This window comes from [Anoxybacillus] calidus (assembly GCF_013760845.1).
Lineage (GTDB): Bacteria > Bacillota > Bacilli > Bacillales > Anoxybacillaceae > Paranoxybacillus > Paranoxybacillus calidus.
This window is the reverse complement of sequence record NZ_JACDUU010000005.1, coordinates 173,014-230,684: the sequence shown is the minus strand read 5'-3', so window position 1 is coordinate 230,684 and position 57,671 is coordinate 173,014. Positions and strand designations below refer to the sequence as shown.

The 57,671-nt window shown below is 39.5% G+C and carries 55 protein-coding genes, 1 pseudogene and 2 riboswitches (2 of these 58 only partly in view); of the genes and pseudogenes, 22 read left to right on the top strand and 34 right to left on the bottom strand.

The features are described from left to right. From HNQ85_RS11670 to HNQ85_RS11620, 11 genes are all read right to left on the bottom strand, one after another. Positions 1 to 690: the 5' portion of an acetylornithine transaminase gene (locus HNQ85_RS11670; protein WP_181537895.1), read on the bottom strand. It extends 471 nt beyond the left edge of the window; the window shows 690 of its 1,161 coding nt (coding positions 1-690); its start codon is at positions 688 to 690; its stop codon lies off the left edge, out of view. Further along, positions 690 to 1,466, bottom strand: coding sequence for an acetylglutamate kinase (gene argB, locus HNQ85_RS11665; RefSeq protein ID WP_181537894.1), 777 nt, complete (start codon positions 1,464 to 1,466; stop codon positions 690 to 692). The genes HNQ85_RS11670 and argB overlap by 1 nt, the downstream gene beginning before the upstream one ends. Positions 1,467 to 1,488: 22 nt before the next feature. Continuing rightward, complete coding sequence (gene argJ / locus HNQ85_RS11660; RefSeq protein WP_181537893.1) at positions 1,489 to 2,721, bottom strand: bifunctional ornithine acetyltransferase/N-acetylglutamate synthase; 1,233 nt, start codon at positions 2,719 to 2,721, stop codon at positions 1,489 to 1,491. 15 nt (positions 2,722 to 2,736) lie between these two features. Then, entirely contained in the window at positions 2,737 to 3,774 is a 1,038-nt protein-coding gene (gene argC, locus HNQ85_RS11655) for an N-acetyl-gamma-glutamyl-phosphate reductase (protein ID WP_181537892.1), read from the bottom strand. Positions 3,775 to 4,341: 567 nt separating this feature from the next. Continuing rightward, the gene (gene moaD / locus HNQ85_RS11650; protein WP_181537891.1) at positions 4,342 to 4,572 is read right to left on the bottom strand and encodes a molybdopterin converting factor subunit 1; all 231 of its coding nucleotides are present in this window, start codon (positions 4,570 to 4,572) and stop codon (positions 4,342 to 4,344) included. Next, on the bottom strand, positions 4,569 to 5,039 hold the full coding sequence (locus HNQ85_RS11645) for a molybdenum cofactor biosynthesis protein MoaE (protein WP_343046508.1): 471 nt from the start codon (positions 5,037 to 5,039) through the stop codon (positions 4,569 to 4,571). The genes moaD and HNQ85_RS11645 overlap by 4 nt, the downstream gene beginning before the upstream one ends. Beyond that, positions 5,036 to 5,545: a molybdopterin-guanine dinucleotide biosynthesis protein B gene (gene mobB, locus HNQ85_RS11640; RefSeq protein WP_181537889.1), complete on the bottom strand. Its 510-nt coding sequence runs from the start codon at positions 5,543 to 5,545 to the stop codon at positions 5,036 to 5,038. The genes HNQ85_RS11645 and mobB overlap by 4 nt, the downstream gene beginning before the upstream one ends. Continuing rightward, complete coding sequence (locus HNQ85_RS11635) at positions 5,542 to 6,816, bottom strand: molybdopterin molybdotransferase MoeA (protein ID WP_181537888.1); 1,275 nt, start codon at positions 6,814 to 6,816, stop codon at positions 5,542 to 5,544. Before HNQ85_RS11635 ends, mobB begins: the two co-directional genes overlap by 4 nt. A 618-nt stretch (positions 6,817 to 7,434) precedes the next feature. Continuing rightward, positions 7,435 to 8,457 carry a GTP 3',8-cyclase MoaA gene (moaA, locus tag HNQ85_RS11630; protein WP_181537887.1) on the bottom strand — a complete coding sequence of 341 codons (1,023 nt, stop codon included), beginning with the start codon at positions 8,455 to 8,457 and terminating at the stop codon, positions 7,435 to 7,437. 42 nt (positions 8,458 to 8,499) lie between these two features. After that, the gene (gene modB / locus HNQ85_RS11625) at positions 8,500 to 9,153 is read right to left on the bottom strand and encodes a molybdate ABC transporter permease subunit (protein ID WP_181537886.1); all 654 of its coding nucleotides are present in this window, start codon (positions 9,151 to 9,153) and stop codon (positions 8,500 to 8,502) included. A gap of 248 nt (positions 9,154 to 9,401) precedes the next feature. Beyond that, positions 9,402 to 9,989: an NTP transferase domain-containing protein gene (locus tag HNQ85_RS11620; protein ID WP_181537885.1), complete on the bottom strand. Its 588-nt coding sequence runs from the start codon at positions 9,987 to 9,989 to the stop codon at positions 9,402 to 9,404. Positions 9,990 to 10,258: 269 nt separating this feature from the next. Here HNQ85_RS11620 and HNQ85_RS11615 point away from each other — a divergent pair, with 269 nt between their 5' ends. After that, positions 10,259 to 11,104 (top strand): DUF2935 domain-containing protein, encoded by an 846-nt coding sequence (locus HNQ85_RS11615; protein ID WP_181537974.1) that lies wholly within the window; start codon positions 10,259 to 10,261, stop codon positions 11,102 to 11,104. Between the two features lie 492 nt (positions 11,105 to 11,596). Continuing rightward, the gene (locus HNQ85_RS11610; RefSeq protein ID WP_181537884.1) at positions 11,597 to 11,767 is read left to right on the top strand and encodes a hypothetical protein; all 171 of its coding nucleotides are present in this window, start codon (positions 11,597 to 11,599) and stop codon (positions 11,765 to 11,767) included. A 90-nt stretch (positions 11,768 to 11,857) separates the two neighbouring features. Here HNQ85_RS11610 and yjfP read toward each other — a convergent pair whose 3' ends face one another. Continuing rightward, on the bottom strand, positions 11,858 to 12,625 hold the full coding sequence (yjfP, locus tag HNQ85_RS11605) for an esterase (RefSeq protein ID WP_181537883.1): 768 nt from the start codon (positions 12,623 to 12,625) through the stop codon (positions 11,858 to 11,860). Positions 12,626 to 12,736: 111 nt separating this feature from the next. Between yjfP and HNQ85_RS11600 the strand changes: the two genes are divergently transcribed. The 3 genes from HNQ85_RS11600 (at position 12,737) to HNQ85_RS11590 (ending at position 14,065) form a co-directional block, all read left to right on the top strand. Further along, the gene (locus HNQ85_RS11600) at positions 12,737 to 13,543 is read left to right on the top strand and encodes a Cof-type HAD-IIB family hydrolase (protein WP_181537882.1); all 807 of its coding nucleotides are present in this window, start codon (positions 12,737 to 12,739) and stop codon (positions 13,541 to 13,543) included. 166 nt (positions 13,544 to 13,709) lie between these two features. Next, the gene (locus HNQ85_RS11595) at positions 13,710 to 13,862 is read left to right on the top strand and encodes a hypothetical protein (RefSeq protein WP_181537881.1); all 153 of its coding nucleotides are present in this window, start codon (positions 13,710 to 13,712) and stop codon (positions 13,860 to 13,862) included. Positions 13,863 to 13,864: 2 nt separating this feature from the next. Beyond that, positions 13,865 to 14,065, top strand: a complete 201-nt coding sequence (locus tag HNQ85_RS11590) for a DUF3813 domain-containing protein (RefSeq protein WP_181537880.1) — start codon at positions 13,865 to 13,867, stop codon at positions 14,063 to 14,065. A 74-nt stretch (positions 14,066 to 14,139) separates the two neighbouring features. Here HNQ85_RS11590 and HNQ85_RS11585 read toward each other — a convergent pair whose 3' ends face one another. Further along, positions 14,140 to 14,988 carry a YitT family protein gene (locus HNQ85_RS11585; RefSeq protein ID WP_181537879.1) on the bottom strand — a complete coding sequence of 283 codons (849 nt, stop codon included), beginning with the start codon at positions 14,986 to 14,988 and terminating at the stop codon, positions 14,140 to 14,142. 131 nt (positions 14,989 to 15,119) lie between these two features. Here HNQ85_RS11585 and HNQ85_RS11580 point away from each other — a divergent pair, with 131 nt between their 5' ends. Both HNQ85_RS11580 and HNQ85_RS11575 read left to right on the top strand, forming a co-directional pair. Next, on the top strand, positions 15,120 to 15,983 hold the full coding sequence (locus tag HNQ85_RS11580; protein WP_181537878.1) for a DegV family protein: 864 nt from the start codon (positions 15,120 to 15,122) through the stop codon (positions 15,981 to 15,983). Between the two features lie 59 nt (positions 15,984 to 16,042). Beyond that, positions 16,043 to 16,174, top strand: coding sequence for a DUF3941 domain-containing protein (locus HNQ85_RS11575; protein WP_181537877.1), 132 nt, complete (start codon positions 16,043 to 16,045; stop codon positions 16,172 to 16,174). Positions 16,175 to 16,267: 93 nt separating this feature from the next. Here HNQ85_RS11575 and HNQ85_RS11570 read toward each other — a convergent pair whose 3' ends face one another. From HNQ85_RS11570 to HNQ85_RS11560, 3 genes are all read right to left on the bottom strand, one after another. After that, on the bottom strand, positions 16,268 to 17,920 hold the full coding sequence (locus tag HNQ85_RS11570) for a methyl-accepting chemotaxis protein (protein ID WP_181537876.1): 1,653 nt from the start codon (positions 17,918 to 17,920) through the stop codon (positions 16,268 to 16,270). 18 nt (positions 17,921 to 17,938) lie between these two features. After that, positions 17,939 to 18,889 carry a BMP family lipoprotein gene (locus tag HNQ85_RS11565; RefSeq protein WP_181537973.1) on the bottom strand — a complete coding sequence of 317 codons (951 nt, stop codon included), beginning with the start codon at positions 18,887 to 18,889 and terminating at the stop codon, positions 17,939 to 17,941. Positions 18,890 to 19,138: 249 nt separating this feature from the next. Next, positions 19,139 to 20,002 (bottom strand): CvfB family protein, encoded by an 864-nt coding sequence (locus tag HNQ85_RS11560; protein ID WP_181537875.1) that lies wholly within the window; start codon positions 20,000 to 20,002, stop codon positions 19,139 to 19,141. Positions 20,003 to 20,099: 97 nt separating this feature from the next. Here HNQ85_RS11560 and HNQ85_RS11555 point away from each other — a divergent pair, with 97 nt between their 5' ends. The 4 genes from HNQ85_RS11555 (at position 20,100) to HNQ85_RS11540 (ending at position 27,323) form a co-directional block, all read left to right on the top strand. After that, complete coding sequence (locus HNQ85_RS11555; protein ID WP_181537874.1) at positions 20,100 to 20,591, top strand: YajQ family cyclic di-GMP-binding protein; 492 nt, start codon at positions 20,100 to 20,102, stop codon at positions 20,589 to 20,591. Positions 20,592 to 20,817: 226 nt separating this feature from the next. Beyond that, positions 20,818 to 21,032: riboswitch (SAM riboswitch) on the top strand. A gap of 73 nt (positions 21,033 to 21,105) precedes the next feature. Further along, positions 21,106 to 22,956, top strand: coding sequence for a bifunctional homocysteine S-methyltransferase/methylenetetrahydrofolate reductase (locus HNQ85_RS11550; RefSeq protein WP_181537873.1), 1,851 nt, complete (start codon positions 21,106 to 21,108; stop codon positions 22,954 to 22,956). Continuing rightward, positions 22,949 to 26,359: a methionine synthase gene (metH, locus tag HNQ85_RS11545; protein WP_181537872.1), complete on the top strand. Its 3,411-nt coding sequence runs from the start codon at positions 22,949 to 22,951 to the stop codon at positions 26,357 to 26,359. The genes HNQ85_RS11550 and metH overlap by 8 nt, the downstream gene beginning before the upstream one ends. A gap of 100 nt (positions 26,360 to 26,459) precedes the next feature. Continuing rightward, positions 26,460 to 27,323 carry an SDR family oxidoreductase gene (locus tag HNQ85_RS11540; protein ID WP_181537871.1) on the top strand — a complete coding sequence of 288 codons (864 nt, stop codon included), beginning with the start codon at positions 26,460 to 26,462 and terminating at the stop codon, positions 27,321 to 27,323. Positions 27,324 to 27,433: 110 nt separating this feature from the next. Here the strand turns inward: HNQ85_RS11540 and cobO are convergent, their stop codons facing one another. From cobO to HNQ85_RS11495, 9 genes and pseudogenes are all read right to left on the bottom strand, one after another. Further along, entirely contained in the window at positions 27,434 to 27,961 is a 528-nt protein-coding gene (gene cobO, locus HNQ85_RS11535; protein WP_181537870.1) for a cob(I)yrinic acid a,c-diamide adenosyltransferase, read from the bottom strand. 178 nt (positions 27,962 to 28,139) lie between these two features. Further along, positions 28,140 to 29,660 carry a cobyric acid synthase gene (locus HNQ85_RS11530; RefSeq protein ID WP_181537869.1) on the bottom strand — a complete coding sequence of 507 codons (1,521 nt, stop codon included), beginning with the start codon at positions 29,658 to 29,660 and terminating at the stop codon, positions 28,140 to 28,142. Continuing rightward, the gene (locus HNQ85_RS11525) at positions 29,653 to 31,023 is read right to left on the bottom strand and encodes a cobyrinate a,c-diamide synthase (protein ID WP_181537868.1); all 1,371 of its coding nucleotides are present in this window, start codon (positions 31,021 to 31,023) and stop codon (positions 29,653 to 29,655) included. Before HNQ85_RS11525 ends, HNQ85_RS11530 begins: the two co-directional genes overlap by 8 nt. Positions 31,024 to 31,038: 15 nt before the next feature. Further along, positions 31,039 to 31,230, bottom strand: a pseudogene (locus HNQ85_RS17625) (cobalamin biosynthesis protein); the annotation flags it as partial. Between the two features lie 193 nt (positions 31,231 to 31,423). Then, a riboswitch (cobalamin riboswitch) is annotated at positions 31,424 to 31,612 on the bottom strand. Between the two features lie 333 nt (positions 31,613 to 31,945). Beyond that, positions 31,946 to 32,971, bottom strand: a complete 1,026-nt coding sequence (locus tag HNQ85_RS11515) for a LacI family DNA-binding transcriptional regulator (protein ID WP_181537866.1) — start codon at positions 32,969 to 32,971, stop codon at positions 31,946 to 31,948. Between the two features lie 135 nt (positions 32,972 to 33,106). Continuing rightward, on the bottom strand, positions 33,107 to 34,636 hold the full coding sequence (locus tag HNQ85_RS11510; protein ID WP_181537865.1) for an alpha-amylase family glycosyl hydrolase: 1,530 nt from the start codon (positions 34,634 to 34,636) through the stop codon (positions 33,107 to 33,109). 169 nt (positions 34,637 to 34,805) lie between these two features. Beyond that, the gene (locus tag HNQ85_RS11505) at positions 34,806 to 35,648 is read right to left on the bottom strand and encodes a sugar ABC transporter permease (protein WP_181537864.1); all 843 of its coding nucleotides are present in this window, start codon (positions 35,646 to 35,648) and stop codon (positions 34,806 to 34,808) included. 1 nt (position 35,649) lies between these two features. Continuing rightward, positions 35,650 to 36,930, bottom strand: coding sequence for a carbohydrate ABC transporter permease (locus tag HNQ85_RS11500; RefSeq protein ID WP_181537863.1), 1,281 nt, complete (start codon positions 36,928 to 36,930; stop codon positions 35,650 to 35,652). Positions 36,931 to 37,065: 135 nt separating this feature from the next. After that, positions 37,066 to 38,364, bottom strand: coding sequence for an extracellular solute-binding protein (locus HNQ85_RS11495; protein WP_181537862.1), 1,299 nt, complete (start codon positions 38,362 to 38,364; stop codon positions 37,066 to 37,068). A 299-nt stretch (positions 38,365 to 38,663) separates the two neighbouring features. Between HNQ85_RS11495 and HNQ85_RS11490 the strand changes: the two genes are divergently transcribed. Continuing rightward, a complete protein-coding gene (locus HNQ85_RS11490) occupies positions 38,664 to 40,436 on the top strand; it encodes a glycoside hydrolase family 13 protein (protein ID WP_181537861.1) in 1,773 nt (590 codons plus the stop codon). A 135-nt stretch (positions 40,437 to 40,571) separates the two neighbouring features. On the opposite strand, the gene asnB is transcribed toward HNQ85_RS11490, so the two are convergent. After that, the gene (gene asnB / locus HNQ85_RS11485) at positions 40,572 to 42,419 is read right to left on the bottom strand and encodes an asparagine synthase (glutamine-hydrolyzing) (protein WP_181537860.1); all 1,848 of its coding nucleotides are present in this window, start codon (positions 42,417 to 42,419) and stop codon (positions 40,572 to 40,574) included. 259 nt (positions 42,420 to 42,678) lie between these two features. On the opposite strand from asnB, the gene HNQ85_RS11480 reads away from it, so the two are divergent. Continuing rightward, on the top strand, positions 42,679 to 43,227 hold the full coding sequence (locus HNQ85_RS11480; RefSeq protein WP_181537859.1) for a DUF2777 family protein: 549 nt from the start codon (positions 42,679 to 42,681) through the stop codon (positions 43,225 to 43,227). Between the two features lie 230 nt (positions 43,228 to 43,457). Here HNQ85_RS11480 and HNQ85_RS11475 read toward each other — a convergent pair whose 3' ends face one another. Then, positions 43,458 to 43,796 carry a YisL family protein gene (locus tag HNQ85_RS11475; RefSeq protein WP_181537858.1) on the bottom strand — a complete coding sequence of 113 codons (339 nt, stop codon included), beginning with the start codon at positions 43,794 to 43,796 and terminating at the stop codon, positions 43,458 to 43,460. Between the two features lie 146 nt (positions 43,797 to 43,942). Here HNQ85_RS11475 and HNQ85_RS11470 point away from each other — a divergent pair, with 146 nt between their 5' ends. Further along, complete coding sequence (locus HNQ85_RS11470; protein ID WP_181537857.1) at positions 43,943 to 45,136, top strand: ornithine--oxo-acid transaminase; 1,194 nt, start codon at positions 43,943 to 43,945, stop codon at positions 45,134 to 45,136. 171 nt (positions 45,137 to 45,307) lie between these two features. On the opposite strand, the gene HNQ85_RS11465 is transcribed toward HNQ85_RS11470, so the two are convergent. Beyond that, positions 45,308 to 46,213: a fumarylacetoacetate hydrolase family protein gene (locus HNQ85_RS11465; RefSeq protein WP_181537856.1), complete on the bottom strand. Its 906-nt coding sequence runs from the start codon at positions 46,211 to 46,213 to the stop codon at positions 45,308 to 45,310. Between the two features lie 199 nt (positions 46,214 to 46,412). Here HNQ85_RS11465 and HNQ85_RS11460 point away from each other — a divergent pair, with 199 nt between their 5' ends. Continuing rightward, positions 46,413 to 46,595: an aspartyl-phosphate phosphatase Spo0E family protein gene (locus HNQ85_RS11460; RefSeq protein WP_181537855.1), complete on the top strand. Its 183-nt coding sequence runs from the start codon at positions 46,413 to 46,415 to the stop codon at positions 46,593 to 46,595. A 108-nt stretch (positions 46,596 to 46,703) separates the two neighbouring features. Here the strand turns inward: HNQ85_RS11460 and HNQ85_RS11455 are convergent, their stop codons facing one another. The 3 genes from HNQ85_RS11455 to HNQ85_RS11445 all read right to left on the bottom strand — a co-directional run bounded on the left by HNQ85_RS11455 (position 46,704) and on the right by HNQ85_RS11445 (position 49,931). Continuing rightward, positions 46,704 to 47,900, bottom strand: coding sequence for a DUF418 domain-containing protein (locus HNQ85_RS11455; RefSeq protein ID WP_181537854.1), 1,197 nt, complete (start codon positions 47,898 to 47,900; stop codon positions 46,704 to 46,706). A gap of 94 nt (positions 47,901 to 47,994) precedes the next feature. Then, positions 47,995 to 49,587, bottom strand: a complete 1,593-nt coding sequence (locus tag HNQ85_RS11450; protein WP_181537853.1) for a long-chain-fatty-acid--CoA ligase — start codon at positions 49,585 to 49,587, stop codon at positions 47,995 to 47,997. A 119-nt stretch (positions 49,588 to 49,706) separates the two neighbouring features. Continuing rightward, positions 49,707 to 49,931: a spore germination protein gene (locus tag HNQ85_RS11445; RefSeq protein WP_181537852.1), complete on the bottom strand. Its 225-nt coding sequence runs from the start codon at positions 49,929 to 49,931 to the stop codon at positions 49,707 to 49,709. Between the two features lie 126 nt (positions 49,932 to 50,057). On the opposite strand from HNQ85_RS11445, the gene HNQ85_RS11440 reads away from it, so the two are divergent. From HNQ85_RS11440 to HNQ85_RS11410, 7 genes are all read left to right on the top strand, one after another. Continuing rightward, positions 50,058 to 50,282 (top strand): spore germination protein, encoded by a 225-nt coding sequence (locus tag HNQ85_RS11440; protein WP_181537972.1) that lies wholly within the window; start codon positions 50,058 to 50,060, stop codon positions 50,280 to 50,282. Between the two features lie 65 nt (positions 50,283 to 50,347). Beyond that, positions 50,348 to 50,569, top strand: a complete 222-nt coding sequence (locus tag HNQ85_RS11435) for a spore germination protein (protein WP_181537851.1) — start codon at positions 50,348 to 50,350, stop codon at positions 50,567 to 50,569. Between the two features lie 12 nt (positions 50,570 to 50,581). Beyond that, positions 50,582 to 50,803, top strand: a complete 222-nt coding sequence (locus HNQ85_RS11430; RefSeq protein ID WP_181537850.1) for a spore germination protein GerPB — start codon at positions 50,582 to 50,584, stop codon at positions 50,801 to 50,803. Between the two features lie 96 nt (positions 50,804 to 50,899). Further along, a complete protein-coding gene (gene gerPC, locus HNQ85_RS11425) occupies positions 50,900 to 51,499 on the top strand; it encodes a spore germination protein GerPC (protein WP_181537849.1) in 600 nt (199 codons plus the stop codon). Positions 51,500 to 51,505: 6 nt separating this feature from the next. Continuing rightward, positions 51,506 to 51,685: a spore gernimation protein GerPD gene (locus tag HNQ85_RS11420; RefSeq protein WP_181537848.1), complete on the top strand. Its 180-nt coding sequence runs from the start codon at positions 51,506 to 51,508 to the stop codon at positions 51,683 to 51,685. Positions 51,686 to 51,705: 20 nt separating this feature from the next. Continuing rightward, positions 51,706 to 52,146, top strand: coding sequence for a spore germination protein GerPE (locus tag HNQ85_RS11415; RefSeq protein WP_181537847.1), 441 nt, complete (start codon positions 51,706 to 51,708; stop codon positions 52,144 to 52,146). Beyond that, on the top strand, positions 52,134 to 52,355 hold the full coding sequence (locus HNQ85_RS11410; protein ID WP_181537846.1) for a spore germination protein: 222 nt from the start codon (positions 52,134 to 52,136) through the stop codon (positions 52,353 to 52,355). Before HNQ85_RS11415 ends, HNQ85_RS11410 begins: the two co-directional genes overlap by 13 nt. A 147-nt stretch (positions 52,356 to 52,502) precedes the next feature. Here the strand turns inward: HNQ85_RS11410 and HNQ85_RS11405 are convergent, their stop codons facing one another. The 3 genes from HNQ85_RS11405 to addA all read right to left on the bottom strand — a co-directional run. Beyond that, on the bottom strand, positions 52,503 to 55,877 hold the full coding sequence (locus HNQ85_RS11405; protein WP_181537845.1) for an SbcC/MukB-like Walker B domain-containing protein: 3,375 nt from the start codon (positions 55,875 to 55,877) through the stop codon (positions 52,503 to 52,505). Then, entirely contained in the window at positions 55,874 to 57,055 is a 1,182-nt protein-coding gene (locus HNQ85_RS11400; RefSeq protein WP_181537844.1) for an exonuclease SbcCD subunit D, read from the bottom strand. Before HNQ85_RS11400 ends, HNQ85_RS11405 begins: the two co-directional genes overlap by 4 nt. A gap of 80 nt (positions 57,056 to 57,135) precedes the next feature. Next, positions 57,136 to 57,671: the 3' portion of a helicase-exonuclease AddAB subunit AddA gene (addA, locus tag HNQ85_RS11395; RefSeq protein WP_181537843.1), read on the bottom strand. 3,223 nt of this gene lie beyond the right edge of the window; only the last 536 of its 3,759 coding nucleotides appear in the window; its start codon lies beyond the right edge, outside the window; it ends in the stop codon at positions 57,136 to 57,138.

The window sequence follows — 57,671 nt, the reverse complement described above, 5'->3', positions numbered from 1 at the left end:
ATCCGGAGAAATGTCGTAATGTTGATAGGCAAATGCTTTTCCCGTTCTTCCAATTCCTGTTTGCACTTCATCGACAATAAACAAGGAACCATAACGGGAACAAAGTTCAGCAATCTTCTTTAAAAAAGATTCATTTGCCGGTATGACTCCACCTTCGCCTTGGACGATTTCAACCATCACAGCGGCAACTTGCTCGTTCATTTTCTGTTCTAGCATAGCGATATCATTAAAAGGAAGATGAATGAATTCCGGCAAAAGCGGTCCGAATCCTTTATAGATTTTTTCCTGTCCAGTTGCTGACATCGTTGCAAATGTCCGACCATGGAATGACTGCTTAAACGTAATTACTTTCGAGCGTCCTGTATATTTGCGCGCCAGTTTTAATGCCGCCTCGTTCGCCTCCGCACCACTATTGCAAAAGAACACCGCATCACCGTCGCAATGTTGAACGAGAAGCTGTGCTGTCTCTTCCTGTAATTCATTTTGAAATAAATTCGAAACATGCCACACTTTTTTTAGTTGATTTTCGATCGCTTCTTGAATAACAGGATGACGATGACCTAGGTTGCAAACGGCTATCCCTGCCACAAAATCTAAATATTCCTTGCCATCTTTAGCGATTACTTTTGTTCCTTTTGCCGATTCTATTGCAATATCCCAACGATTATACGTAGGAAATAAGGCTCCCATTAATAAACCCCCGCTTCTTTCATGATTTTTGTGCCGCATATTTCACCATTAGCTGAGAAAAACGGCAGCTTGCCGCTTACAATAATGACTTCACGCAGTGAACCAGCAATGGATTCCATCGCTGCTTTTACTTTCGGAATCATGCCTCCGTAAATCGTTCCTTCATCAATCATTTCTAAAATCATCTCAACTGTTGCATGCTCCACCAGTGTTCCATTTCGTAAAATTCCGGGAACATCGGTGACAAACAACAAATGTTTTGCCTCAAGAGCCATGGCCACTGCTCCAGCCGCCGTATCAGCATTAATGTTATATTTCTGTCCCGTTTGGTCAAAGCCGATTGGGGCAATCACTGGGATATATTCGGAAGCAGCTAATTGTTGAAGAAACGAATGATTCACATGCGTTACTTCCCCAACATACCCTAAGTGCTCTACATCCATCGGTTTCACTTCGATTAAATTCGCATCAATCCCTGAAAGCCCAATCGCCTTCAATCCTTTTTTCTGCAATAGTGAAACAAGCTGCTTATTCACTTTTCCCGCTAAAATCATCTCGACAACTTCCAGTACTTCATTCGTTGTTTTCCGCAAACCATTGACAAACTCACTTTTAATGTTTAATTGTTTTAACATTTGCCCGATTTCCGGACCGCCACCATGGACGATTACAATGTTCATTCCTCTGCTTTTCATTTCTTTCAAACTATGAAAAAATGCTTCCGATAATTCACTTAATACGCTTCCCCCACATTTAATGACTACTGTATCCGCCATTTTTTTCTCCCCTCTAGCAAAATTACGTGCGGTAGCTTGCATTAATTTTTACATAATCGTAAGTTAAATCGCATCCCCAGGCGGTTCCTCTTCCCTCTCCAATATGAAGATTCACTTCAATAACAATCTCTTCATTTTGTAAATAAGCAGTCGCTGCTTCTTCGGAAAAGGCTTGCGGCTGACTAGCTTTTAACATGACAATCTCCCCGATCGAAACATCGACATTATTGGGGTCAACTGCCGCGTCGCTATGCCCAATCGCTCCGATAATTCTTCCCCAGTTAGCGTCAGCTCCGTAGACGGCTGTTTTTACTAAATTAGAACCGACAATTTTCTTAGCAACTTCCTTCGCTTCCTCATCGTTTGCCGCTCCTGTAACACGCACTTCGATTAGTTTCGTCGCTCCTTCTCCGTCTTTCGCTATTTGCTTGGCTAAATCCTCACACGTCTTTTTTAACGCCTCGTAAAATTTAGGCCATTCTGGATGATTTGGCGTAAGTTCCTTGTTTTCCGCCAAACCGCTTGCCAGGACAATAACCATATCATTCGTTGATGTTTCCCCATCTACTGTAATTTGGTTAAAAGAAACATCTGTTATAGAGCGAAGAGCCGCTTGCAGCGAATCTGATGAAATGTTGGCATCCGTTGTTATAAATGCAAGCATCGTTGCCATATTCGGGTGAATCATGCCAGAACCTTTCGCTGCTCCGCCAATTGTAACCTCTTTTCCGTCAATAACCGTTTGATAACAAGTCTTCTTCATGACGGTATCGGTCGTTAAAATCGCTGTTTGAAAAGCAATGGCATCTTCCGTTAAATTACTTGGCCGTAATTGTTTGATTCCCGTGCGGATTTTATCCATTGGAAGAAATTCACCGATGACACCAGTGGAGGCGACCGCGACTAAATGTGGAGCAATGCCAAACTGTTCGGCACACAACTTTCTCATTTCGTAAGCATCTTTTAATCCTTGTTCTCCTGTACAGGCATTCGCACATGCGCTATTTACGATAACAGCTTGAAGTTTTTGTTCGACTGCGATGCTTTGCTGCGTTACTTTTAACGGTGCTGCTTGGAAATGACTTTGTGTATAAACAGCGGCGCATGAAGCAGGTACATCGCACACAACTACACCTAAATCTTTTTTTGTATAGCGAAGCCCGGCATGTACTCCTGCAGTCTTAAATCCTTTTGGTGTTACGATCGTTCCTTCTGCTATATGTTGAATATCATCTTCCTGTTTTGTAACAATCATTGTTCCTCCCCCTTATCATGGATAAATCGGCATGAACTGTAACCCTGTATCCTCTTCTATTCCCATCATAATGTTCAAGTTTTGAATCGCCTGCCCCGCGGCTCCTTTCACTAAGTTGTCAATCACTGACACAACCGTAATTCTTCCTGTCCGTTCGTCGTAAGCAACTCCAATGTCACAATAGTTGGAGCCGTAAACTTCTTTTGTTGACGGGTAATTTCCAGGCTCGCAAATGCGCACAAACTTTGAATCTTCATAACTTGTTTTATATAAATCTACCAACATTTCAGTAGACAACTCTTTTTTTGCTTGAGAATAAATCGTTGCCATGATTCCGCGTGTCATTGGAATTAAATGTGTGCTAAACGTAATTGGTTTTATCTGTTCATTCCAATTCCACAGCATCTGCTCAATTTCTGGAATATGTTGATGCTCGTTTACTTTGTATATTTTTACATTCTCATTTGTTTCAGAAAAATGCGTGCTAAGAGAAACGTGGCGTCCGGCTCCTGACACTCCAGATTTTGCATCAATAATAATCGAATCTTCTTTAATAAGATCATTTTGTACGAGCGGGGCTAAACCAAGTAATGTTGCTGTCGGATAGCAGCCTGGATTGGCGATCATTACTGCATCTTCAATCTCTTTTTTATTCCATTCCGCCAAACCATATACTGCTTTTTGCAAATACCTATTTGGCGCTGCTGTTTTTTTATACCAGGCTTCATAAATGCGTCCGTCCTTTATGCGAAAATCCCCGGATAAATCGATTACTTTTACGCCTCCATCCATGAGAAGCGGCGTCAGTTGACTTGATACTCCTGGCGGGGTAGCCAAAAAGACAACATCGGCTGTTGCTGTAATTTGCTCAACATCGATACTTTCAAGGATCATTGCTTCATTCTGACCGATATGAGGATAAATTTCGGATAAAGATATTCCATCTTGTGACGACGAATGGATAGAATGAACTTCGGCATATGGATGGTGTTGTAAAAAGCGTAGTAACTCTACCCCTCCATATCCTGTTGCTCCAATGACCGCTATTTTCATGATGAGCCCCCTTAATCAAAATCTGTTAAATTAGTTATCATTATAATACTGCATAAAAATAAAATCAAATGTATATTTAATTATTTTTCATAATTATTCACCTAATTTTATTTTTCGAACTATTTTCGGTGAAAATATAGTAAAAACGGATTGATAAATATTGCCCTTGACCTCATTCATTTTTAAATTGAGTCATATAGTAATAGACGGCACAAAGTTGATAATGAGAGTAGATTAAATAATGACAACGATTTCGAATTGTTACATATGATACATCAATAAAGAAAGGAACATATTTATTTCGTGAAGGTTCAATAGCGGATGAAATTTACAATATTCAATCAGGAAAAGGGCAATAGGGAAAATCACAGCTGGTAAGCAGGAGCTCATATTAAGTATGTAGTAATTGGGGAACTTACACTTTTTCGTCAGCAGCTGACTATTTGATTTGAGAAAGGAATTTGACTGTGAAGACTACTTCACGGGAAATATGCAGGATTGATTCATATTTTCAAACATGAAAGAGGCTGACCTCGAAACAACGTGTCAGCCCCCTCATCCACAAAATCAACCTCCGCTTACTGGTGGAATGAGAGCGACTGTATCTCCTGCATGAATAAATTCATTTTCAGATACATACTCTTCATTCACAGCCACCATCACATGACGTAAATCAATGTTATATTCTTTTTCCAAAACTTTCTTTAACTCTTTGGCAGTAATCGACTCAACGCTAAATTCAATCCGTTCTTTCCCAACCGCCTCTTGCAAATAAGCAAATAGAAGTACTGTAATCAATCTAAATCCCTCTCTTCCGGTTTTCCAGTCGGGTACGCCTTTGTTTCCAATTGATTTCCAATCCATTTCTCTCCATTTTCCCAATGTTCCTTTTTCCAAATCGGAACAATTTGTTTAATTCGTTCAATGGCATATTGGTTCGCCTCATACGCATCTTTTCTATGAGGAGTAGAAACAGCAATCACAACCGCAATGTCGGAAATGTCCAGTTTTCCAATTCTATGAGTAATCGCGACGTGTGCCTCTGGCCATTTTTCCTTTATTTCTTCACCTATTTGTGCCAGCTTTTTTTCCGCCATCGAAACATAAGCTTCATATTGTAAAAATAACGTTCTTTTCCCGTTTGTAAACTCCCGCACTGTTCCAATAAACGTAGTAACTGCTCCTGCTTCAGGGCGAATCACTTTTTTTACAACTTCCTCAATCGAAATCGGCTCTTTTGTAATGACAAATAGCTGATTGTTCACAAAGCATCCCTCACATAATTCATTATCCATTGTAAATATTGCTCCTCATTTTTTATCGAAAAAATTGGACAATCTATTCGAAGTGATTCTGGTAACGTTGTCCGTGTAATTACCGCAATAATATTTTCTAATGTAGTCAAAAGCGTTAGGTCGTCGACTGTTCGTAACATGACTACTTTTGGATATTTCTCTTTTTTAAATCCTTCCACTAGGACAACATCGATTGGAAAGAGCGAATAAATTTGTAAGATTTGTTGTAACGGCCATTCGTCTTGCATTACCTGCAGCTGTAACAAACCGTTCCCCTCTACCGAAGAAACGATGGCCCCCGCTTGACGATGCCGATTAGAATCGTTGGATAAATCAGATGAGTCTGGATAACCACCATGCCCATGGTGTTTCACAGCACCTACTCTGTAGCCTTGATGAACGGCTTCTTTAATTAGTTTTTCAATAAGCGTCGTTTTGCCGCTATTTTTGTAGCCAACAACTTGTAAAATTTTCATGATTCTTCTCCAAACTGCGAACTTCCCTCTTCATCTTCTAACAACAACACCTCCACAACTGCTCCCTTTTCGAATCCTCTCGTTCCGCCTGGAAGCACCATGAGAGCATTTGCCCTTGCAAGAGATGTCACGATATTTGACTTATCCATTCCTGATGGCGAAACGCAAAGCTGTCCGTTGGCATATGTGACATAACTTCTAACAAACCTTGTAAACGGATTTGGTTTAGGAAAATCAGCCTGTAAAATCGCTTCTGTTTTTCGCAAATATGGATTTGGCGAAAACATCATTGTTCTAATCACCGGCCGGACAAACAACTCATAGCCGACATAGCATGCTGATGGATTACCAGATAGTCCAAACAACAATTTGCCATTTAATTGAGCTACCGTTGTTACACTTCCCGGGCGCATCGCAATTTTGTTAAAAAGAACTTCTGCTCCTAATTTTTCATAAATCACCGGTAAATAATCGTAATCACCGACGGAAACTCCTCCTGTTGTAATAAGAATATCTACTTGATCCAATGCATGTTGAATCGCCGTAAAACATTCATCCACATCGTCAGCAAGTTTACCAAAATAAATCGGTGTCGCTCCATTTCGGGTAATTTGTGCACTAATCATATAAGCATTGCTGTTACGGATTTTTCCTGGAACAAGCGGCTCGGATATATCTAACAACTCACTTCCAGTTGCAAAAATGCCGATTCTCGGCCTCTTAGCGACCTTCACTTGTGAATAACCGAATGTTGCCAATAACGCTTGTATGCCCGGATTAATGAACACTCCTCTTTGAACTAATGTAGTTCCTTTTTTTGTATCCTCTCCCTGAAAAGAAATATTGTCTCCCGGCTTAAACGAACGTTTAATAGACATATATTTTTTCCCATCACGTTCATATTGCTTCGTTAGTTCGAGCATGACAACAGCATCGCATTCAGGCGGCATTTGCGCTCCTGTCATAATGCGAATGGCCTGAAATGGTTGGACTACTTTTTCCGCAACCTTGCCGGCACCAATTTCTTCAATCACTTCAAACTCGACTGGATGCGTGGAACTTGCAGCCGCAGAGTCGATTGCACGAATGGCAAATCCGTCATAAGGTGAACGATCAAACGGAGGTACATCATGATCGGCAACTAACGGCTCTGCTAAATATCGTCCATACGCATGTTCTAATGGAACAATTTCAGCCTCTCCTGTTTTTGCATAAGCCATCACTCTTTTAACCGCTTCAGAAACGGGAATCGGTGTTCTTCTTTCAACCATTATTCATCCCTCACTACCTTTTTATATCACTAGTAACCCTCTTTTTAACAACGAAACTACACTTTCCATGTTCTGTAACATTCCCATCATTTATCCATTTCTACTATGAACATTGTATCTAAAATGACAACCGGTTTGTTATGATTTTTGTCACACTTTTGTTATACGAATCTAGACCAAATTTCTCAAAAGTTATAAGTTCATATATGATGAACAGAACTAGAACAGCACACCACTAAGGAAGAACAGAAGCATTCCCACTTATTTCACAATTTGAAAAAACTCTACGATGAAAAGAATGAAAAGATGAAACAAATTGTTGAAGAGCTTGTACAGGAACAGGTGCAACAGGGGATATCATCAAGGAGATTTAACAAATTACGTCCGACTTCGTCCCTCCACAAAAGATGTGCAAAACATACCAACTTGTTTATATTAAAGATGAGAAATATAGGAATCCGACCATTTTGAACATATCCATTTACAAAACATTTTATTTCCATGCTTTCTTAACTGAATGCAATATAAATAATAAAAACGGAATGGCCCATTCATTTTGAGTCAGTCCGCTTTTTTATCGTATTTAAGTTAACGTAAGAACTTACGCAGTAAGGCTCTTTATCCCCCAATATAAGACATTTCAATCTTTTTCCGCTCTTTTGCGCTTTGTTCTGTCCGTTCATCAGAATATCGATCATTCCGTTTATTCCATGTCGAGATAATCAATTCCTCAATAAGCACTTTTTCAGCTCCCTGTCTTAAAAGCTCCTTTAGCGATACTCCTTCTGAGGCAAATAAGCATGTGTATAATATTCCATCAGCAGAAACTCTTGCTCTTGTACAGCTTTTGCAAAACGATTCCGTAACTGAAGAAATAAACCCAACTTCTGTATCCGTACCTACGTAGCGATATCTACTAGCCACCTCGCCAAAATAAGCGGACTCTATCGGTTCAAGCAAATGGAATTGACAAATTTGTTCGTATATCTCTTTTTTCGTGACAACTTGAGAAAAATCCCATCCGTTTGACGTCCCTACATCCATAAACTCAATAAATCTAAGTGTAATACCCGCCTGTTTAAAATAGCGAGCCATCGGTACAATTTGTGAATCGTTCAAACCTTTTTTTACGACCATGTTTACTTTTACTTTCAATCCCGCTTTTTTTGCTGCCTCAATCCCTTTTAAAATCAGGGCAACCCCTACTCCAACACCGTTCATTTTCTTAAAAACTTCATCGTCAAGGGCATCAAGACTTACATTTACACGCTGTAATCCAGCTTGCTTTAAAATTTCCGCCCACTTTACTAAATGTACTCCGTTTGTTGTCAAAGCAATGTCTTTAATCCCTTCTATTTTTGTCAATCTTTCAATAAAAACAGACAAATCCTTTCGTAGTAACGGCTCTCCTCCTGTGATACGAATTTTTTCAACTCCCAAATTGGCGAAGCACTCCGCAATAATCGTCATTTCATCAACGGTTAACAATTCATTTTGATGTAAAAAGCGAAAATCAGGACCAAAAATCTCCGCTGGCATACAATAAACGCAGCGAAAATTACATTGATCCGTAACAGAGATGCGCAAATCTCTTAACGGACGACCTAATCGATCGATCATTTGGTTGTCTTCCCGTTTCATAAAGTGCCACTCCTATTAACCGGTATTAACACATTTATATGATCATTTAAAAATAGTTGAACATAATAACAATAAAAAAGAAAGAACCATTGTTACTAATACCCACATCCAAGCCATCATCATATTTCCAGATTCGATGGCAACAAAAATGGCTGTCGGGATCGTTTGCGTCTTTCCAGGGATATTTCCTGCAAACATGAGAGTAGCGCCAAACTCCCCTAATCCTCTAGCAAACGATAAAATCGCCCCAGAAACAATCGTCTTAATCGATAAAGGGATCGATATATAGAAAAATACTTGATATTCGTTTGCACCATCTATCCGTGCCGCTCCCTCCACCATTTCATCGACCGATTCAAATCCTGATTTTGCTGATTGGTACATTAAAGGAAAAGAGACAACGACAGAAGCAATGACAGCTGCCCACCATGTAAACATGACCGGATGGTGAAAAATCGCCTCGATTGCTTTTCCAATCGGACTTTTTTTTCCAAAAAAGATGATTAACAAAAACCCAACAACTGACGGTGGAAGAACAAGCGGAAGCATAAAAAAAGTTTCTACGATGATTTTCCCTTTGAAACGGTGGCGAGACATGAATTTTCCTGCGAAAATCCCTGCCAACAATACGATTATTCCAGCTGTGAGCGAGACCTTTATGGACAGCCCAATCGGCGTCCAAAATTCCGGCGTCATGTTTGCCAACCTCTTTCTATAATATAAAATCATTCAACATTAGCTTGTGATATGTTTCACTATAATGATGACAAACGTCTTTTTCATAAGGGAACAACATGTATGTTAACTGCTAGTATAGCATATAAATTGGTAAACTAGGAAATGATCTGTATGAATTTTTCAATCTTTCAAGGCTCACGGTATACTATCACAAAATAAGCTTCTACCGTCCATTGCAGCATAGTGACATTCCATCACAATATTTATCATGTCATAGAATTGTCATATTCCTCTCGATTGTTAATATTACGAAAAACGATTTTATCTTCTAAAAAATCTTGTTCATTCACATAGCGAACACGACAACATTCCAATAGAGACATCATTCGATTGTTCTTCGTCTCGAGCAATTGCTCAATATGCTCAACGGTGCGTCGATGGTATATACCTACTAACGGCTGAATGTCGCCGAAATGAGCAGACACGATAATATCAAACTGTTCATCGATATATTCCATCATCTTTGCAACTGTGCTTGCGCGTATATACGGCATATCACAAGGAAGAACAAACACCCATTCCGCATCAGTTCGCTGCATTACCGTATAAATTCCAGCGAGCGGACCTTGGCCGCGATACATTTCCTCATCAATCACTACCTTGTCGATCGTCATTTGTTGAAAACGCGACACAAGAGATGGGTGACTAACAATATATATATCTTGAACAAATGGGCGCAACGCATTTACCGCAAACTGAAAAAAATAGTTTTCCTCCCGTTTCGCAAACGCTTTTGGACTGCCAAAGCGCCGCGACTCACCGCCAGCAAGAACCGCTCCTGCAATCTGTTTCACCTTCGTTCACTCCTCCATTCAGGAATTTTTGTATTACTGTAACATGAAAAAACAAAAAGAAAAGCTTTCCTTATCTAAAAGGAATATTATTTTTTCCTGTAATTGTGAGACGGTTCACCTTAGTTTAACAATCTTTTTCTTTCAAAACACATAAAAGAATGGCTGTATAAATATAATTTTAGATAACTTGAATTATCTAAAAAGGAGTGGGAAATTTGCAGAATCCTCCACGGATACCTGGTCACTTTGCAACTGGTTCCCAAAATCAAATGTTAATTCCTCCAGAAACAAAAGCAACTCCACCTGAATCTTTAACAGAAAAGGAGTTTATTGACCGTTCGCTAACTGAAAATAAGTTTTGGCTTAGAATTATGAAAGAACATGCTTTATTTCTTGGAGAAGGATTTAATCGGAAAGACAAACATTTAATACAGCAAACAGACAATTTTTACAACTACTTTGAACAACTTGAAAAAAGAGCATATCAAACTCCCGAAACCGTTCAAGCTGTACGAAAATTAAATGAGGATAGTATTCAGCTAGTTTACGGTTTTAGAAATTTCAAGAGAAATCTTCTAATCCTGATCATTAATTGTAAAGTTAGTGGTTTTAATTTCCCCCTTCTTGTAGACCATATAGCTCGTGAAGCCGAATATTTTATAAGAACTTTACAAAAATTTAATCAAGGTATTTTAGAACCTATTCAAGATGCCATTATCAGTGAAAATGTATTCTGGCTTCGAATTATGATGGAACATTCTCGCTTTATCTCTTCTTTGTTAGATCAATCTGAACGAAAGTTAGTTACAACCGCTAGAGGGTTTGCTGATGATTTTGAAACACTTTTGAATCAAGCCAGAGATGTCGAATCTATGTTATATAACAAACAACCGACCTATCCGATTATAGGAAAAATGAATAAGGATAGTGAAAGTGCTGCAACAGAGTTACTTAACTTTAAGAAAGCAGGACTTGAATTGATTAAGACATGCCAAATTAAAAATGTTATTAATCCGCTACTAGCCGACCACGTTGTACGGGAAGCAGAACATTTCCTTTATATGATCCACGTTTTAGAGAATCGTTTAAAGAAAAATCAAATGCAAAATCCATAATCCTCAAATTGAGAGTTTCAGGGGCTGCCCCATAAGTGTCTGACCTCACGCGAAATCCACAATATATCGCGTTTTTATTCCTTGTTATATCCTATATATTATGGTTGTGGGGTCTGACACGTTGCTTTTGGGTCAGCCCCTGCCAAGTTTATCCCTTATTCCTAATCACCGCCCACCAAATTTCCAGACCTTCTTCTACATGCTCCCATGTCAATTGATTTTCCCGTTCCATCATAAATAAAGAGGACACGGGGCATGGTCATTCATCCATTCCAGTACTTTTCCTGTCTTTATAGCGGAAAATCATTGGGTGTCGTAAGCACAGGTCATAAGCAGAAACATGAATTTTGCCGTAAATAAACTCATAAAATAAGCTCCCCTTATATTATAATGGTTTATATACACATCATAATCGCTACGCTTGTTTACCGAAGTAATGGACATCACCATTCGTTGTGTAGATTCTCAACGCTCATGAAAGGGGAGTGGCGGTTGGAGGAGTTCATCGGTTTTTGTTCGAGATGCGGCAAACCAATTCATTGTTTGCATGGTTTTTTAAACGGTGTCATAAGCGAAGAAAAAGAAATGTTATATTGCTTTCAGTGCTATAAGAAAAAAAAAGCAGAGCAAACCTCTAAGCATGTAAAAAAAGCTGACCCATAAGCGTCTGACCTCACACACAATATAGCATGCACTTACCAAACAGGTATGTGGGATCTGATACTTCGCTTTAGGTCAGCCTTTTTTGATCGGTTAGACGTGTTGTATAAACCACTTCACCGTTTCTAAAAATGCTTCTCTTGTTACTTTATGTCCTGCTTTGTCATCAGAAATAAATTTTAAATTCGCTTCGTTTTGGGCATAAAGAGGTTTTATCTTTTCATAAAACTCATATGTATAATGATAAGGCACCACTTGATCAAGCCGTCCATGCCAAATAAGCAATGGGCGCCCTTTTAGCTTTTCTGGCTGCAATGAAAGGTCATAAGCAGCGAGACGCTCCCTTTCTTTCTTCAATTCCTCTTCTGATAAAGGAAGCTTAAGTTTTCTTTTTCTTACTTCATCAATTTGTAATTGGAAAAACAATTCATAGCAAGGAGTTCCCATGAGTGAGACAGCTGCCTTAATCCACGGATATTTTGTCAAAGCACCAAATGTTGTGATCCCTCCCATGGACGTGCCTGCTAAGCCAATACGCTGCTCATTAATTAAATTTTTCGCAGCAAGCTCTTCTTTGAGCTGCTCTATTTCTGCGATTTCGTTAATGACAATATTCCAAAACGAAAACTGCAACTGTTTCTCTGTTAAATTTTCTTCGCGTTCCCCATGATAAAGTGCATCCGGCAAAATCACGCGATATCCCGCTTCAGCAAGCAAGTAGCCAAAATGCAAATTATGTTCTTTCGCACTTGTAAAACCGTGAATAAAGATGATAAGCGGCAATTTTTCATGTTTCTTCTCTTCCTTGACCACATGCAAAACTGGAATATGAGCTATTTTCTCATTTTGAACGACAACCATATTCTCTAACTCCTTTTTCCCTTTCTAACGTTAGTTTAACATGTGGACAAAAATTTTGGAAAAGAGTTACACTCAAATTAGAAAAAATTATGATGATATAAAGGAGTCGTTATGGAAAAATATTTAATTGCTTTAGATTTGGATGGAACATTATTAAAAGACAATAAAACGATTTCTCTTTACACAAAAGAAATACTTTTTAAAGCAAAAGAAGCTGGGCACATGATTGTCATCGCAACGGGTCGTCCGTACCGCGCCAGCAAAATGTATTATGAAGAGCTGGAACTAACAACTCCAATTGTCAATTTTAACGGTGCATTTGTTCATCACCCAAAAGATGACAGCTGGGGAGTGTACCATACTCCTCTTCATTTAGAAACAGTGAAAGAAATTATTGAAGTGAGCGAAAAATATAATGTCAAAAATATTTTGGCAGAAATTATGGATGATGTATACCTTCACGAGCATGATGAACAATTGCTTGATATCTTTAATTTAGGCAATCCACATGTCCAAATCGGTGATTTGCGGCAAATTTTACGAAAAGACCCTACTTGTATTTTGATTCATGCTGATGAAGAACATGTAGAGGAAATTCGTACCTATTTATCCGAGGTGCATGCCCACCTCATCGACCATCGCCGTTGGGCCGCGCCATGGCATATCATTGAAATCGTCCGTACAGGGATTCATAAAGCGGTAGGACTGCAACGTATTGCGGAATATTATCAAATTCCGAGAGAGCGGGTCATTGCCTTCGGTGATGAGGACAACGATTTAGAAATGATTGAATGGGCAGGTTATGGCGTTGCTATGGGTAATGCGATTGAACCTCTAAAAGCCATCGCCCGCGATGTAACAAAAACAAATGAGGAAGATGGGATCGGTATTTACTTAAAATCGCTGCTAAAGTTGTAAGCAGCCTCCAAGTTAAACATTCCCTTATTAAAATTGGATTGCACGGTTACACTATCAATGGAAGCTGATCAAAAGCTTAGAGACAAATCTCTCCAACTACTTCTATTGGAAAGAATGTCTCCTTGTCATGAATCAGCTTTTCCATTTCTTTAAGGGGGAATGCGCCTTGGGTAAAAGCAGTAAATCCAAACGTTTTATTCAACAAAGCGTAGACGCTGTTGAAAAACATGATGAACGAATCCCTTACCATATGACATATGCGGAAGCGGAAGAGCGAAAAGCAAAACAAGCGGTTGAATCTTCGCTTGGGGGCGCATAGCAATGGGAAATCCATTATTCCAAAAAGCGCGTGAAGCGGTCATGATTGCCAAACAAGCGGCCAATGGACAGTCTTCTGTTGATTTGCAGCATGCCGTTGAGATGGCAAAAAATGCTCTTTCCTCTGCCTATGCAAACTCAACAACAGCAGAGCAAGCACAATTGCGTCAATTTCAGGAAGATCTTGATAAGATTACACAATAGTGCTATAACTTGACTTCAAACAAAGGAAACTGCCGCCCATACGTCATTTTTAGTTGCGGCAGTTTCTGATGATGTCACCCAATATCTTTTCTAAACAATCCCAGTACTTCTGTTGTCTGTACAATATTCGTGAATGCTTTTGGATCTACTTTCTTAATAATCCGCGATAAATCAAACAATTCATATCGTGTAATAACAATTATTAACATATCTTTATCCTCTTTAGAGAATGCTCCCTTGGCCGGAACAGTCGTTATCCCTCGCACAAGCTTGGCATGAATCGCTTTTTTCATTTCTTCGCCTTTACTTGTAATAATCATTGCTGTCAGTTTTTGGTGGCGTGTATGAATGGAGTCGATCACGCGGGTTGTCGCATAAAGAGTGACGAGCGTATATAATGCTTGTTCCCATCCGTACACATATCCCGCTGTTAAAATAATGACGGCATTCAACGTAAAAATGTATATACCGATCGGACGATCTTTTAGATGCGATAATACTAAAGCAATGATATCCAATCCCCCTGTCGAAGCTCCCCATTTTAACGTTAAACCAATGCCGACTGCTGCGATAACACCACCGAACACCGCATTTAACAAAATATCGGATGATAACGCTTGAATGGGAATGATTTCAAGGAAGAATGACATTAGAACTACACTTAGAAAACTGTAAAATGTAAATGACTTTCCGACTCGTTTCCATCCTAAAATCGCCACCGGAATATTTAAAATAAACAACAATATCCCTGTTGAAATTTCATAAGGCGTATAATCCCCAACAAGTTTAGATGTCAGCTGGGCAAGCCCAGCAAATCCGCTTGTATACACGTTTGCAGGGATAAGAAACAAATTCATACCAATCGCATTTAGAAGTGCTCCAATTAATACAACCGCAAATTTTTTCACATGCAGCCAAATCATATCATTTACCTCCTGTTGCTCTACCATAGCTGCTTTATTACTTTAAAATTAAAAATTGTATTTTTCCTAAATAATCGTTACACTAACTAAAGCAGAAGAAATTTTATCATATTTGAGAGAAGGTGAACATCATGTCGATTCAAATTTTAGCGGACAGCGGCTGCGATTTGCCATACTCTTTTCTGCAAGAACATGACATTACTTTAATACCACTTATTGTGCGTTTGAATGACCAAGATTATGAAGACCTTATTACAATTCAGCCAAAGCAAGTATACGATGCCATGAGAAGTGGTCAAATTGTCAAAACATCGCAGGTAAGTCCATTAAAACTGAAAGAAGTGTTTACACATTACGCAAAAGAAAAGCGCCCTTGTATTTATATTGCGTTTTCTTCCCAATTATCAGGTACATATCAAACGGCAATGATGATTCGCGCTGAAGTGCTTGAAGAATACCCAGATTTTCAACTAACGATTATTGATTCAAAATGCGCCTCTCTCGGCTTAGGATTAGTTGTCGCTAAAGCGGCCCAACTCGCGCAAAAAGGAATGCCGTATGAACAACTATGTGAAACGGTTTCCGAATATTGCCGCCATATGGAACATATTTTTACCGTTGACGATTTAGAATTTTTGGCACGCGGTGGACGAATCAGCAAAACTTCTGCATTTGTCGGCGGACTGTTGAACATAAAACCTCTTCTTCATGTCGAAGACGGAAAATTAATCCCGCTTGAAAAAATTCGCGGCCGCAAAAAAGTATTTAAACGCATGCTTGAGTTAATGGAAGAGCGCGGAGTCGATTTACAAAAGCAAACGATTGGCATCAGTCACGGAGATGATGAGGAAGCTGCTTTAGAATTAAAGAAACAAATAGAAGAAAAATTTGGCTGTACTGACTTTCTCGTTTATCCGATTGGCGGTGCAATTGGTGCTCACGCTGGCCCAGGAACAGTCGCTCTCTTTTTCTTAAATAAACAAATGGAAGCATAGAAATGCATACGGCGGAAAAACTACTCCTATACAACAACGCATAAAGGAGTGGCAAATCGATGTCTCATACGAGCGATAATGATAAAAAGGCCCTTGACAATAACGCAAAACACCATGAAAAAAATATGCTTCGTGAAAAAAATCGCCAGGCAGGCAAACACGAATACTCCAAAAAAACGAACCATTTATAAAAGCAAGGCTGTCTCAAAAACAAAGAGTCAGACCCCACAAACCACAATATGTAATGATTTGTGTGTGAGGTCAGACTCTTATGAGACAGCTTCTTATTTTGTTTTAAACTTTGCCATTGCACTGTTTAAATCGTCCGTTAACTGTCTTAATGTTATTACTTTATCTGCCATTTTTTCAAAAGCGTTTAATTGTTCTGACGCAGAAGCAGAAATTTCTTCACTGCCAGCTGCTGATTGTTCGACAACAGCACTTATGCTTTCTACGTTTTGCAATACTTGACCGCCAAGTTGTTTGGATTCGATCATTCCGGAGACAAGTGCTTGGATATCGCTTGAAATCCCTTGAACTTTTTGTTCGATTTCTGTAAATGCTGCCGTTGTTGTTTCAATAGATTTGGACTGTTCTTCAGCGATTTGTACCCCTTGTTCAACAGCCGCGGAAACATCTGCTAAGCCGCTTTTAATATGAGAAACCATTTCAAAAATTTGTTTCGTCGCCTTTTCTGATTCCTCAGCCAATTTACGCACTTCTTCAGCAACAACGGCAAATCCCTTGCCGGCCTCTCCGGCACGCGCTGCTTCAATTGCCGCATTTAAAGCGAGTAAATTTGTTTGTCCGGCAATGTCTGAGACGGCTTTTGCCATGTTTTCAATTTTAGCCGTATAGCTTGTAAATTTTTTCACTGCTGTTTCAATCGATTGTGTTGCTTCCGAACTTTCACGAACAAAACGAAGCTGGTGTTCCATCGCTTTCTGCCCGTTATAAACGGCTTCGACTGCTGCTTCACTGTATAAAGCTGTCTGCTCTGTCCGCTCAACATTCTCCGTAAATGTTTCATCCATTTTTTCAATTAACTCGACTGCTTGCTGCAACTCTTCAGAAATGCTTTGTGCCCCTGCCGACAGTTCGTTTGTCGATAAAGCAACTTGATGATTGATTTCCATAAGCACTTTATTTTCCTGTTCGATTTCCTTTGCAAAAGTTTCCACTTGTTTACTTGCTATATCGACAGAATGTAGCAATGTATTTAATTGCTCAACCATCGTTGAGAAGGCCTCATTCAACGCTCCTAATTCATCGCTATGTTTATAAGCAATAGGCTCAATTACGAGATTGCCCCTAGCAATTTGTTTGGCATTTTCCGCTAAATTTCGCAATGACTTCGTAATTGAATAAGTAAGTCTTAAACTGATGGCACCTGATATGACAATAAGAGTAATCATTCCGATTAACGATGTCCAAATAACAAATCGAATTTGTGATTGCAGTTCGTTTTGCAAGCTTTTATAGTAATAATCCGCGTTTAAATGGAGCAAGTAAATATCATTTAACGCTCCTTCGATCCGCATGGATTGGCGCCTTATCTCAGCGGCATCACGCTTTTCTAAGGCATCGCTTGTGGAATCGTATACCTCTGTATATTTTTTGTCTGCTTTTTTCAGCAAAGCGGTAAACTCTTTTTGCTTAAGCATACTTTCTAATTTCTTCATTAATTTTTTCGTTTCTTCCATTTGTGTCATGACTTCTTGCTTGTTTCCTTCCGTCATACTGTAAGAAAAGTTATTTAAACTTTGCTTTGCTGCACTCATTTTTGCTTTCAATTCTTGAACCGTTAGCAAAATCGGAACGACATCTTTATTGGTCGACTGAATCGATAGCATGTGAAAGATAATAAAGCCGATGATCGCAACCGCTGCGAGTAACGCAATCATCGAATTAAGCAACAATTTGATTCGAATAGTCATAAAAAAGCCTCCGTTCTTTTACTTTGTTGCCACTTCTCCGTTAACAATTTTTTCTTTCCAAGTCTCGACTGTTTTTTCTTGTTCCGGGGTAAACGTTATCACTCGAATAGGTGCTAAACCAACTCCATCTTCTGATAAACCTAGTTCAACATTCCCCTCTGGCAGCGAACCTTTTTCCACATATTCTTTAATCACTTTAAAAAGAGCGACATCGATATTTTTCATCATCGAAGTAACAACTGCCTTTTCCGCGTAAAAATATTGATCGCTGTCAACGCCAATGGCATACACTCCGTTCACTTCCGCTTCACGAAGGACACCGACCCCGGTTAATCCAGCGGCAGCATATAGCACATCGGAACCTTCCGCAATCATTTTTTTCGCGATCTCTTCTCCAAGTTTGGCATTTCCAAAATCACCGGCATACGTGATATGAACATGAATGTTCGGATTGACCGCCTTTACCCCTCTTTCAAAACCAGCCGCAAACTTGCGAATAAGTGGAACATCGTCCCCCCCGATAAACCCTACTTTATTTGATTTCGTCGCTAATGCTGCTACAACTCCCGCTAAAAAGCTTCCCTCATCTTCTTTAAAAGTGATCGATGTTACATTTTTTAAATGAGAAATGGAATCTACTAAAACAAATTTTTGCTCCGGGTATTCTTTAGCGACTTTCTCTAAGTCTTCCTGAACCATGAAGCCAAGGCCGATGACAATATCATTTCCGTCCTTGACAAGTTCTCTTAATCCTTGCTCGTACGTTTTCGTATCCTTGAGTTCGCGGTAGTCAAAAATAATTCCTAATTCATCCCGTGCTTTCATTAAACCTTTAAAAGCAAAATCGCTGAAAGATTGGTCTCCTAAACCAACCTCAGAAAGCATAATCCCAATTTTAATTTTCTCTTTTTCTTCCATACTATTATTTCGAGAACAGCCAACTATAAAAGTAAGTGTTATCAATAGCATAAGTAATAAATAGATTGTCGATTTTAGATGTTTTCTCACTTGCAAGTACTCCTTCCCAAAATATTCAACCATACTATTTTATCGACAATGATCTACATTTTTTTACTCTTTTTATAAAAAAAAGAGGCTGACCCATAAGCAAAGTATCAGACCCCACAACCACAATATATAGGACATAGCGTTAGATAAGAACACTATATATTATGGATTTTGAGTGAGGTCAGACACTTATGAGTCAGCTCCTTCGGCTTATTGATTCTTCGTAAAATATGTCCATCCAGCTTCTTGATATACTTTATTTTCTTTCATCAATCTTCCTAAAGCCCGTTTGAAGGCAGCCTTGCTCATGTTAAAACGTGCTTTAATATCATCTGGGTCGCTTTTATCACTGTATGGCATTGCTCCACCGCGACTTTCCATATATTGATAAATTTTCTCTGCATCTTCATCAATGCTTTCATGTTTGCGCGGCAATAACGAAACATTGACTGTGCCATCTTCTTTGACCCCGATAATCCGGCCTTCGACTAATTCACCGAGGCGTGGCTCTTTTCGTCGTTGAGAGTGGTGAATAAATCCAAGATATCCGACATCAGATATCATGAATGAGCCATCCTTGATTAAGCGGTAAATACGCCCACGAATATTTTTGTTAAATTCCGCTTCCGTTGCTTTAACAGCGATTTCCTGCATCACTTCTTCCTCAGCTAAATTCGCAAGTAAACGACCACGCTTGTCCGTTTTTAATGAGCAGTATAATTGATCACCGCGCATCGGCCAAAGTTCTTCAAAAGGCGGCAAATCATCAAGAGAAACAAGAACGTCTTTAGAAATGCCGATATTAACAAAGACACCAAGCTTTGGGACAACTTCAACCACTTCCACCCAGTCATAGCGTTCATTCGTAATCATTGGAATCGTTGCTGTTGCCACTAATAGTCCGCGATTGTCGCGATACAAAAATACAGTTACTTCATCATTTACGTGAAGCTCTTCTTCTGTTTCCCTTTTATGAAGAAATGCATCTTCTTTTCCATTTGTTAACCAATACCCAAATGAGGTTATTTTCTTTACAGTTAACGTAACTACACTTCCAGGCAATAATAAATTCATAATCTTCCTTCTTTCTTTTCATACTCGGTAAAAGTTGTTTCGCATGCTATATTTTACTATAATGTAGGCAAACGACCAAACTTTTCGGAGGTAGCATATGTCAAAAGAAAGCTCATTTGATATTGTATCCAAAGTTGATTTATCTGAAGTAACAAATGCTATTCATATCGCGATGAAAGAAATTCAAAACCGTTATGATTTTAAAGGAAGCAAAAGCGATATTTCTTTAGAAAAAGACGAACTCGTCCTGATTTCTGATGATGAATTTAAGTTAGAGCAGTTGAAAGACGTGCTCATCGGCAAACTCATTAAGCGCGGCGTTCCAACCAAAAATATTCAATATGGAAAAATAGAGCCCGCTTCTGGCGGTACAGTCCGCCAGCGCGCCAAACTTGTCCAAGGCATTGACAAAGACAATGCGAAAAAAATTAACACGATTATTAAAAATACTGGCTTAAAAGTAAAGAGCCAAATTCAAGATGATCAAATTCGCGTCAGCGGCAAAAGCAAAGATGATTTGCAAAAAGTCATTGCGGCGATTCGTGAAGCTGACTTGCCGATTGATGTTCAATTTGTCAACTATCGCTAAAACAAAAAAGGGGCTGACTCATAAGTGTCTGACCTCACATGCCATTCATGATAGATCGTTTATGGATTCAATGTGATATCCTAGCTATCGTGTTCTGGGGTCTGACACTTCGCTTTGAGTCAGCCTCTTTTTCTTTTGAATGGCAGAATCGTAAATTAATAGTTGATTATTTTCCGAAAATTATTTAAATTATATATAAATCGTTTCGTAACAACTAAATAGCAGTTTCTTATCAAGAGAGGGGGAGGGACTGGCCCAATGAACCCTCAGCAACCGACTTCAGCGAAAAAATCTCTTAAGGGAAAACCGAAGCAATGAAATTTGCTCGTTATGCCCCAATACATACGTTTTTCCTTAAGAGCAACATCCGGCCACAATCTTTTCGCTTTTTCGAAGTCAAGGTGCTAAATCCAGACAGGCGTTTCGCTTGGAAGATAAGAAGAGGAATGAGCAATAAAAAAGTCTTCTTCTTAGAAGGCTTTTTTATTTTTACAATGAAGTGGAGGGAAGAGACTTGGGATTTCTTGACGATTTAGCACAGCAAATTTTAATTGCCGACGGTGCCATGGGAACGCTTCTTTATTCCCATGGCGTAGATAGTTGTTTTGAAGAATTAAATCTATCGCGGCAAGAAGAAATTTTGTATATACACAAAGCTTATATTGAAGCGGGAGCAACCGTTGTTCAAACAAATACATATGGAGCCAACTATGTGAAGCTTTCCCGCTATGGCTTGGAAGACCAAGTAAAAGAAATAAACCAAGCTGCTGTCCGTATCGCGAAGCAAGCAGCAAAAGGACGCGCCTACGTACTTGGGACAATCGGTGGTTTAAGAAGCATTAAAAAGACAGCCATTACGCTTGAAGAAGTGAAACGCACATTCCGCGAACAATTATATGCCCTATTGTCTGAAGATGTTGACGGACTTTTACTAGAAACATATTACGATTTAGAGGAATTGTTAACCGTTTTGTCTATTGCCCGAAAAGAAACAGATAAACCAATCGTTGCCCATGTGACTCTCCATGAAGTGGGCGTGTTGCAAGATGGCATACACCTTGCTGATGCATTTGACCAGCTTGAAACATTTGGTGCTGATGTTATTGGGCTGAACTGTCACTTAGGGCCGTATCATATGATTCGCTCGCTTGAAGAAGTGCCGCTTCCGAAAAAAGCGTTTCTATCCGTCTATCCGAATGCAAGCTTGCCGGATTATCGCGACGGCCGCCTTGTCTATGAAACAAACCCAAGTTATTTTGAAGAAACAGCCTTAGCTTTTCGCGAACAAGGCGCCCGCTTAATCGGAGGATGCTGCGGAACAACACCTAAACATATTGCAGCGATTGCGAAAGCGTTAAAAGGATTAAAACCAGTCATCGAAAAAAAAGTAAAAGAGCGAAATATCGTTGTTTCTGTTCAAGCTTCCTCTCCTAATAAAAAACCGTCTTTACATGAAATCGTCAAACAAAGACGGTCTGTGATTGTTGAACTTGATCCGCCGAAAAAGCTCGGCATTACAAAGTTTTTAGAAGGAGCAACTGCGCTCAAAGAATCAAATATTGATGCACTCACATTAGCCGATAACTCACTGGCAACACCGCGCATCAGCAATGTATCTCTAGGCATGATCGTAAAAGAACAGCTTGGTCTCCGTCCTTTGATTCACATTACGTGTCGAGACCGCAATTTAATTGGCCTGCAGTCGCATTTAATGGGCTTGCATACGCTCGGCATTACCGATGTACTTGCTATTACAGGAGACCCGTCAAAAATTGGCGATTTTCCTGGAGCTACGTCTGTTTACGATTTATCATCATTCGATTTAATCCAATTAATCAGTCAATTTAACGAAGGGTTATCTTATTCCGGCAAACCACTCGGTGAAAAAACAAACTTTTCGATTGCAGCAGCATTTAATCCAAATGTTCGCTACCTCGATAAAGCGGTTGAGCGGCTTGAAAAGAAAATTCGCTGCGGTGCACATTATTTCATCTCACAGCCGCTTTACTCGGAAAAGCAAATCGAAGAAGTATACGAAGCAACGAAACATTTGTCCGTCCCGATTTATATCGGAATTATGCCATTAACAAGCGCACGTAATGCGGACTTTCTCCACCATGAAGTACCGGGCATTATCCTTTCTAACGAGATACGGGCGCGCATGGCCGCCTGCGCAAACGACCCCATTCAATCGACACGCGAAGGAATCGCCATTGCTAAGTCATTAATTGATGCAGCGTTTGAATTGTTTAATGGTATCTACTTGATTACGCCATTTTTGCGCTATGAGATGACAGTAGAACTTGCGAATTACATTCATGAAAAAGAAAAAGCAGGACAAGAAAGGAAGATTTTCAATGTCTAGTACTCTATTGGAACAACAATTGCAAAAGAAAATTCTTGTCATCGACGGCGCGATGGGAACAATGATTCAAAGTTTCCAATTAACCGCTGATGATTTCGGCGGAGAACAATATGAAGGCTGCAATGAATATTTATCGCTCACCGCTCCTCATGTTATTGAACGCATTCACGATGCATACTTAGAAGCTGGGGCCGACATTATTGAAACAAATACATTCGGGGCGACAAGCATTGTGTTAGATGAATATGAACTTGGTCATCTCGCCTTTGAACTGAACATACAATCAGCAAAACTGGCAAGAAAAGCAGCCGACCGCTACTCCACCCCTGAGTGGCCGCGTTTCGTTGCTGGCTCAATGGGACCAACGACAAAAACACTTTCCGTCACTGGTGGAATTACCTTCGAGCAGCTCATTGAAGCATATGAAGAACAAGCACACGGACTGCTTATTGGCGGCGTTGATGCTCTCCTTCTTGAAACGTGTCAAGATATGCTGAACGTTAAAGCCGGATTTCTCGGAATTTCCCGCGCCTTTGAGAAATTCGGAAGAAAAGTACCACTTATTGTGTCTGGCACGATTGAACCAATGGGAACGACGCTTGCCGGACAAAATATTGAAGCATTCTTTATTTCACTGCAACATATGAATCCGATTGCAGTCGGATTGAACTGTGCAACAGGACCAGAGTTTATGACCGACCATCTTCGCACTCTCTCCTCACTTGCAAATACAGCGGTGAGTTGCTATCCAAATGCTGGACTGCCCGATGAAGAAGGGCATTATCATGAAGCGCCAGACATTTTAGCAAAAAAAGTGAGACATTTTGCCGAAAAAGGTTGGCTTAATATTGTTGGCGGCTGTTGCGGTACCACACCGAAGCATATTCGCGCAATTGCCGAAGCGGTAAAAGAGATCCCGCCGCGTCCGATTCCATCGTCTTTTGGCACACACGCTGTATCTGGCATCGACCCGCTCATTTATGATGAAACGATGCGTCCGCTTTTCGTTGGTGAACGGACAAACGTCATCGGCTCGCGAAGATTTAAACGATTAATTGCCGAAGGAAAGTATGAAGAAGCAGCGGAAATTGCCCGTGCCCAAGTGAAAAACGGCGCTCATGTCATCGATATTTGCTTGGCTGATCCGGACCGTAACGAAAAAGAAGATATGGAAAAATTCATTCAGCAAGTAGTGAAAAAAGTAAAAGTTCCACTTGTCATTGATTCAACCGACGAACAAGTGATTGAATGCGCCCTGTCTTATTCACAAGGGAAAGCCATTATTAACTCTATTAATCTAGAAGATGGCGAAGAACGGTTCGAAAAAGTGGTTCCTCTCATAAAAAAATACGGTGCGGCTGTTGTTGTCGGAACAATTGATGAACAAGGAATGGCCATTACAGCAGAGAGAAAGCTTGAAATCGCCCTTCGTTCCTATAATTTACTTGTCAACAAATATGGAATTGCTCCGCACGACATTATTTTTGACCCGCTTGTATTTCCGGTCGGCACGGGGGATGAGCAATATATTGGTTCAGCAAAGGAAACAATCGAAGGAATTCGTCTGATTAAAGAAAGACTGCCACAATGTTTAACGATTCTCGGTATTAGCAATGTTTCCTTTGGCTTGCCTCCAGCTGGCCGCGAAGTGTTGAACTCTGTTTTTCTATACCATTGCACACAGGCCGGGTTGGATTATGCGATTGTGAATACGGAAAAACTAGAACGATTCGCTTCGATTCCCGCTGAAGAAGTAAAACTTGCTGAAGCGTTATTATTTAACACCACTGATGAAACATTGGCAAAGTTTACTGACTTTTACCGCGATAAAACAAAGGAAGCGAAAAAGCCAAAAATTACGTTAACATTAGAAGAAAGGCTCGCCAACTATGTTGTGGAAGGAACAAAAGAAGGGTTATTTGAAGATTTAGAACAAGCATTACAAAAATATGCTGATCCTCTAAAAATCATCAATGGTCCGTTAATGGATGGGATGAATGAAGTCGGAAGATTGTTTAATGATAATCAATTAATTGTTGCCGAAGTGTTGCAAAGCGCTGAAGTCATGAAAGCTGCTGTCGCCTTTTTAGAACCATATATGGAAAAAACGGAAGACAGTTCTAAAGGCAAAGTGTTGCTTGCAACCGTAAAAGGAGATGTTCACGATATCGGCAAAAACTTAGTGGATATTATTTTAAGCAACAACGGATTTAAAGTCATTGATTTAGGGATTAAAGTAACTCCACAGCAACTGATTGAAGCAGTTAAATCCGAACAGCCCGACATTATCGGTCTTTCTGGATTGCTTGTCAAATCGGCACAGCAAATGGTTGTTACGGCCCAAGACCTTAAGCAGGCAGGAATATCTACACCTATTCTAGTCGGCGGTGCAGCGTTATCGCGAAAATTTACAGAAAACAAAATTGCTCCTGAATACGAAGGGATTGTTCTATACGCCAAAGATGCTATGGACGGCTTAGCTTTGGCAAATCGCATCCAGCAAGGTGAAATCGATTATTCAAAGCAGAAACAACAGACAATGAGCCAAAATATTGCAACAAAAGCAACTGTTATTCTAAAATCGAATGTTTCAACAACCGTACCTGTTTTTAAACCATACGACTTAGAACGCCATGTGATCAAAGACTTTTCTCTATCTCACATCGAGCCATATATTAATTGGCAAATGCTTTTAGGTCACCATCTCGGCTTAAAAGGAAAAGTAAATTCTTTGCTTGAAGAGAAAGACGAAAAAGCGATGATGCTAAAGGAATTAATTGATGATTTGCTTATTCAAGCAAAAAAAAAACAATGGATTGTTCCATCAGCTGTCTATCAGTTCTTTCCTGCGCAAAGCGATGGCAATAAACTTTATATTTACTCCCCTGCTGATGAAAAAACAGTGATTGAGATATTTGAGTTTCCACGGCAACAAAAATCGCCTTATCTTTGTTTAGCCGATTATGTGAAATCAGTGAATAGCGGAGAAATCGATTATGTCGGCTTTTTCGCAGTAACCGCAGGGAAAGGTATTCGCGAACTTGCCCAGCGCTGGAAAGAAGAAGGAAACTTCCTGCGCAGCCACGCCGTTCAAGCATTGGCGTTAGAAGTGGCTGAAGGATTGGCAGAACGCATTCATCAAATTATGCGCGACCGCTGGGGCTTCCCAGACAGCCCAGATATGACAATGCAGGAACGATTTGCCGCGAAATATCAAGGCCAGCGTTTTTCATTCGGCTATCCGGCATGTCCAAACTTGGAAGACCAAGAAAAACTGTTCCGTCTATTGCATCCAGAAGAAATCGGAATTGAATTAACAGAAGGATTCATGATGGAACCGGAAGCCTCTGTATCAGCGATTGTTTTCGCTCATCCAGAAGCAAGATATTTTAACGTTCTATAAAAAGTCGAGGCGAAATGCTTCGGCTTTTTTATTAAAATATTTTTTCATAAATTCCCCATACTAAAACTAATGATGAACACTTTACAGGAGGGAAAGAAAAGTGGCAAATAAACTTACGACAACATTACCACCGCAGCATCAACTTCAACAACCTGGATTACAAACGGAAATGAATCCACAGCCGGTTTCCGAGGATCCGAACTATCAGGGAAGCGGGAAATTAAAAAATAAAGTAGCTTTAATCAGCGGTGGGGACAGCGGAATCGGCAGAGCAGTGGCGATTTATTTTGCGAAAGAAGGCGCCGATGTAGCGATTATCTACCTTAATGAACATGAAGATGCCGAAGAAACAAAAAGACAAGTCGAGCAAGAAGGACGACAATGTCTACTTATCGCTGGGGATATCGGTGACGAGCATTTTTGTAAACAAGCGGTAAAACAAGTCGTTGATGCTTTCGGTCAACTTGATATTCTTGTCAATAATGCCGCTGAGCAACATCCTCAAAACAGCTTGTTAAATATTACGTCACAACAGCTTGAAAAAACATTTCGCACGAACGTTTTCGGTTATTTCTATTTAACAAAAGCGGCACTTCCTTATTTAAAAGAAGGAAGCTCGATTATTAATACATCCTCCATTACTGCTTATGAGGGTCATGAGCAACTTCTTGATTATTCGGCAACGAAAGGAGCGGTTGTTACTTTCACACGCTCATTAGCAAAGTCTCTTGTTCAAAAAGGAATTCGTGTCAATGGTGTTGCTCCTGGTCCGATTTGGACACCGTTAATCCCATCTACATTTTCAAGCGATCAAGTTGCAACATTCGGTTCTAATACGCCAATGAAGCGGCCAGGTCAGCCTGAAGAAGTCGCACCAAGCTATGTGTTTTTAGCCAGCGATGATTCTTCATACATTACTGGGCAAATGATTCATGTCAATGGTGGGAAGATTGTGAATGGATAAGAATTGCCTGGCCACGACAACCGCTGGAATCTTCAAACGATGAATCTAACAAAATGTATCTCTCCCACCTGCACTTGTTTAAGAGGTGGGAGACTTCTCAATTAAGAACGTTAAAATTCAAGCCCTTTTACTGCATCTATCCCTTGTTCATAATAATGTTTGATAGGCTTCATTTCTGTCACCAAATCGGCACAATCAATGATTTCTTGTTTCGCCGCTCTTCCTGTAATCACTAGATGTGCCCTTTTTGGTCGCTTTTGAATCAACTCAAGCACTTCATTAAACGGTAAAACATCATCAGTTGGAAACCTTTGAATCGAAAGTGCATTATTTAACTCATCTAAAATCACGACATCATACTCACCTGCCATTACTTTCTCTTTCGTAAACGCCCACGCTTCACGATGCCTTTCCGGCGTCCCCGTCCATGTAAAGCCTACTCCTGTTTGGTACATTTCAATCCCTAGTTGTTGAAACATCACTTTTTCACCGTAGATGCGATTTGGCGATTTAATAAATTGAATAATCAATACCTTCTTTTTATGACCTGCCGCACGCAACGCTAAGCCTAGCGCAGCCGTTGTCTTTCCTTTCCCATCACCTGTATAGACGATTACCAATCCTTGAACATTGCTCATTTTCATCGCGCCTTTACGTATAAGCTAGTTCAAATTGTTCGACAAACCATTTTATTTTTTCCCTTAACTGTACAACTTGTCCGACAATAATTACCTCAGGCAGGAAATATTTGATTAATATGAGAACGTACTTGGGCACCTTTCTCTTTATTTAAAGCCAGGATTTCTTTTAATAAATTCATCTTTGTTTTGTCTCCCTTTGTTGAAATTCAACCATTTTCTTTTCAATCACATCGATTTTTACATATTGCTTCACATGATTAGCTAAACGATTAAATGCTTCTTCGCGGAATGTTTGAAAAGAAATGCGATTATTGATAGGTACCAGCCCTTTTTGATGACGAAGATGATTTAACAATGTTTCCCGGAATTCATCGTTATGGAAAATATCATGAAAATACGTACCAATCACCCGCTCATCGTGAGTTTTACAACCCTCCCTGCGGTGTTGCATTTCAATTAAGGATTCACATTTGTTGCTTAATTCAGATTGTCCCATATGAATCTCATAACCTTTCACTTTCATTGTTTTTCCAGCAAAGTGTAACGTTCCTTCTGAAATCACAGTCGTCTTTTCCTTCGTAATTGTTGTCCAAATCGGCAATAATCCAAGAGTTTTCACTTGCTTAATTGTCGTTTCCATATGGAAAGGGTCGGAAACTTTATAGCCAAGCATTTGATATCCACCGCAAATGCCAATAATAAAAGATTGACGCTTTTCATACAGCTCTTTCAGTTTCTGGGCAAGTCCGCTTTCTTTTAAGTAAAGAAAATCCTCAATCGTATTTTTGCTTCCCGGCAGAATCACTAAATCCGGCTGTTGTAATTGTTCTGCCTTTGTCACGAAACGAACATGGCAATCCGGTTCAATCGTCAAAGGATCTATATCTGTAAAATTTGAAATCTTTGGGTATTGAATGACGGCAATATCGATGTCTTTTTCTTTATTAGGACTTGTTGTATATCGACTTAACCCTACAGAATCTTCCATATCTATATTTAAATTTTGTAAGTAAGGAACAACACCAAGAACAGGGACACCCGTATATTGTTCAAACCATTGTAAACCTGGTTCTAAAAGCTGAATATCACCACGAAATTTATTAATAATGACACCGATTATTCTTTTTCGGTCCTCTTCCTCTAGCAGCTGCAACGTCCCTACTAAACTAGCAAACACTCCGCCTTTTTCAATATCGCCGATTAAAATAACAGGGGCGTTTGCCATGCGTGCAACACGCATATTTACTAATTCGCGATCATTCAAGTTGACTTCTGCAGGACTTCCTGCTCCTTCAATAACAATTCTGTCATATGTACACATTAACGTATTTAGCGACTGCTCAATCAGCTGTAATCCGGTATAGAAAAATTCTCCACGATAGTCTAAAGCCTTCATATTTTTATAGGGTTTTCCATGAACCACAATTTGTGCTTCATTATCGCGACTTGGCTTGATTAATATCGGGTTCATATCCGTTGTTGCTACAATTCCAGCTGCCTCCGCTTGAATTCCTTGAGCCCGGCCTATTTCTTTCCCATCGACTGTTACATACGAGTTTAATGACATATTTTGTGATTTAAACGGAGCCGTTCTCCATCCTTTTTGAGCAAAAATGCGGCAAAATGCGGTCGTTAACACACTTTTTCCAACGTCTGAATGAGTGCCTTGAAACATGATTGGAAGAGCCCTAGACATGTTCGTTCACCTTCTTGCATTGCTTAATCCAGTTTTCTACCATTTTTGGACAAGAACCAAAATGGAAATGAATATAGCCTGCGACTAAATTTCTTTTCATATAGCCATCTTTTTTTGTACCGCCTAAGCTTTTCACTTCATAGGCATGTGGAATATTGCTTTTCGGCTCAAACGTCGAATAATGAAATTCATGCCCTTTTGCACTCATAGTTCCCGTAAGCAGAAAATTGCCTTCTTCTCCTTTTACTTCGCGATATCCAAGCGCCGCTAACTTATTGTGCATTTTCACCATTCCCGGAATCACGCCGACCATTTCATAGCGATTTCCATTTGTCGTCACAATCGCCTCTGTTAAAAACATAAATCCCCCGCATTCTGCCAACGTTGGCAGTCCGTTTTCGATGGCTATTTTAATAGAATCCTTTACCTTTTGCTGTTTCGACAGTTGCTCAGCAAATTCTTCTGGAAAGCCTCCACCAATATATAGACCGTCAATGTGTTCAGGGAGCGGTTCCCCGCTCAATGGTGAAAACGTCACTACTTCCGCACCATATGCCTCTAACAGTTCGAGATTTTCTTGATAGTAAAAATGAAATGCAGAGTCTTTGGCAACTGCAATACGCACATGTTGTTGTTCCTTTTTCTCAAACAAAGATGGATTTCCATCTAGCTCTGGTGCTTCCGCTAACGTAAGCAATTGCTCCATATCAATAGTTTCTGATACAAGTTGACCCAATCGTGCGAAAAAATCATTTAGTTCGCCACGCTCGACAGAAGGAACCAATCCTAAATTGCGTTCAGGGATGGTGAGGGCATCATCCTTTTTGAGAAAACCAATGACAGGAATCCCACATTCTTGTTCAACAGCAGCTTTAATGATTTTAAAATGCCCTTCGCTGCCAACACGGTTGGCGATAACGCCAACAAGATTCACACCCTCTGCAAATTGTTGAAATCCCTTCACAATTGCTGCTGCACTGCGCGCCATTCCGGAACCATCCACAATCAATACAACAGGACTTTTTGTAATGAGGCTAATTTCTGCTGTTGTTCCCACATTACTAGTTGGTTTTTTCCCATCAAAAAACCCCATTACGCCTTCTATAATGGAAATGTCCGCTCCTTCTCTTCCGCGCCGGACAATTTCTTTTACCATCTCATAACTCAGCATCCAACTATCTAAATTCCGTGATGACCTTCCTGTGACCGCAGCGTGATAAGTGGGATCAATATAATCCGGTCCGCATTTAAAGCCTTGAACAGCATAGCCTTTCTGCCGCAATGCTGCCATGATTCCAATGGTTAATGTTGTTTTGCCAACACCACTGCCCGTACCAGCAATAACAATCCTGCGATGTTTCATAGATTTTCCCCCTTCGTAACGAATCAGTGCAATGGAAACGGTTATATTTCCCGATTTTTTCTTCACTACTTCCAGTTATTTTGCTCCGCTGTATAACTTGGCAGCAGGCTCGCTCACACCATAGCTGTCCGTATAGCGAAACACCGTCTCGGATGGTAGTTCCAATTCGACAGAATTTAGTTTTTCTGGAGAGTAGTAGACAAACTCCTAGCTATATTCCAATAAAAATGCACCTCTATAAGTAGAGGTGCAGAAAAAAACACGAATAATCAGGATAAACAAAATAAAAATTATCATTGCAACAACCATTACAGGAAAAATAATCATAGCATTCTCGTGATCGTCCATCATAAAAACCGCATTTCTACCGCACGTCTACCTATAAGTCCCGTAGGCATCCGTACAAAACACAAGTAAGGCAGGTCTCCTGACTTAGGGTCATCGCTTCATTGCGCCTTCCCGAAATCGTTTTCAGTGGCATGTTGCAATGATACTCCCCCATCACAGTGGCGGGTACCGTGACGGCTTTTCACCGTTCTTCCCTTTTAAGTGTATCGATTTCATACACACCTTACTTGTCAACCATATTCAGCTTTCAAAGAGCCATTTTCTATAAAACAAGAAATTTAGTGTTTGTGTTATTCATTCTATTAACAATCATAGAAAGTAGTTATATGATTGAGAATCATTCAAATGAAATAACAAGCAATATATAGATTTTAAATTTTAGTAATAATCTATTTCCTTTAAATATATAATATATTCAAAATGTTATCAATCTATAACATAAAAATGTTCAAAAAAGGGGCTGTCCCATCAGTGTCTGACCTCACGTACATTTCACCATATATCGTTCATTTATCCAATGTTGTGTCTTATATAGTGTTGTGTGGTCTGACACTCTGCTTTTGGGTTAGCCCCTTTACTTTCGGAAATACCCACATGAACATCGTTTAATTAATGTATGAGGAATAATAATGCGTTTGATTGGTTCATTTGGATTTTCGACTTTTTGAATTAAGCTTTTTGCCGCTTCATAGCCGAGCTGAAAAATATTAATATCAACAGAAGTAAGCGGCGGGCAAGAAAACTCCGATAACAGCACATTGTTGAAGCTGACGATCGAAATATCTTCAGGAACGCGCAATTTCATCTCATCTAGTGTATTTAATACACCAAGCGCCATTAAATCATCGGCAACGACTAAAGCTGTTGGTCGTTCTTCCAAAGAGAGAAGTTCTTTCATAGCCTCTTGGCCGCCTTCTTTTAAAAACTCCTCATGAACGATATACTCTTTTCGATAAGGTAAACCAGCATCTTTTAATGCTTTCTCATAACCTAGCAAACGATCCACTGTCACCATATAATTTAAATTACCGCCGACAAACGCAATTCGTTCATGCCCAAGTTCAATTAAATGCTCTGTCGCTTCTCTTGCTGCACGATAGTTATCATTATCCACATGAGTAATTTGCTCTGTTTTTTTATGCGGTTTTCCAATCACAACAAATGGAAAGCCATTCTTCTGTAAGTATTTCGTAATTTGATCGTTCATGCGCGAATAAAGAAGAATAACCCCATCCACTCTTCTGCCTTGGAGCATTTCAATCACACCATCGTAAATATCGTCTTCTCTCTCTCCAATCGACATTTGTAAGGCATATTTCTTTTCATGAGCCGCCTTACTGATACCGCGAATCACTTCTGGGAAAAACGGATTTTGAAACACTTTATCAGCAGAACTTGGCATCACTAAGCCGATGACTTGTGTTGATTTGTTCGCTAAACTACGAGCAATAAAGTTTGGATGATAGCCAAGCTCCTTCATCGCCTCTCTTACTTTCTTTTTCGTCTTTTCACTAATACGCGGGCTGTCCGCTATCACCCTTGAGACAGTGGAGGGAGCGACATTGGCTAGTTTTGCAACATCCTTAATTGTAACATTCATCTTTCATCCCTCCGTTGTATATGGTTTCACCTAGCAGTAACTGTTTATTCCCAGAAAAGAAAACGTTTATTTTCTCATAATCTCCTTATAAAAACTATATTCTATGCATCGGATGAATGGTTTTTACATGCATTTTTACTCTTTTCTTCGTTTCTTTGCAAAATAAAGGAAGAATCCAAATGCTACGTAAATCGCAATAAGTACTGCAATAAAAGGAATATTTATTCCGGACTTATCAGCCAGCACATAAACTTCCGCTGTTTCGCGATCTAAAATAATATCATACCCATCTTTGTTGCCGCGGACTAAATCCCCTGCAAGCAATCCTCTTAATTCTTTATTCGGTTCTAATTGCTTGTTGTCAATACGAACCTTTTGTGACTTCGATGTGTTATTAATGGCAATAACAGCTGTCTCATTTTTATATGTTCGCTTAAACACCGCCATACCGTTCTTCTCATATAAAAGTTCAAAATCACCACGCGTTAGTGAAGGCAGGGTATTGCGAAGCTCTCCTAATTTTTTAATATAGTCAATAATCTCCTTATCTGTGCGGAAATTCATCAAACGTCGGTTATCAGGGTCTTCCCCACCATCCAAGGCAATTTCCGTACCATAATACATAATTGGAATTCCTGGAGCAGTAAACAAATAGGTTAGTCCCATTTTAATTCTTGTTACTGGATATTGCTTATTTTGTAACGCAAGCCTTGTAAATCGTACAGTGTCGTGATTATCTAAAAATGTACCAAGTAAATACGGATTTTTATAAAAAGTTTTATTACGAAGCCACACATCATAAAGCGGTTGCATCGATTGGTCAATATTACTTAAAGTTTTTGAAGCTTCACGATAAAACGGATAATCAATAAACGCATCTATCCCATATTTTCCGTATTCAGCTATAAAACGCGGATCATTGTCCCATACTTCACCAATTAGCAAGAAGTCCTCTTTTACGGATTTCACTTCTTTCGAAAATTCTTTCCAAAATGTCTTTGGAACGTGCTTGACCGCATCAAGGCGATAACCATCGATGTCCGTTTCTTTAATCCACCATTTCGCCATATCAATTAAATATTGCTTTACTTCAGGATTTTCCTGTGCCAAATCTGGCAAACCAAACAACCAGCCATTTTCCACTTCTTTTTGGTCTTTCCAGTTGAGAACGTCTTTCTTTTCATGGAACCAATCTTTCTTATCCGGATCATTCAACCACGGATGATGATAATCGGTATGATTGACAACAATATCTAAAATCACTTTCATATCCCGCTTATGTGCTTCTTTGACAAGCTTTTTAAAATCTTCAAGCGTACCAAAGTGTTCTTCGACTTTATAAAAATCTTCTACCCAATAGCCGTGATACCCGCCTGGCTCGTTTTTAAAAATCGGCGTCAGCCAGATAGCGGTAAATCCCATTTCTTTTATGTAATCAAGCTGTTGAATAATCCCTTTGAAGTCCCCGCCATGATAAGCTTTCGGGTCTTTTACATTGACTTCGTAATCATTGCTTGAGTCACCGTTGTTAAAACGGTCAACCATAATAAAGTAAATGCTTTCATCTTGCCATTTTCGCCCTTCTTTTTCCACAGCCGCCTGCGCCGGCAAAGCATAAAAAAAGAGGAAAGGAATTAGCAGTAATGCAAGCGCTCGCTTTGTCATTTTCCCACTCCTTATCATTCTATTAACTACTGTTTTACTATAGCTTGAAATAAGGACAAAGGAAAGAAGCAATAATCATTCTTTCCTTGTCCTTCTCCTTATTTTAATATTTTTGCCAGGAAAATGCGCGTCAGCGGCGCTTGCTAACCACTTATTACTATCTCTGGTATTATCCTTTTGTTCCGCCAGCTGTTAAACCAGAGACAAAGTATTTTTGGAATGAAAGGAACAAGATTGCAATCGGAACGGCGATTAATACCGAACCCGCAGCAAATGTTGTAAATTCACTACCAAATTGCTTCGCTACCATATCATACAATCCGACTGCGAGCGTATATTTTTCCTTGCTGCGAAGAAGAACGCTTGCTAGAATAAAGTCTCCAAACGGCGCGATAAACGTGAACAAGGCAACAACCGCAATTATTGGCTTAGCAAGCGGCATGATGATTTGGAAAAAGATACGCAAGTGCCCAGCTCCGTCGATTTTCGCCGATTCGTCTAATTCTTTCGGAATCGTATCTAAATATCCTTTCATCAGCCATGTATTCATTGGAATTTGTCCGCCGACATACACAAGAATAAGCCCTAAATGCGTATCAATAAGCTTTGTTAGTGTCGCTAAAACGTAAATGGCGATTAATGCAGCAAAGTTAGGAACCATTTGCAAGATTAGAAATGTCATCAACCCGCTTTTTCTCCCCAAAAAACGATATCGAGAAAACGAATAAGCCGTTAAGCTTATTAAAATGACGGAAAAAATCATTGTCAATGTTGAGATCTTCAATGAATTCCAATACCATTTCAAATAATCACTTTGTTCCGGGTCAAAAATTTCCTTATAGTGTGCTAACGTTGCATTCTTCGGAATGATTGTTGAGCTAGATAAGCTTTGTCCCGGATTAAATGATGCACCAACAACCCATAATAGCGGATAGATGATAATAACGGACATCGCAAAAATGACTAAATACGACAACGTTAAACGAATAAGCTTTTGCTTTTTCATATTCATGTTACATCATATCCTCTTCTTTGAATGATTTCGTTTTTCTAAACTGCCATAACGCAACTGTCATGACAAAAAGTGATAAAAGCAATGTAATGGCCGCTGCTTTTGAATACTGCGCCGAAGTCATCGTCAATCGATAAATCCACGAAATTAAAATATCCGTTGCCCCCGCATTTTGACCGGAAACGGCAGGTCCACCACTGTTAAATAAGTAAATGATGTTAAAATTGTTGAAGTTAAACGTATATTGCGTAATTAAGATCGGTGCCACAGCATATAACACAAGAGGCAATGTAATTTTTGTGAACTTTTGCCATGCCGTTGCCCCATCGACAGTCGCCGCTTCATATAATTCATCCGGAATGGCCTGCAATACTCCTGTTGTCATGGTAAAAATAAACGGGAATCCAATCCATGATTGAATGAGAATCAGTGCCACTTTCGTCCAAAATGGGTCCGTCATCCAAGGGATAGAATCGATACCAAATGCAGCTAAAATCGTCTTGTTGATGACTCCAAACGATTCATTAAACATTCCCGAAAAAATGAGAATCGATACGAATGCTGGAACTGCCCAAGGCAAAATGAAAATTGTACGAATAATTGCTTTTCCTTTTAAATCTTTTTGATTAACAAGAATCGCAAGGAAAATCCCAAGTGCAATTTGAAGCGTAGTAGCACCAAACGTCCAAACAATTGTCCATGCTAGTACATTGATGAACGTTTTTCTCCAAAGGTCAAGATTAACAAGCTCAACAAAATTTTGAAAGCCGACCCAATCAACTAATTTAGCTGGCGGTGAATGATACAAATCATAGTTTGTAAATGCAAGCAATACAACGAATATAATTGGAAAAATAACAACGAACACTAATAAGATAAATCCAGGCGAAATCATTAAATAAGGAAAGCCGCTGTCAACAAGAGTACGATATTGTTCACGCAACGTATTCAATCTTAAACCTAAGTCACGTTTTTGTCCGTTTTTGTAAGCGTCATATAAGTTAAAAGCAAAAAACCCTAATCCGAACACGATGACAATTAAGGAGAGAATTCCTTGAACGAGCAAAAAGATGGAGTGATCGCGCGGCACTTGTGTACCTAATGTCACAATTCCCCATAAACCAATATCTAATAAATCTCCAAATATAACAAAAAACGAAGCGGCTAAAATGAAAAATAAAATTCCTTTTACGTATTGACGATTATAAAGCTGCCCAAAACCAGGAATCACCGAAAGAACAGCAGCGATTTTTCGATGGTTGGATTGATATATTGTCTCCATTAAAACGTATCTCCTTTCTCACTCACCTTATGGACCTGCTCTTTATACAATCAATCAGGAAGGGGTGAATACATCCAAGAAATGGATAAGCAGTACCCGGAGAAAGGTACCGCTTACATGTTATTGCGCCCAATCTTATTTTTTGCCATGGTTTGCTTCAATGTTTGTTTTAATTGTTTTTATCGCTTCGTCAAGTGCTTTTTTCGGTTCTTCTTTTTGATTTGCTACTAATTGAAGCGCAGTTGCCATCGGTCCCCACACTTCTGCCATTTCTGGAATGTTTGGCATTGGAATTGCGTATTGTGATTGAATGGCAACCGCTTTTGCACCTTCATTGCTCGTAATGATCGGATCTTCAATTAATGATTTAACGGGTGGTATTTCTTGTGTTAACTCAAAACGGATTTTGGCATTTTCTTCATTTGTAATGAATTCAATCAGTTTTGTTGCCCATTCTGGATGTTTCGAATAAGCGGATACATGCCATCCTTTTACACCCATAAATGTTTTTACAGGTTCACCATTAGGAAGTTTTGGCATTGGTGCCACACCGATATCAATACCAGCATCTTTCATCGCTTGGAATGCCCATGGACCATTCATGACAGACGCAACTTTTCCTTCATTGAACAAGCCGTCCATTGTTGAGCCACCGTTTTCTCCGATAATCCCTTTAGGGAATAAGCCTTCTTTATACCATTTCTGAATATATTCCGCACCTTTAACTGCACCTTCGTTATTTAAACCAAGGTCTTTAGGGTCAAGCGTTCCGTCATTATTTTTGAATACATAACCGCCCATTCCACCTATAATACCATGAGCAAAATAGAAGTTATCCCACAACGCTAAGAAGCCATATTGTTCATCTTTTGTAAAGTTCTTAGCAAACTCATATAACTCATCCATTGTCTCTGGCGCTTTATCCATTAGCTTTTTATTATAAACAAACACTGGCGTTTCTGTTGCTTTTGGAAGACCGTAAAGCTTTCCATTATATGTTTCCGCTTGAATAGAAGATTCTGTAAAACGATCGATCACTTCTTTGTCAACTTTCATTTCTCGAATTAATCCTTCTGTTACAAGCTGACCGATTTGATCATGTGGAACAGTAATAACGTCCGGGCCCGTTCCTGCTGGTCCATCTAAACGCAGTTGATCGCGTTGTTTGGTTGCCATCTCTACTTCTTTGTACTCAACTTTAATTCCATATTTCTTTTCGAACGCTTTAATTGCCGGCTCTAACGCAACACCTTTTTTTGTGTCCTCCCAAACAACTAATTTCTCTGGTTTTTCAGGCATTCCCTCTTCTGAAATTGTTTTGTTATTGTTTTTGTCATTAGCTGGTTCTTTCACTTCATCTGGACCTAAACTACAGCCTGCAAGCACACCGAATGATAATGCCACTGTTGAAAGTGCTGATAGAGCTTTTTTCATCCATACCCCTCCTGATTCACTCTGTTAAAATTAAAACGCTTTCAAAGCAAACCAAAAAATGATAATACCCATACCACTTATATAATTCTTTTGTGAAAACGATTGCACATTTTTCAATATCCATTATATTTTCATTTTTCGCCTTGATAACTTGTTTTTTCTCTATTTTTCGTTTATTCCTTATTTCCTGGTAAATGGTTTATTCATTTATTGACTTTTATAGTAAATTCTTCTAACCTGAATAATAAATAAAGTGCAACCGCTTGCATTATATAATGAATGATTAGGAGATGTTGTCCTTGTTAAAAGAAGCGATTTATCATCGTCCAAAAGATAATTTTGCTTATGCATATGACGAAAAAACGATACATATACGTCTTCGCACAAAAAAAGATGATATAGAACAAGTAAATATGATTTATGGTGATCCCTACGAATGGGAAAACGGCGAATGGCAAACTCAAACGGCTTCTATGTCCAAAAGTGGTTCAGATGAATTATTTGATTATTGGTTTATTGCAATTGCCCCTCCGTATCGCCGCCTTCGTTATGGTTTTGAACTTCATAATAAAGGAGAACAGCTGGTTTATACAGAAAAGGGCTTTTACAGCAAAGCGCCAAAAGATGATATCTCTTACTATTTTTGCTTCCCTTTCTTAAATAAAATTGACGTCTTTCAAACTCTTGAATGGGTAAAAGATACAGTTTGGTATCAAATTTTTCCGGAGCGTTTTGCCAACGGAAACGCGGCGTTAAATCCTCCAGGAACATTGAATTGGGGAAGTGAAGAGCCGACTCCGACAAGTTTTTTCGGCGGGGATTTTGAAGGAATTATTCAGCATATAGATTATTTGATAGAGCTAGGTGTCACAGGAATTTATTTCACTCCGATCTTTAAAGCGCCATCTAATCATAAATACGATACCATTGACTACTTCGAAATCGACCCTCAATTCGGCGATAAAGAAGCGTTTAAACGATTGGTGGAAACTTGTCACAAACACGGCATTAAAGTGATGTTGGATGCCGTATTTAATCATAGCGGATACTTTTTTGCCCCATTTCAAGATGTGCTGAAAAATGGAGAACACTCAAAATATAAAGACTGGTTCCATATTCGCGAGTTTCCGCTGCAAACAAAACCACGTCCAAACTATGACACATTTGCTTTTGTAGAGACGATGCCAAAATTAAATACGGAAAACCCGGAAGTAAAAAAATATTTATTAGACGTTGCAACTTATTGGATTCGTGAGTTTGATATTGACGGCTGGAGATTGGATGTCGCAAATGAGGTAGACCATCAGTTTTGGCGGGAATTTAGGCAAGCAGTAAAATCAATTAAACCAGACCTTTATATCCTCGGAGAAATTTGGCATGATTCGATGCCGTGGCTCCGCGGCGATCAGTTTGATGCGGTAATGAATTATCCGTTTACAAATGGGGCGTTGCGCTTCTTTGCCAAAAATGAGGTGAAAGCTTCGGAGTTTGCCAATATGATCACAAATGTATTGCACTCTTATCCAAACAATGTAAACGAAGTGGCATTTAATTTGCTGGGAAGCCATGATACACCGAGAATTTTAACCATTTGCAATAATGATAAAGACAAAGTGAAACTGCTGTTTCTCTTCCAATTATCATTTACCGGCACCCCTTGTATTTATTACGGTGATGAAATCGGCATGACAGGCGGAGCGGATCCTGGATGCCGAAAATGCATGATTTGGGAAAAAGAAAAACAAGACCGTGATTTATTTAACCATGTAAAAAAATTAATTTCTCTTCGGAAAAAATACCCTGCATTTGGCAGCCGCGGTGAGTTAAAGTTTGTGGAAGCTAACGATCAAACTAATCATTTTATTTATACAAAAATATATGAAAATGAAATGATTATTTTCGCTATCAATCATTCAGAAAACAACTTATTGATTCCATTACCTTTTAATTTAAAAGGAAAAAAATTGACAAACTTATGGACGGATGAAGAATTTGCTGCGGAAGCAGAAGAGCTGATGACGAATATTCCAGCGAAAGGATTTCTTATTTATCGAGTAGAGAATTTTCACTAAAAAAGCGAACGAGGCTGACCGAAAAGAAAAGTGTCAGCCTCCAACCACAATCTATCGTACATAACGCTTGGTAAATACGATGATAGATTGCGAATTGTGCGTGAGGTCAAACACTTATAAGGCAGCCTCTTTCACTTACTCTTTTATAGAAATTCCATATTCTTTAAACCAGACGTGAATCTGACCAAGATGTGCGAGCAATTGTGGACCTGTCATTAACTGTCCAAACCAAGGCTCTTGAAATGCTTTTCCTTCCGTTTCGACAATTTTCATTAACTTTTCTTGCTCAAAAAATTCATATAACGCAGAAGTTTTATCTGTTAATATTTCTTGCAACCATTGTTTAACGAGTTTCGTATATAGAGGGTGATGTGTTTTTGGATATGGACTTTTCTTGCGGTATAATACATCGTTCGGCAAAATTCCTTCTAAGGCACGACGCAAAATTCCTTTTTCGCGATTCGCATACATTTTCATCTCCCACGGAATATTCCATACATACTCAACAAGTCGATGATCAGCAAAGGGTACACGTACCTCTAGGCTTGCTCCCATACTCATGCGATCTTTTCTGTCAAGCAGAGTCGTCATAAACCAAATCATATTTAAATAAAACAATTCGCGCCGCTTCGCTTCAAGCGGATTTTCTTCTTCAAGCCTTGGAACTTCCTCAATCGTTTCATTATACCGCTGTTGTACATATTCTTGTAGATTCAATTTGTTTTTCCACTCGTCTTTTAATAAACCGGCTCGTGCCTCTGTCGATCTCATCCAAGGGAAACCGTCACGCGCCAAATCATCCGGACGATGGAACCAAGGATATCCGCCAAAAATCTCATCCGCACATTCACCGGATAAGCTAACGACAAAATCTTCTTTCATCTTCCTGCAGAACCAGAGCAAAGATGAATCAATATCTGCCATCCCCGGTAAATCACGGACAATAACCGCCTCTGTTAAGTAATTTGCTAAATCTTGCTGAGAAATAACACAACGATGATGTATTGTGCCAAATGTTTGTGACATTTTCTCAATCCAAGGACCATCAGCATTAGGCTGGAAGTCATTCGCTTTAAAGTACTTATCGTTTTCTTCATAGTCAATCGAATACGTATGGAGCGGTCCCTTTCCTTCCTTTTCAAAAGCAGTAGCAGCTATTGCTGTGATTGCACTTGAATCCACCCCACCTGATAAAAATGTACAAACCGGCACATCAGAAACAAGTTGACGAGTAACGGCATCCGTTAAAAGAAAGCGAATTTTCTCAACTGTTTCCTCGACTGAATCAGTATGAATATCGCTTTTTACATTCCAATAACGCCAAACTTTTAATCCTTCACGTGAAAAAATTAAAGCATGAGCTGGCCGCAATTCGTCGATACCAGAAAACACCCCATGTCCTGGTGTGCGCGATGGTCCTAACCCGAAAATTTCTGCTAATCCTTCGCGATTCACCTCTGCTTTCACATCCGGATGGGCGAGTATCGCTTTTAATTCAGAACCGAACAATAAGCTACTGCCATCATGGCGGTAGAAAAGCGGTTTTACACCTAAACGGTCGCGCCCTAAAAATAACTGCTGACGCTTTTCATCCCAAACGGCAAACGCGAAAATTCCGTTCAAAAATTGCAAGCATTGTTCTTGCCATTCAATATAGGCTGTTAATAATACTTCTGTATCGGAATGACCTTGAAATTGATAGCCTCTTCTCAATAGTTCCTTGCGAATATCCTCGGTATTATACAACTCTCCGTTATAACAAATCGTATAAGCATGATCATTTTTCATTCTTGTCATTGGTTGAATTCCGCCTTTAGGATCAACAACAACAAGACGCTTATGTCCGAACGCTGCATTCACCGTAAACCATGTATTCGTATCATCTGGACCGCGCTTTGCTAACGTCTCCGTCATTTTTTCAATCGTTTCTTTTTCTATTCGTAAATCACGTTGGAAATCGATCCAACCGGTGATACCACACATTTCAATCAATCCTTTCTGTTATTCAAGCAGTTATATATAAATGATGTTTTCACAAAGTTTGCCCCTGTCCGAATTCAATCTTTCGGGCATACAAGACAGTAACACCCTTCTTGAAAACAACCTCCAGCCATAGCATGCTTTCATTTTATGCAGCAATCACCATTTCGATGAATTGTCCCATTTTTGTGAAATCCATTACAAGTTATATTTGCTTTAAAATTTGTCAAAAACGAATACAGAGAGAAAGGAGGAATTAGAAATGAGCTTACAGCAACGGCTAACCTATTTAAAAGAACAAAAACGGGCATACATACAAGGAACGTTAGAATACGTGAACGATGAATGGGTATTTTTTGACGAAGAAAGCGAAGAGGCAGCATTGCTTGAAGATATGACCGACGGAGATATTGAAGTTTTTCGCTTTGGTAAATGGATAAATGGAAAAATATGTGAAGATGGTACAGTATTATTTGCCACACAATATTATGCTTTAAAGAACGGAGATGTAGTCCGCTTCCGTAAACATTTACCTTATGCATACGAACAGTGGCTGCAATCTCTGTCAGACAAAACATTTTTTTATTATATTCAACTCTTAAATGAGCACGATTTTTCACTATATGATTGCCTATATTGTTATAACGGTCTTTTATTTGGAACAGAGATAGGAGTCAATTTCATCATTTATGATAATAACGAACTAATCGCCAATGTTCAGCATTATTATGAGCGTGGAAGTTCCAATAAAGACCGTTTTGAAATTACTTTTAGCACAGGAAAGAGATTTGTTTGTACACAAATCGGCTAAACATCTATTCGAGATTATGAGTGTTTGCTAATGTAGTTCACGATGAACGCAAACGTAGTAAACACAATGACAACTCCTAACAAAGCAATCCATGTCATCTTCCATCCCCCTTTACAACATCAGTTGGACAGACACAAGAAAACTCCCACTTCTAAAACAGAATGAAAGTGGGAGTTATTTGCATTTAAGACTTAATGAATGATAAAAATCTGCCTGTTTTTTGGCAGATTTTATAAAGGCAACTTAAACCCTAAATACAACACAACAATAAAAGCAATGACAAATTGAATCCAAAACATGTTCGTGTTCTTTCCTTTTGCTGCGCGAACAAGAATCATTTCCATTGCTCCAATGACCCAAACGCCTACGATCACCTTGACAATATAAAGCGGCGGGATAGAAGCAATGCTATGTAACAAAAGGGCACCGGTTCCTATGATAATAAGGTAGAACAATCTTAAAATCATTTGCATCATTCGGGCTTTCGGAGAGTTACTGCGCTGCATCGAAACTGTCACAAAAAATAAAATGAGAGCAACCACCCACGCTGTAATGTGTGCATGTGTCATACATAATCCTCCTTTCAAAACGATCAACTCTATCATAACACGTTTCTAACAAAAAAATGAAAAAGAAACTCTCTTTTTTTTGTTTTAACAGACGAATCAAAATTTTGTTATAATATTGACAAATGTCATAATAGGAGGAAGCACTCATGAACAAAACAACAGAAATTATTCACTTAACGGAGCAATATGGTGCAAACAACTATCACCCACTATCAGTCGTTCTTTCTAAAGGAGAAGGTGTATGGGTAGAAGATCCTGAAGGTAACCGTTATATGGATATGTTAAGCGCTTACTCTGCTGTCAATCAAGGGCATCGCCATCCAAAAATTATTCAAGCACTTAAAGAGCAGGCAGACCGCATCACATTAACATCAAGAGCATTCCATAATGACCAATTAGGACCTTGGTACGAAAAAGTAGCGAAATTAACTGGAAAAGACATGATTTTACCAATGAACACAGGTGCTGAAGCAGTAGAAACAGCAGTAAAAGCAGCACGCCGCTGGGCTTATGACGTAAAAGGCGTCGAAAAAGACAAGGCAGAAATTATCGTATGCGAAGATAATTTCCACGGCCGTACAATGGCTGCTGTTTCCATGTCTTCAAACGACGAGTATAAACGCGGCTTTGGACCGATGCTTCCAGGCATTAAAGTGATTCCATTTGGTAGTGTTGAAGCATTGAAAGAAGCGATTACTCCTAATACAGCGGCATTTATTTTCGAACCAATTCAAGGGGAAGCAGGTATTAACATTCCGCCTGAAGGATTTTTAAAAGAAGCTTATGAAGTATGTAAAGAAAATCATGTTCTTTATATCGCAGATGAAATTCAAGCCGGATTAGGCCGCTCCGGCAAAATGTTTGCTTGTGATTGGGAAGAGGTCGTTCCTGATATGTATATTCTTGGTAAAGCATTAGGCGGCGGCGTATTCCCGATTTCTTGTGTAGCGGCAAACAAAGACATTCTCGGCGTGTTCAACCCTGGTTCACATGGTTCGACATTCGGGGGAAATCCACTTGCTTGTGCTGTTTCCATCGCAGCGATTGACGTACTTGTTGAAGAAAAATTAGCAGAGCGTTCATTAGAGCTCGGTAACTACTTCCAAGAAAAATTACGGGAAATTAAACATCCTGATATTAAAGAAGTGCGCGGAAAAGGATTATTCATCGGTGTCGAATTGTATGGCTCAGCTCGCCCATATTGTGAAAAATTACAGCAGGAAGGATTACTATGTAAAGAGACACATGATACAGTCATTCGTTTTGCTCCACCGTTAGTCATTACAAAAGAAGAACTTGACTGGGCAATCGAAAAAGTGAAAAAAGTGTTTGAACAATAAGAAAAGCGGAGGCGACCTGCTTAGCCGCGATGAGCAAATGTTCTTCCGGAGCAAGAAGTCGATTTTTGACTTCGCTCCGGAAGGTTATTTGCCCCCGAGCGGCTGGGCGCTGAAGCTAGACAATAAGAAAAGCGGAGGCGCCATGTTAGGTCAGCCTCCTTTTTTCATTAACTATTTTTCTATTTCGTTTCGCAACGTTCCTATTCCTTCAATGGTCACTTCAACGACGTCTCCTGGTTTTAAGAAACGAGGCGGCTTCATTCCCTTTCCGACGCCAGCTGGTGTTCCCGTTGCAATAATATCGCCCGGCTCTAGAGTCATTCCTTGAGAAATCGTAGAAATAATTGTTTCAATATTAAAGATGAATTGTTCCGTATTTGCTTTTTGTCTCGTTTCTCCGTTGACTTTCGTTTCAATCTGTAAGCGGTTCGGATTTGGAATGAGCGATTTATGAACAATCCACGGTCCCATTGGACATGAAGTATCTAAACTTTTTCCAAGCAAAAACTGTTTATGACGTTCCTGTAAATCCCGTGCCGTAATGTCGTTAACGATTGTATAACCAAACACATAATCCAACGCTTCTTCTTTTTTAATTCCTTTTCCTTTTTTACCGATGACAACTGCTAATTCCCCTTCATAATCAAGTTCATTCGTCACATGCTGATGATTAAGCACGACTGCCTCATGTCCGACAACAGTCGTCGGCACTTTCGAAAACAGCATGATATGCTCCGGAATATCAGCATCGCTTCCTAATTCAAGCGCATGTTCAACATAGTTTTTACCGACACAAAAAACGTTTTTTGTCGGCCGCGGAATCGGAGCTAACAAGCGGATGTTTGAAAATGGATATATGTATGCATCCGAAAAATGCGTTTCTGCCCATTGCTTGATTTTACAAGCCTTTTCAATAAAAATTTCTCCTAGAGCGATACATTCAAGCAACGAAAAAGGTAGTGTTACCTCCCCCCTCATAACATGCTCTGCTGCCTGCAGATGAATAACAACCTTTTGGTCCGTATCTGCTATCCCAACAAAAATATTTCCATTTTGTTCAGCTGTGACAAATTTCATCTCCATCCCCCATCTCTTATCAAATTTTTTGCTAATGTATATTCGCTGTCTATCGTATAAATCCTACCTCTTCTTATGTAGAATTTTGTAAGGTTATGACTTATTTTAGCGAACATGTTTTCTTTTCTAACATTATATGTATAATAAGTTATGCATCAGTACAAAACATATTGAATAAAAAAATGTTGGTGAAAAAATCATGTTTCATATTCTTATTGAAGAAAAGAGACAACAAATGATTGAACTAGCCCTGGTGTACGGCTTTACTGCAAAAGAAACAGTAAAATGCAGTCAAGAGTTAGATGAATTGTTAAATATTCAACTAAAAGCAACTCTTGTCACACAGCAGGATCAAAGTGAAAAAATATTGCTTTCTCATTAAAAACGAAGTATATTTTTTACATTATCCAGCAAAAAATGAGGTTATCTCAAAAGCAAAGGGTGAGCCCCTTATGAGATAACCTCATTTTTTGTTTGTCTAATCATCTCTCTATTCAAATGTTGCTGTTCTTCTTAACTGCTGTTTTTGTCCATATGTCAATGTCCTCCATATCCATTCCATCGGTCCCATTCTGTATCGCTTCAACCACAACTTGCTTAAAATCATTTGCAAGCAATAGATGACAATGGTTAAAAGAAGGCCATAAAATGGGCGGACACTGCCATACAATCCTAGACCATAGTTGTAAAACAATAGTGTACAGAGTACGGACTGAAATAAATAATTGGAAAGAGACATGCGTCCTACAACTACGAGCGGAGCAAAAATCTTCCTCCAAAATGTTTTTTGTGAAAAAATCGCCATCGACGTAGCATAAAAAATGGCTGTTGCTGAACCACCAAACGTGTCCTGCATATATTGAGTAAAAATGTTATTAGCCGTTAAGTAAGGCAATAGCTTAAAAGAAAAACCGATAATGAATGTAATGATCCAGATTCTCTTCAGTTTTGCTAAATGCTTTTCTACATCAGCGAACCATCGTTTCTTCGCAAAATAAGCTCCTAATAAAAACATCGGCAGCAGCGAAATTAAAAGGAAAAAGATACTGGCTAAGCTTCCGTTCACATACATCCAGTCATTCCATCTTTGCAAAAAAATATCAACCCATGCACCGTCCCGATAATTTTCTAACGCTTGATTCGCCAACATTTCATCATAAAACAGGGAAGAATCTTCTTCTCCTAAAAGGACAGTGAATCCTAGCAAAAGGCTTATCGTACTATTCGGTACAATCAATAACAAAAGCGCCCAAATCAGCAATCCGCGTGGGCTCATTTGATGAAACAACAGTAACACAAATCCTAAAAGCGCGTAGGAAATTAAAATATCTCCATGCCAAATCAAGAAGGCATGAATACAACCCAGCCCTAGCAGAACAAGAAGCCTCCTGACAAAAAGCAGCGGAAAGGAATATCCTTTTGCCAACGCCCGTTCCCGGAAAATAACCATGCCAAAGCCAAACAAAAAGGAAAACAACGTATAAAAGCTCGCCTGAGCAAAAATGTCAATAAAGATTTCCGTCCAGCGGTCAAGCGGCTCATTCCACCAGCTTCCCGGCTTTAAATACATGATAGGTGAGTTAAAATCCGGCATATTAACAAAAAAAATACCGAGAATCGCCAGCCCCCGTATCATATCAATCTCTTTAATTCTTTCATTCGTAGAAATAGGAGTGAGCTTATCCATGTATGTACCCCTTTTAAAAATTTTTTCTTATTTAATTATATTAAACAAAAAATGAAAAAAGGTCATCTGTCTATAGACAAATGACCTTTTTTATTTAGTTCACATAGCGCTCTGTTTTTCCAACAGCTTTCCAATATTCATTACGCAAGTGTACCTTTTGAATTTTCCCTGAACCTGTTTTTGGCAGCTCTTGAACAAACGTAACTCCAGTAATCGCTTTGAAATGTGCTAATTTCTCTCGCGAAAAGGCAATTAACTCTTGTTCTGTCACTTGATGACCCGGTCTTGTCACGACAAATGCATGCGGTGTTTCCCCCCATTTTTCGTGCGGCACCGCAATCACAGCTGCTTCCAACACGGCAGGATGCTCATAAAGAACCCCTTCTACTTCAATGGACGAAATATTTTCGCCACCGCTAATAATGATATCCTTCTTACGGTCAACAATATCAATGTTTCCGTACTCATCAACTGTTCCCATATCCCCTGTATAAAGCCAACCATTGCGAATCGTTTCCATCGTTGCTTCAGGATTTTTCCAATATCCTTTCATCACCCCGTTGCTTCTGACAATTACCTCACCGATTGATTGACCATCGTGCGGAACTTCCTCATCAAGGTTATTGACGACTTTTACTTCACATCCAATCATCGGATGCCCTGCTTTCGCTTTCATGCGATATTGCTCGTTCATCGGCAAATGGCTTAAATGAGGGCGAATCGTTGAAACGAGACTGAGCGGCGAGGATTCGGTCATGCCGTATACTTGAATGAATTCCCAACCAAGCTCTTTTTCCACACGTGTAACAAACGCTGGCGGCGGAGCTGAACCAGCAATAACAACACGAACATCATGCTCGATAACAGGGCTGTTCTGTTCATAATACTGCAAAAGAGAATTAAGAACAGTAGGAGCCATGTTCATAACACTGACTTTATACTTCTGTACATATTGGAAAATGACCTTAGGTATTGCTTTACGCAAGCAAATATGCGTTGCACCGTTTGCTGTATAAATAAACGGTGCTCCCCATCCATTTACATGGAACATCGGTAAAATATGAAGATAAACATCCTTATCAGACACACGAAGATGATGCATCGCTACTAAAGCATGCAAATAGTTGTTGCGATGCGTGAGCATAACCCCCTTTGGATTTCCTGTCGTTCCGCTTGTGTAAAGGAGACTGCATACATCATTTTCATCCATTTCCGGTCGTGCAAACGATGTTTTCAGATATTGTGCCAGCCATTCATCGTAATCGGTTTCATTTGTTTGCTCATCTTTGTAGTGGACGATGATTTTTTCTACCGTTTCGAGCTTGTCCTTAATCGGAACAATTAAATGATAGAACTCCTGATCGACAAATAAAATTTTACTTTCGCTATGATTTAAAATGAATAAATAATCATCCGGCTTCAACCGAATATTTAACGGCACCATCACGGCTCCCAGCTGGAAAACACCATAAAATCCTTCAAGCATTTCTAATGTGTTCGGCGCTAAATACGCAACACGGTCCCCTTTTTGTACTCCTAAATCTTGCAATCCGTGCGAAAGCTGGTTGACCCGCTCGCTCAATTCCTTGTATGTAATTTCTCTATCTTCACAAATAACCCCCGTTTTTTCTCCATATAGTGACACAGCACGATCTAAAAACTGCGTCAACACTAATGGCACATTCATTTTTATATCCCCCCTCATAAAATATTCTAAAAATTATAAAATCTTAGAATATTATATCACACCATACTCTTTGGTGTATATAAAAAACAAAAAGCGCTACGCAAGCGTAACGCTTTTATCTAGTTATTCGCTTTGTTGTTAGCATCGCTAATATCAGGATCAAATGAGTTGGTAACACTTAAAAGGGTGTTTGTCTGCAAAAAATCCCCCGTATTTGTTCCTCCACCTCCTGAATTCGTTTTAGCGGTACTTTTTGGAGCAATTTGCAACACATCTCCGACATTGATCGTCCCATTTCCACTGACATGTGTCACTTTCACAGCTCCAACAATAACTGTTGGCATCTGCATCATCCTTTGGAAAGCTTACTTAACTTATTTTATGTTTCAGTTATGAATTGGTGTGGACGTACATCATCGTATTTTTTTTCACATACACTAAAAAAAAGAATAATGAAAGGATGTATGCCTATGCCGTCATTTATTGGCGGTCCAATAAAGATTACCAACGTCAGTGGTGATGGAACTGTCAATTTTGGAGACGCGCTGCAAATTGCGCCGAAAGGAACTTTAAAATCCAATAGCGGTGCAGGAGCAACGAACACAGGGGACTTTTTACAAACGAATACATTTGTCAGCTTTACTAATACTATCGATCCTGATATCTCTGATTCCAGCAATAAGGCAAATAACTAAAGGATGCACATTTCTATACACTTGCCCATAGTATAGTCATAAGAACCGAAGAAGGGTGTATGAAAATGCCAGCATTTGTTGGAGCAGTAAAAATAAATAGCATTAGTAGTAGCGCTGTATTTCATATTGGTGATGTTTTTGCCATTTCGCCACATAGTGTCGCAAAAACGTTTGCTGGTGCTGGCTCTTTTAATACGGGGGACGGATTACACATTTATAACCAATATAGCAATACAAATGTGCAAGATTCAGATGTAGCAGATCAAAATGTAGTCGGCAACGCGTAAAGGAGTGAAAACATGAACTTTTATATCAATCAAAGTATCTGGATTTATCAACTGAGAATCGGTTCACTCACCAATTCGTCTGTTTTGCAAATCGGCAGTGCTGGACAAATTCAATCTCTCTCTACTTTAAGTAATACAGGGGGATTTATATCACCAGCACCTGAAGCGAAGAAACCTGTTGAGAGTTCACCATTTGCTCCAGTCGTTCCTCTTGCATCACCATCCTCATCATAATTGAAACTCAGACACACATCATCCAAAAAAAGTGCTGATAACTATTCTAGTTAAATACATTGAAATAGAAGGGATTTTTGAGAGGATGATGAAAAAATGAATGCTCCTTTTCTTTATGACTATTTGATAAAACTTCAGCATTATTTGTCTTGGCAAACACAAAAAATTATAAAACTTGAAAAAAAGATTGCCGAACTCGAAAATGAACTAATGAATGTCAGGAAGCTTCCACAAACAACAATTGAAAAAATTGAGTATAAATTTGATCAACTAAAAGTTGAAACATTGGAAGGAACATTAAATATTGGACTTACTCCAAACGGTACAGAAACCATTGAAGATTTTGCTGTTAGTCCAGAGAAAGTGATTATTCCGCAACCACAGCCTATCATGTTTCGAAACATTCAAACTAAAGTGAATGACTACTTAACAAATGAATGCGAAAATATTTTAAAGAGCATCGAAGAACGTTATTCTCAACGTTTAGACGATACGTATCGTCAATTCATTTTACAAGATATAGGACGGCAGGTGGACGATCGAATTCGTTTTTACGTTCAGCAAAAAATAAACAATGGACAAATGCCGGCTTCTGGTTCTTCTAAGGAGATAGAAGATGAAATTAGTGAAAAAGTGAAACGGGATATCGAACAATCGATTGAATTATTTATTAAGCATTTGCCAAAGGAAGGATGATGAGTGATGAACTTTACAGTTATTAACCGTGATCTTCAAGTAGGAGACGTTCACATTATTGCCGTTACAAGTTCAGCCGTGTTTTTAATTGGTGACGCGGATATTATCAATATGACCTCCGCCTTTGATACGCCACCTGAAGCATTAATTACCGGTCCGTTTGTACCTTTAACTCCGCGGGGGTAATATGAAAGGTTGATATTTTTATGAAACGACTATCCATGGTTCAACTTGTTCATAACAAACTAACAAGCTTTAGCGCTGTTTTGCAAATTGGGGACTCTAAAGAAATTACATCCCGCGCAAAAGTTTTAGCTGTCCAGCGCCAACAAGAGCTTTTTTTCGGAAATGAAGGGGAAGTCACATTTCCTATATTCACCAATCCAATCCCTCGATTTGCAATTGATACAACTTCATTGCAAATGAATAAACTAAATGAATCTCCAGCTATTTCTGTTCGTACCATTCGCGTGTTAGCGATTGCTTTCTCTTCCGTAGTCCATATCGGCTCAACTTCCACAATTGACACAGAAGCAAGAGTGAAACATACTCGACAATTAGCTTCAAATAGCGGAGCTGCACCATCGTTAGTAGCCCCGCAAGCCTCCATTCGTATAACAAAGGATGAATCATCATGCCTTCAGTAGTAGGTCCAATTAAAATTACAAGTGTCACTAGCGGTGCTGTTGTCAATTTCGGAGATACACTCTATATCTCCCCAAAAGTGGCAACAAAAACAAATGGCGGTTCAGGGGCTTTTAATACAGGAGATTTTATTATTACCTTTAACGGTATTAACTTAACAAACGACTTTGATCAAGATGTGTCTGACAGCAATGTTACAGCCAACAATTAATGGTTTTTAGTGTTGGCTTTTTTGATTTTTGGAAGTTTAGATACTGGTCGTTTGCAAACCCGTTTTACAATAAAATAGAGGGCGAATCCGAAGAAAAGATTCGCCCCTCTTTATAATAACACCAATATCGTTATCCTCAAAATCTCCCTACATCATCTCCAGTTTCACACGTGTTCCCCTTCCAGAAGGTTCTGCCGGTTCAACAATGAGCCGCTTCGGCAAACGCGCTCTCAATTCCTGAACATGGCTGATGACACCGATGGCAAGCTGATTCGAATGAAGCTTTTCCAAAGCAGAAATCACCGTATCTAAAAGCTCGGCATCCAGTGTTCCAAATCCTTCATCTAAGAAGAAAAATTGCAACGGATATTCACCGCGCAATTGAATTTGCGCAGATAATGCCAGAGCAAGGGATAAAGATGTTAAAAATGTTTCTCCTCCTGACAAAGTGGTAACAGGCCGCCTTACACCGCCGTTTGCATCATCACGAATAATAAATCCTCCTTGGGAATCGACCTCGATCGCATAACGTTGTCGTGTTAATGAACCTAATCGCTCCGATGCCATTTGCGTGACTTGAATGAGTTGTTCTTCAGCAATAAACTCAACAAAACTATTTCCTTTTAAAACATTTTGTAACTGCGTATATTTAGAAACAAGCAATGATAGCTTTTCTCGCTTTTTTTCTAATTCGTTAAATCGTTCATGTTTTTTCATCAACTCTTCCACTATTTTTTGTGCTGCGCCAACTTGCTGAATCGCTTCATTTACGCTTTCTCTTATTTCTTGTCGTAACGCTTGAATCTGCATCCATTCTTCTTCCGTCACTGTATTGCCAGCCATCGCTTTAGCGACTCGCTCTAATTCCATTTGCCGTTTTTTCACACTATTCCAGTATTGCTCTATTTTTTCATTTAGATGCTCCCATTCTTGTCGTGACAAAAAGGCTTGTCTTACTTCTTCTTCACTTTGAAAAGATGTTTGTCTTAAATGCAACTTCCACTTGCTCTCTGCTTCTTCATATCGTTGTCGTCCTTCCTCAAGCGCCTGCCATGCTGCTTTCATTTCACTTTCTAACGTTTGATATATTTGTTGCGAATGTTGCCATGCCTCATACGCTTTTTCTTCTTGCTCTTTTAACAACATGATTTGTCTTTCAACATGTGCAATCAATCGCTCAACCTGTTCGTCGCCAACTTGTCCCTTTATTTTTGATTCATACTCACGGAGCAATTCCTGTTTTGTTTCAAGCAATGAAACAAATTGTATTTTCTCTTTCTCTAGCATCTGCCTTTCTTCCTTTAGTTGCTCCCATTCTTTCCTTTTTTCTTCTAAAAATTGAACACTTCGTTCAATGCGCTGTTGCAACTGTTGTATAGCATTCTCTTTTTGACGTATTTGTTCACGAAGCTGTTCCATCGTATCAAAATCAAGATCTTTATATTGTTCATGCCATTTTTCTTTCAATGACTGATAATGTTTCTGCCGTTTTTCATACTGATTTTTAAGTTCTTCGATATCCGCTTGCAGCATATTGATCTGCTTTTCTAACTCAAGCCGTTCATTTTCAAACCGACGCAACCGCTGCAATGCTTGTTGTACTTCTTCTCTTCTTTGTAAATAGTCTTGTTGTAAAGCCTTTATTTCTACTTCAAGCTGCTGAATCGTTTCATTTTCTTCAACGATTATTTTATTTATATCTGTTAGTTGTAACTGTAATTCATTAGAAGTTTCTTCCATTATCGTTTGCGCAAGCTGTTCAAGCTGAATTTTTAATGTGTACAACAACTGTAATCCGCTTTGCCCCTGCTTGATGAACTGCTCAAGATGCTTAATGATTTCTTCACTGTTCGTCTCCTCTTCTATATGTTTGTACGGTTGAGGATGCTCCAGCGAACCGCAAACAGGGCATGCTTCCCCTTGACGCAGCTGTTGGGCAAGCAGAAAAGCAAGCTGTCGTGTTTTTTCCTTTTCCTGTTTTACACGAGCCTCTTCCAGTTCTTTTTCTTTTTTATAAATCAGCTTTGTAATCTGTAATTCCCGTTCGCAAACATGATGATAGTTTTTTTCAAGTCGCGAAAAGATGTTTTTGATTTTTTCTTTTATGCTTAATGCTTGTGTTTCTTGTTTCGCCTTTGCTCCATATGCCTGTTGTAGCGCTTCTTGTTTTCTTAACAGCCCCATTTTGCTTTCTTGCACAGTTTGATAAATCGACATTAACTGCTGTTTCTCTTCATAAGCGCGGTATACTTTTTCTTTTTCTTCAGCAGATATATGATATTGTTGCAGTTCTGACTTTAACATTTGCTGCTTCTCGCTGCCACGTTGATAGATCTGTTCAATTTCGTACAATTTCTCATTTTTTTCTATCTCTTTTTGCTCGATTAACTTTAGTTGTTGCTGAAAAGAAGCTACTTGTGTTTCGAGCTTTTTCATTTCTGCAAACATCCGCTGCACTTGCTCTAACTGTTCTTTTTTTGTTAATAGTTGTGGCTCTTTTTCAGTTTTCTCTCGGCGGACCCGCTCATAATGTTGCAGCGATTGATTATAATGTTCTTTTGCTTCCGCTGCACGCTGCTGCAAGCTTTCTAATTTTACCTGCCACGCAGCAACTGCATTCTTTGCCGCTTCATATTGTTCAAGATATGGGCGCAATCGTTCTGCTTGTTCTGCCTGATCTTTTTTCATCTCTAGCAAGCGGATATTTCCTTCTTCTTTATGTAATTTCATTAGTTCCGTTTCTATTGCTTTCTTTTCATTCTGCCAAACCCATAATTGCTTTTTCTTTTCGTATTCTTCTTCCGTTTGTTTCAATTCCACTTGCCGTTTTTGTAAAAGGACTTCACAATCGCGCAATTCCTTTTCAGCCCGTTCAATCGCTTCTTTAGAAGCATCTCCCAGACCGTTTTGTTCTGCTATAATTTCGTTTAATTGCGACGCTGCTTCCCCTAGCCGCTGTTTTAACTTTTTGTTCAGCCTGTCCCCATACTGTTCAAGATGAAAAAGCCGCTGAAGCATTTGTCGCCGCTCGACTCCTTTTAATGACAAAAATTCGGCAAACTTTCCTTGCGGCAACACAACTGCACGAGTGAAATCTTTCATTTCCAATCCAAGCAATTGTTCAATTTGTTTATTTACTTCATTCGTTTTATCTGCAAGAACAATCGATTCTTTATCTATTTCGATTAAACGGCTTGATGCGCTCTTAATGCGCCATTCATCGCTCCGTTTAAAGCTGCGTTCAACCGTATACCGCTTCTTTCCTTGGGCATTCTCCAACTCAAAGGTAAACGATACCATTAATTGATCTTCAGCGTGATTAATAATTCCATGAGTATTATTTGCCGCTCGTTCCACGCTTCCGAACAATGCCAATGTCATCGCATCCAAAATCGATGATTTGCCGCTGCCTGTCGGCCCAAAAATGCCAAATACTCCGCCCGCACATAGTGTCTCAAAATCGATAATTTGTTTCTCACGAAAGCTATGTAATCCTGAAATGGTCAAGGAAATTGGCTTCATATCCCTCTTTCCTCCTCATGTTCGTCCTCAGCAATTAACTCAAGAAATAATTGAACAAGCTCTGGTTCTGCTTGAGCGCCTCCTGTCTGTTTCTCATAAAAGCGTTTAAACATTTCTTCAATTGGAACATGTTCTCGTTTCAATTGTGCCACACGTTTTTCTTGCTCAGGGAATACAGGACGAATATGAACGAAACCTGGATGAAGTTTGCGCAGCCGCTGAATCTCCTCCATCGACAATGCGGAATTTACATAAATTTCAAGATCAATCCAAGCGTTTTTGTCTCTTCCTTCCTCGATCCATGTATAAACTTGCGCAATTCCTTCCGTTGCTTTCCATTTTACTAGGGGTTTCCCACTTGAAAGAGGAATTTCCGATACATTCGCTTCTGTTCCCGGCTTTACGTCGATAATCGTTACCGATTTTGCATATCCCGCTTCAGAAAAACTGTAAGCAAGAGGCGAACCAGAATAACGAGCAAGTGTATGTGCACGTTTTACATTTTGCGGCCTATGCAAATGACCTAGCGCCACATACTGTGCTGCTTTCGGCAAACTTGTTGCCGCGACCGTGTAAGCCCCTCCTACTTCAATCGGCCGTTCCGAATCTGAAGTACTTCCTCCAGCCACATAAATATGGCTCATCGCAATATTTACGGTATCTGGCAAAAACATCGCACTCATTGTTTCAAAAAGCCCGCGAATTCGCTCATCATATTTATCACGCAAAAGTAATTCTTCATTGCTCTCTGATAATAGCTCCGCTAAGCGTGCCTCTGACGGATACGGCAAAGCCGCTAACATAAGCGTTTCATTGCACGTTGGCACATCGATTCGCTGTACGGCTGCAGTCGGCAAGCCAAGAAGGATAATTCCATAATCTTGAACTAGGCTGGCAGCAGCAGAAATACGATCTGGATGATCATGATTGCCGGCAATGACAACAACTGGCCTCTTTCCTTTATCAGAAAGCCGTGCCAAACTTTCATAAAACAACTGTTCCGCCGCCGCTGGCGGGTTGACTGAATCAAATGCATCTCCTGCCATTAACACAACATCGACTTTTTCCTTTTCAACGATCTCCACTAATTCATCAATAAACTGTTCTTGCTCTGGCAATCGATTTCTTCCTTCAAGTGTTCTTCCTAAATGCCAATCCGCCGTATGCAATATACGCAAGCCATTCAACTCCTTTCTAGTTTACGAATTTACTAGAATGAAATCTTGCAAATAAACGTAAAGGCGTGAAAAACACGCCTTTACATGGACAGTAAATAAGAACCGTCAAATAAATAAAGATAACATTCTTTCACTTCTTTTTTCCAAATTTGCTCAATAGCCCGACGATATAAATCCACTTGCGTACGATAACGTTTTTCCAATACAGCTTTTGCTTGGTCTAATCCGCCTGGAAAACGGTTTGTAATAGCGTCCGTTTTAAAATCAATCAACACAAGACCCGCTTCATCTTCAAACATGCAGTCGACAACCCCTTGGATGAGAACATTTTCTCGTTCCGCTTTACCTTCAAGACCATACACTTCACTCGCTGCTAACGATAAGCTGAACGGAATTTCGCGATAAATATGTTGCGCTTTTAAAAGGCGTTTGCCGATATCAGTGGCAAAGAAAGCAACAACACTGCGAACGTCGACCGATTCCGCTTGCTCATAAGTAAGCAGCTCCTCATTAACCATTTTTGCTATTTGTTCACGAACGGTTTCCTCTGTAATCGGTTTTGTTAACTCTACATGCTGCATCACCATGTGCATGGCGGTTCCCTTTTCCGCCGCCG

Coding starts and splice junctions, on each gene's coding strand:
- argJ (WP_181537893.1), bottom strand. CDS start 2,721: ATGATTGTTACAAAACAGGAAGATGATATTCAACATATAGCAGAAGGA.
- HNQ85_RS11565 (WP_181537973.1), bottom strand. CDS start 18,889: ATGCTATTGATAACACTTACTTTTATAGTTGGCTGTTCTCGAAATAAT.
- HNQ85_RS11515 (WP_181537866.1), bottom strand. CDS start 32,971: ATGAATGTTACAATTAAGGATGTTGCAAAACTAGCCAATGTCGCTCCC.
- cobO (WP_181537870.1), bottom strand. CDS start 27,961: ATGAGCAATGTTCAAGGATTGGTAATCGTCTATACAGGTGATGGGAAA.
- HNQ85_RS11615 (WP_181537974.1), top strand. CDS start 10,259: ATGTTAATTCCTCCAGAAACAAAAGCAACTCCACCTGAATCTTTAACA.
- HNQ85_RS11560 (WP_181537875.1), bottom strand. CDS start 20,002: ATGAATTTATTATTGCCTGGAAGTGTAGTTACGTTAACTGTAAAGAAA.
- HNQ85_RS11460 (WP_181537855.1), top strand. CDS start 46,413: ATGTTTCATATTCTTATTGAAGAAAAGAGACAACAAATGATTGAACTA.
- argB (WP_181537894.1), bottom strand. CDS start 1,466: ATGGCGGATACAGTAGTCATTAAATGTGGGGGAAGCGTATTAAGTGAA.
- HNQ85_RS11525 (WP_181537868.1), bottom strand. CDS start 31,023: ATGAAACATCGCAGGATTGTTATTGCTGGTACGGGCAGTGGTGTTGGC.
- HNQ85_RS11635 (WP_181537888.1), bottom strand. CDS start 6,816: ATGGTTGAAAGAAGAACACCGATTCCCGTTTCTGAAGCGGTTAAAAGA.
- HNQ85_RS11450 (WP_181537853.1), bottom strand. CDS start 49,587: ATGAATGTGCCATTAGTGTTGACGCAGTTTTTAGATCGTGCTGTGTCA.
- HNQ85_RS11505 (WP_181537864.1), bottom strand. CDS start 35,648: ATGAATATGAAAAAGCAAAAGCTTATTCGTTTAACGTTGTCGTATTTA.
- HNQ85_RS11480 (WP_181537859.1), top strand. CDS start 42,679: ATGAGCTTACAGCAACGGCTAACCTATTTAAAAGAACAAAAACGGGCA.
- HNQ85_RS11600 (WP_181537882.1), top strand. CDS start 12,737: ATGGAAAAATATTTAATTGCTTTAGATTTGGATGGAACATTATTAAAA.
- yjfP (WP_181537883.1), bottom strand. CDS start 12,625: ATGGTTGTCGTTCAAAATGAGAAAATAGCTCATATTCCAGTTTTGCAT.
- HNQ85_RS11555 (WP_181537874.1), top strand. CDS start 20,100: ATGTCAAAAGAAAGCTCATTTGATATTGTATCCAAAGTTGATTTATCT.
- HNQ85_RS11435 (WP_181537851.1), top strand. CDS start 50,348: ATGCCAGCATTTGTTGGAGCAGTAAAAATAAATAGCATTAGTAGTAGC.
- HNQ85_RS11470 (WP_181537857.1), top strand. CDS start 43,943: ATGAACAAAACAACAGAAATTATTCACTTAACGGAGCAATATGGTGCA.
- HNQ85_RS11405 (WP_181537845.1), bottom strand. CDS start 55,877: ATGAAGCCAATTTCCTTGACCATTTCAGGATTACATAGCTTTCGTGAG.
- HNQ85_RS11415 (WP_181537847.1), top strand. CDS start 51,706: ATGAAACGACTATCCATGGTTCAACTTGTTCATAACAAACTAACAAGC.
- HNQ85_RS11500 (WP_181537863.1), bottom strand. CDS start 36,930: ATGGAGACAATATATCAATCCAACCATCGAAAAATCGCTGCTGTTCTT.
- HNQ85_RS11585 (WP_181537879.1), bottom strand. CDS start 14,988: ATGATTTGGCTGCATGTGAAAAAATTTGCGGTTGTATTAATTGGAGCA.
- HNQ85_RS11445 (WP_181537852.1), bottom strand. CDS start 49,931: ATGCCAACAGTTATTGTTGGAGCTGTGAAAGTGACACATGTCAGTGGA.
- gerPC (WP_181537849.1), top strand. CDS start 50,900: ATGAATGCTCCTTTTCTTTATGACTATTTGATAAAACTTCAGCATTAT.
- modB (WP_181537886.1), bottom strand. CDS start 9,153: ATGACGCCGGAATTTTGGACGCCGATTGGGCTGTCCATAAAGGTCTCG.
- HNQ85_RS11575 (WP_181537877.1), top strand. CDS start 16,043: ATGTCTCATACGAGCGATAATGATAAAAAGGCCCTTGACAATAACGCA.
- HNQ85_RS11455 (WP_181537854.1), bottom strand. CDS start 47,900: ATGGATAAGCTCACTCCTATTTCTACGAATGAAAGAATTAAAGAGATT.
- HNQ85_RS11465 (WP_181537856.1), bottom strand. CDS start 46,213: ATGAAATTTGTCACAGCTGAACAAAATGGAAATATTTTTGTTGGGATA.
- HNQ85_RS11530 (WP_181537869.1), bottom strand. CDS start 29,660: ATGTCTAGGGCTCTTCCAATCATGTTTCAAGGCACTCATTCAGACGTT.
- HNQ85_RS11510 (WP_181537865.1), bottom strand. CDS start 34,636: ATGACAAAGCGAGCGCTTGCATTACTGCTAATTCCTTTCCTCTTTTTT.
- HNQ85_RS11580 (WP_181537878.1), top strand. CDS start 15,120: ATGTCGATTCAAATTTTAGCGGACAGCGGCTGCGATTTGCCATACTCT.
- HNQ85_RS11495 (WP_181537862.1), bottom strand. CDS start 38,364: ATGAAAAAAGCTCTATCAGCACTTTCAACAGTGGCATTATCATTCGGT.
- HNQ85_RS11440 (WP_181537972.1), top strand. CDS start 50,058: ATGCCGTCATTTATTGGCGGTCCAATAAAGATTACCAACGTCAGTGGT.
- mobB (WP_181537889.1), bottom strand. CDS start 5,545: ATGAAAATTTTACAAGTTGTTGGCTACAAAAATAGCGGCAAAACGACG.
- HNQ85_RS11590 (WP_181537880.1), top strand. CDS start 13,865: ATGGGAAATCCATTATTCCAAAAAGCGCGTGAAGCGGTCATGATTGCC.
- HNQ85_RS11410 (WP_181537846.1), top strand. CDS start 52,134: ATGCCTTCAGTAGTAGGTCCAATTAAAATTACAAGTGTCACTAGCGGT.
- HNQ85_RS11420 (WP_181537848.1), top strand. CDS start 51,506: ATGAACTTTACAGTTATTAACCGTGATCTTCAAGTAGGAGACGTTCAC.
- HNQ85_RS11430 (WP_181537850.1), top strand. CDS start 50,582: ATGAACTTTTATATCAATCAAAGTATCTGGATTTATCAACTGAGAATC.
- moaA (WP_181537887.1), bottom strand. CDS start 8,457: ATGAAACGGGAAGACAACCAAATGATCGATCGATTAGGTCGTCCGTTA.
- metH (WP_181537872.1), top strand. CDS start 22,949: ATGTCTAGTACTCTATTGGAACAACAATTGCAAAAGAAAATTCTTGTC.
- HNQ85_RS11570 (WP_181537876.1), bottom strand. CDS start 17,920: ATGACTATTCGAATCAAATTGTTGCTTAATTCGATGATTGCGTTACTC.
- asnB (WP_181537860.1), bottom strand. CDS start 42,419: ATGTGTGGTATCACCGGTTGGATCGATTTCCAACGTGATTTACGAATA.
- argC (WP_181537892.1), bottom strand. CDS start 3,774: ATGAAAATAGCGGTCATTGGAGCAACAGGATATGGAGGGGTAGAGTTA.
- HNQ85_RS11475 (WP_181537858.1), bottom strand. CDS start 43,796: ATGACACATGCACACATTACAGCGTGGGTGGTTGCTCTCATTTTATTT.